The following is a 56,060-nucleotide window of genomic DNA, read 5'->3' as shown; positions in this document are numbered from 1 at the left end:
TCTGCTCGCCCTCAACGCCGCCATCGAAGCCGCGCGGGCCGGCGAACACGGCCGTGGCTTTGCGGTGGTGGCCGATGAAGTGCGCGGGCTGGCCGGGCGTACGGCGACGGCGACCAGTGAAGTCGGGGAGATGGTCGTTGATATCCAGCAGCGCACCCGTCAGGTGGTCGAGCAGATCCGGCAGTTGTCGGGCGACCTGAGTGGCGGCGTGGCGCAGGTCGAATCCACCGGTCAGCAACTGGCGAGCATCGCTCAGCTGGCGGTTGGCGTAGAGCAGCAAGTGGGTGAGATCGCGCGGGGCGCCCAGACCAATCAGGCGCAATTGAGCAGCCTGTTCGTGGCCGTCGAGCAAATGCGCAGCGACCTGGCCGTCAGCGATGACCAGACCCGGCGTCTGGCGCAATCGGCGTTGCAGATGGAGGAGCAGGCGGAAACCATCAGCGAACGCCTGGCCCAGGTCGGTCTGGATGACTATCACCAGCGCATTTACGACCTCGCCCGCGAAGGCGCCAGCCAGATCGCCGCCACGTTCGAAGAGGACATCGATCAGGGCCGGGTCAGCCTGACCGATCTGTTCGACCGCACCTATCAGCCCATCGCCAACACCTCGCCGGCCAAGTACCAGACGCGCTTCGACCGCTACACCGACCAGACGCTGCCGGCGATTCAGGAACCGCTGCTGACCCGTCATGAGGGGCTGGTGTTCGCCATCGCCTGCACCCAGCAAGGCTACGTGCCGACCCACAATAAGGCGTTCAGCCGACCTTTGACGGGCGACACGGCAGTCGACGCGGTCAACAACCGCACTAAGCGCAAGTTCGACGACCGCACCGGGATTCGCTGCGGCAGTCACCAGCAGCCGGTTCTGTTGCAGACCTACACCCGCGATACCGGCGAACTGATGCACGATCTTTCCGTGCCTGTCATGGTCAAGGGCCGGCATTGGGGCGGGCTGCGACTGGGCTATAGGCCGGAGAAAAGCTGAGGACTGAGTTGCAAGCGACAAGCTTCAAGTGAAGAGCAGTGAGCAGTGATCGGGGGTCTTGTGGCTTGCCGCTTGAAGCTTGCAGCTCTTCGCGGAGCGTTAGTTGTGAGACTAAGGCCCTTCAATTATTTAAACGTCCGATATTGAAGTAGGAAGCGTCTGAAGTGCAGTTCCATCGGTTGACGGGACGTTAACTGCGATCATCCTGTGAGTATATGTCCGAATATGTAAATGCCTGTTCGGGACTCATGTCAGTACTCACGGATGAATCAAATGACAAAGAAAACTATCACTCACGCGTCGGCCGATTCCCGCACCGACGCGCCGGAAGTCACCGTTCGTCTCGGTGTGTTCTTCGACGGGACCGGTAATAATCGCGTCAATAGCCAGATAGGCGCCGACTGCCAGGCCATGGCGGAAGTCTATGGCGGCGTGCATATAAAAGAATGTGGTGGCCGACACACTGACCCCGGCAGCAGTTACAGCAACAGCCCCACCAATATCGCGAGACTGGCCGGCTTATATAAGCAACAGCGCAAGGCGATCATTAAAGCCGACGGCCTGTATGTATATGGTGCGGTGTATGTCAGCGGCGTTGGCACTACCTCTGGCGGGCGCGATTCACGCGTGTCGGGCCAGGGCTTTGGTCGCGGCACCACCGGCGTGGTGGCAAAAGTGTCGCGGGGCATCAAAAAACTCGCCGACGAACTTCAGATGTTTGAAAGCGATAACCCGGGTTGTGTCATCGGTGCGCTGGAACTGGACGTGTTTGGCTTCAGTCGGGGTGCGGCCTCGGCCCGGCATCTGGCCAACGAAGTGCTGAAAAAATCCCGGGGCGCGCTGGACCCGGTTCTGGACCCACGCAAACTGCCGCTGTCGGACAGCTTCTCATGGGCCAGCGGCAGCGTACGGTTGAAGGTTATCGGGCTGTTCGACACCGTGGCCGCCGTCGGTGGGATCTCCGATCTGGGCAGCGTTCGGGATGCGGTCAATAAACGGGTCAATCTGTTTCTGCCGCCCGGGTGCGCGCAGCAGGTGCTGCATTTGGTGGCCGGCGATGAGCATCGGCGCAATTTCGTCCTAAACAGCGTCAAGCCCGACTGGCCCCGGGAAATCGTGCTGCCCGGCAGCCATTCGGACATCGGCGGCGGCTACCAGCCCCAGGAAGTCGAGAAGGTGTCGCTGTTCCGGCCACGCCGCAGCCTGGTTTGCGTCAACACGCCCTACGACGAAACGGACGCCTGGCTGCAGGCCCACGCCGAGCTGTCCACCCTCGACGCCAGGCGTCTGCTCGACCCCACCGATGAGAGCGCTTCGCTGGGCGTTGAATGTTTCGAACGGTTTGCCAGCAGCTCACGCGGGGTCAAAACGGTGGTCGCGACGGTGACGCTGGAACGCCGCGTCTACAACCACCTTGCCCACGTTTACCTGCGGCTCATGCACACCCTGGCGAGTGACGAAGGTGTGCCGTTTTTGCCGATCCGTGATTCCGCAGAAATCACCCTGCCACCAGAATTGCGTCCCATCGCCGCCAAGCTGATCAGCCATGCAAAAGGAGAGGGCGGGGTGCTGAACGACGCCGAGCTGACGCTGTTGCATCAGCGCTACATCCATCGCTCGGCGCACTGGAACAACGCCCGACGCGATGCGCTGGTGGATGGTCTTTTTGTGCACGCGCCTGCGCGGAATGGGCGGCAGATGTTTTCCAATGTCGGCCAGCCCGGTTATCCACAGTGACCGGGCTGCCTTGAGGGGTTGGGGCACGATAATGGCGGATCAGGCAAAAAAATGGCGGCCTCGAAGGGCCGCCTTTTTCACACGTGCGCCGGGTCAGGTCGGCGTGTGCAGCAACACATTCAGCTCGTCAACGATGGGCGCCCAATCGTCATCCAGTTGAATTTTTTCCTTGAGCAGTCCGGCTTGATTCTCCGTCCAGAAATCGGCTTCGGAGACCTTCTGACCTTCCGGCAGTTGGTGCGCGGCGACAAATGCGTCGATGCTGGCCTGATCGGACTCCAGCCCCAGTTGTTCGAACAACATTTCAAGCGACGGCGTCATGATTTCCATTTTTTCTCCCGAACGGGTAAAGGACCCGGATTGGCGTGTCAGTGAGTAACCTTCTGCTGCATGGGAGTACGCGCGGCAGGCAAGAGTTCTAACTGATTGCCTGAAGAGCCGCCGACACACCGCGCGTTTTTAGTAGGACTGGCTTTAGCCGGGAAAGCGTCAGGTGTCACACTGCAGAATTGAGGGTGCCCAATCAGGCCTCTTCCCGGCTGAAGCCGGTCCCACTAAAACATCGCATGGCTGTTTATTGGAGTGAACCAATCCCATTGACACACCACGCGCTTTTAGTAGGACTGGCTTTAGCCGGGAAAGCGTCTGGTGTCACACCGCAGAATTGAGGGTGCCCAATCAGGCCTCTTCCCGGCTGAAGCCGGTCCTACGAAAACATCGTATGGCTGTTTAATGGTGTGAACCAGCCCCACTGACACACCACGCGCTTTTAGTAGGACTGGCTTTAGCCGGGAAGGCGTCAGGTGTCACACCGCGAAAATGAGGTTGCCCGATCAGGCCTCTTCCCGGCTGAAGCCGGTCCCGCTAAAAAAAATCGCATGGCTCTTTACTGGGGTGAATCCACCCCACTCAAACATCCGATGGCGTCTTGCCGTGTCGGGTCAGCCCCACCGAAACATCGTATGGCGGCAAAAACGTCATCGCAGCGGACGAAAGGGATATAGCCCGTATAGACTGACTGCCGGTAGAATCCGTACCCACGCCAGCGTCCGGCTTCAGGACGCACCATTTCTCGTTTTTTTCTCGCCCGGTCCGCTGTCCGGGCGAGTTCCTATCTGGTTGGGAGTTTGTACATTGGCAGTAGGTAATCTGGATACCCACGCGTTATTCGTGCTCGGCGACGTGCGCGCGAAGTTGGTGAAGCTATTCCAGGCGCGATTCGTTTACGTCATCGAACAATCCCCTGAAGGCATTTACATGTCGGAGATCGACACCGACACCGCACTGGTGGTCGATGACAAACCCGGTCTGGAGCTGAAAGTGGGTGACCACTTCCGTGCCGCGGTATTGCCCAGCCGCGAAGGCGGCAAATTCGAAATCCGCTTTCGCGACATCAGGATGACCATCTATGGTCTGGGCGAATACGCGTTTGTCGAAGTGCCTGAAGGCCAGGGCATCGTGTTCAAAGAGTCCCACAGCATCTTCATGGTGTTCGCCGCCCACGAGCAGATTGAGTCCGGCCTGAGCAAAGTCCTCAAAGCCGCCACCGCCAAAGCCGCGAAATGGCGCAAGGGCGAGCTGACGTTCAAAGCCAGCGAGTAAGCACCGCGCTTCAACACACCTGCACACGGAACGCGCCCACATCCCCCCACGCCACAAGCGATGGGTGGCGGGCATGCGTGCGCCCGGCTATCGCCAATGGCACAGCATCAATGCCCTTGCTGTCTGCCGTCGCTGACTTCAGGTGGCACGTCGTCACCGGCCATGCGCTTGCGAAACAGTCCGGTGCGCGCCAGCAGCAAGGTGGTGACCGGCACGGTGATGGCGAGCAGGATCGGGATCAGCCACGCGTGCAGCACGGGACCTTCCTTCAGGGCCGAGAAGTAGACGATGGACGCCAGCGCCACGCACCACGCGCCGAGGGTCGACGCCAAGGCGGGCGGGTGCATGCGCTGAAAAAAGTCTTTCATGCGCAACAGACCCAGCGCGCCGATCAGCCCGAACAGGCTGCTCAGCACCAGCAGGACGGCGGTCAGCACTTCGACCCAGAACGGCAGAACCTGCAGCGAATTCATTCGATCACCTCGCCGCGCAACAGAAATTTGGCCAGCGCAAATGAGCCGACGAAGCCGAACAGTGCGATCAGCAGCGCCGCCTCGAAGTAGGTGTCACTGGCGTAGCGAATCCCTAGCACCAGCATCATCAGCATCGCCAGGATGTACAGGTAGTCCAGCGCCAGCACCCGGTCCTGCGCCGACGGGCCTTTGAACAGGCGGATCAAGGTCAGGACCATGGCGAGGGTGAACACCGACAGCGTAAACAGAATCGCGTTTGTGAGCAGGGCGCTCATTGGAAAATCTCCATCAGTGGCCGTTCGTACGTGCTCTTGAAGTGCTCGATGAAGGCCGCTTCGTCGTCCAGATCGAACACATGCATCAGCAGCACGCTGCGATCCAGCGCCAGTTCAGACCAGACCGTGCCCGGCACCACCGTGCAGATCATCGCCAGCGCCGCGAGGCCGTGGGCGTCGTGCAGGTCCAGCGGCACCTTGACGAAGGCCGAGCGCGGTGGACGGCGGCCCGCGCGCAGTACGCCCCAGGCGACGGCCAGATTGGACACCACCACATCGCGGCCCACCAGCAAGAACAAACGCAGGGCGACGCCGGGTTTGCGGATTCGCGCGGGCGAAGGGCGCAACGGCGCGAAGATATAGGGCGCGAAAAAGCCGAGCAGGGCCCCCAGCAGCAGATTGCCCGGGCTCAGCGACAGGTTCAGCAACAGCCACAACCCCCACAGCGACAGCGACAACAGTGGCGCGGGAAACAGGCGCTTCATGGCTGCACCTCCGCCGCTGCCGAAGCGGGCCCCGGTATCGGCCTGGCTGCCTTGACGGAGAGCACGTATTGCTGCGGGTCATGCAGCGCCTGGGCGGTGTCCTGGGTGTAATGCAACAGCGCCTGGGCCTTGAACGTCAGCACGATGGCGCAGCCCACCAGCAAGGCGATCGGCAGGCATTCGTTGAGCCGCAGCAGTGGCGCCGCATGTTCCTGGGGCGTCCAGAAGCGTTTGATGCCGACCCGCACGAAGGCAAACAGCGACGTCAGTCCGGAAATAATCAGCAGTGCCACCAGCGTCCAACTGTCGCCGCGAATGGCCTCGGCCTTCGCCACATCAAGGCCCAGCGGATTGAGCAGGGCGCTGATCAGTGTCAGCTTGCCGAGGAAGCCCGACAGCGGCGGCATGCCGATGATCAACAGTGCGCAGGCAATGAAACTCAGGCCCAGAAACGCCATGGTCCAGGGGATGACGTGGCCGACCACGGCTTTCTGCTCGTCATCCAGATTGGTCCCCGGCACCGGGTGCAACGACTCCAGCGCCTTGGGCAACTGGTCGGCGTCCTCGTCGAGGGCGATGTCATTGGCCGAGCGTGAGCGTTCGATCAACTCCGCCAGCAGGAACATCGCGCTGAGCGCCAGGGTCGAGCTGACCAGATAAAACAGTGCGCCTGCGGTCAGGCTCGGCTGGGCGAAACCGACCGCCGAGAGCAGGATCCCCGCCGACACCAGAATGCTCAGACTGGCCATGCGCTCCAGGCGCTGGGCGGCCACCACTGAGATCGCCGCCACGGTCACGGTGGCCATGCCCCCCCAGATCAGCCAGTCCCCGCCGAAGAACGCCGACGCGCCGGCCTGACCGGAAAACAGCAGCGTCCACAGCCGCAGCAGCGTGTAGAAACCGACCTTGGTCATGATCGCGAACAGCGCCGCCACCGGTGCGCTGGCGGCGGAATACGCCGGCACCAGCCAGAAATTCAGCGGCCACATGCCGGCCTTGGCCAGAAACGCCACTGCCAGAATGGCCGCGCCCGCGTGCAGCAAGCCCAGATCGCCCTCCGGCACCTGAGGAATTTTCACCGCCAGGTCGGCCAGGTTCAGCGTACCGGTGACGCCGTAAATCAGCGCCGCGCCAATCAGAAACAACGACGAAGCCAGCAGGTTGATGGTGATGTAATGCAGGCCCGCCGATACCCGCGCGCGGCCCGAGCCGTGCAGCATCAGGCCATAAGATGCCGCCAGCAAAACCTCGAAGAACACGAACAGGTTGAACAGGTCGGCAGTAAGAAAGGCGCCATACAACCCCATCAGTTGAATCTGAAATAGCGCGTGGAAACTGGCGCCGGCGCGGTCCCAACGGGCCAGGGCGAAGAGCAGGGCGCAGAAGGCGACGATGCCGGTCAGCACCAGCATCAGCGCCGACAGGTGGTCGACCACCAGCACGATGCCGAATGGCGCCTCCCAGTTGCCCGGCAGGTACACGCCAATGGAGCCGGTGGTGCCGGTCTTCTGCACCCAGATCATCAGCGTGATGGCGATCGCCAGGCCGAGTCCGGTGGAGAACAGGTTGATCCGCGCTTTCAGCGGGCGGTGTTTCTCGCCGAGCCACAGCACCAGCGCAGCGGTTAGCACCGGCAGCAGGATCGGTGCGACGATCAGTTGATTCATCACACTCATTCACCCAGCTCCCGGCCGTCGACGTGGTCGTTGCCGGTCAGACCGCGCGACGCCAGCAGCACCACCAGGAACAGCGCAGTCATGGCGAAGCTGATGACGATGGCCGTCAGCACCAGCGCCTGGGGCAGGGGATCGGTGTAATTGAGCAGGTCCTGGGGCACGCCGTCCTTGATGATCGGCTCCTTGCCGATGAACAGGCTGCCCATGCTGAAGATAAACAGATTGACGCCGTAGGACAGCAGGCACAGGCCCATCACGACCTGAAAGGTCCGTGGACGCAGGATCAGCCACACGCCGGAGGCGGCGAGCACGCCGATGGCAATGGCGATGACTTGTTCCATCAGATGGCTCCTTGTGAAATCGGGCTATCGGCCGGGACCGGTTCAATGGGCTGCGGCAGCGAGGTCGGGCGATGGCTGCGCACCGACTGGTGAGCCAGCGCCGTGAGGATCAACAGGGTCGAGCCGACCACCACCGCGTACACGCCGATGTCGAAAAACAGCGCGCTGGCGATGTGCAGGTCACCCAGTATCGGCAGGACCACATGCGCGGTGTGGGTGGTCATGAACGGATAACCGAGGGCCATCGAGCCCAGACCCGTGGCCAGCGCGAAGAACAGCCCGGTGCCCATCCAGCGCAACGGCCGCAGGCTCATGTTGGCCTCGACCCACTGGGTGCCGGCCACCATGTATTGCAGGATGAACGCCACTGACATGACCAGCCCGGCCACGAAACCGCCGCCCGGCTGGTTATGCCCGCGCATGAACAGGTACATCGAGACCACAAAAGCCACCGGCAACAGCAGGCGCACCAGCACCGCCGGCACCATCATGAAGCCCAGTGCGGTATCGGCGGCGTGACGCGGATTGACCAGATCGGTGACCACGTCACGGGCCAGCAAGCGCTGTTGCGCCGGCAGGGCGATGCTTTCTTTCGGCGGGCGGAAGCGCCGCAGCAGGGCAAAGACCGTCAGCGCCACCACGGCCAGCACGGTGATTTCGCCAAAGGTGTCGAAGCCACGGAAGTCCACGAGCATGACGTTGACCGCATTGGTGCCGCCGCCCTGGGCCAGGGCACGGCTCAGGTAAAACTCGGAAATGGCGTTCGGCGTCGGCCGCGTCAGCATCGCGTAGGACAACACCGCCATGCCGCCACCCACCGCCACGGCGAGGACGAAGTCGCGGATCCGCCGCACCTTGGCCCGGCGTCGCGCCTGGGACGGTGGTGGCACGTTTTCGTTACGTCGCGGCAGCCAGCGCAGGCCGAGCAGGATCAACACCGTGGTGACGACTTCTACCGCCAGTTGGGTCAGTGCCAGGTCCGGCGCGGAAAACCAGACGAAGGTCACGCAGGTCATCAACCCGCAGACGCTGACCATGGTCACGGCCGCCAGACGGTGGTACTTGGCTTGCCAGGCGGCGCCGATGGCGCAGGCAATGGCGATCAACCAGAGCATCACAAACACGCCGGAACCCGGGATCTTCGGTCGATCGCCCCAGCTCAGTCCGCTTTCGTACATCGGCACGAAACCGGCGACCAGCGCGGCCAGCACCATCAGAAACAGCTGCGCCTGCAAACGACGTGTGGTCAGCAGCCTCATCAGTCGGCGGGCGCCGCGCATCTTCCACACCAGCACGCGCTCGAACATGCGCTTGCCGTTCAGGCGCCACATCAGCGGCGGGCCATTGACCTGTTTGCGCTTGATCGGGCCGCGCAGCAGCAGGTACAGAACGATGCCAGCCGCCATGGCGATCAGGCTCATGATCATCGGCGCGTTCAGCCCGTGCCAGATCGCCAGGCTGTATTCGGGGAGTTCACCCCCCACCACCGGCTGTGCCGCAGCGGCCAGCAACGGGCCGACGGAGTGCGTGGGAAAAATGCCGACGATCAGGCACGCCAGCACCAGCAATTCCACCGGCAGGCGCATCCAGCGCGGCGGCTCGTGGGGCGTGTGAGGCAGGCGCGTGGCTTTCGGGCCGAGGAACACGTCGACGGTAAAGCGCAGCGAATACGCCACGCTGAAGATCCCGGCGATCGTGGCGATCACCGGCAGGGCGATCTCGACCCAGTCGGTTGAGGTGATGAACACCGTTTCTGCGAAGAACATTTCCTTGGACAGGAAGCCATTGAGCAGCGGCACCCCCGCCATTGATGCGCTGGCGACCATGGCCAGCGTCGCGGTGTAGGGCATCAGCTTGATCAGCCCGCTGAGTTTGCGGATGTCGCGGGTGCCGCTTTCGTGGTCGATGATCCCCGCCGCCATGAACAGCGAGGCCTTGAACGTGGCGTGGTTGAGGATGTGAAACACCGCCGCGACGGCGGCCAGTGGACTGTTCAGGCCCAGCAGCAGGGTGATCAGCCCCAGGTGACTGATGGTGGAATAGGCCAGCAGGCCCTTGAGGTCGTTTTGAAACATGGCCGAATAGGCGCCGATCACCAGCGTGCACGCCCCCGCGCCGCTGACGATCCAGAACCACTGCTCACTGCCCGACAGCGATGGCCACAGGCGCGCGAGCAGGAACACCCCGGCCTTGACCATGGTCGCCGAGTGCAGATACGCCGACACCGGTGTCGGGGCCGCCATGGCGTGGGGCAGCCAGAAGTGGAAGGGGAATTGCGCGCTCTTGCTCAGCGCGCCGATCAGGATCAGCGTCAACAGCACGGGGTACAGCGCGTGGGCGCGAATCGCATCGCCTGAAGCCAGCACGCGATCCAGGTCATAACTGCCGACGACGTGCCCGAGCAGCAGCATCCCCACCAGCAGCGCAAGGCCGCCCGCGCCGGTGACCATCAGCGCCATGTAAGCGCCGCGTCGGGCGTCGGCGCGGTGGTGCCAATAGCCGATCAGCAGGAACGAGAAGACGCTGGTCAGCTCCCAGAAAAACACGATCTGAATAAGGTTGCCGGACATGACCAGTCCGAGCATGGCGCCCATGAACGCCAGAAAAAACGAGAAGAAGCGCGGCACCGGGTCGTCCGGCGACATGTAATAACGCGCATACAGCGACACCAGCGCGCCGATTCCCAGCACCAGCATCGAGAACAGCCAGGCAAAACCGTCCAGGCGCAGGACGAAGTTCAGGCCCAGGCTGGGCAGCCAGAAAAACTCTTCTCGGATGACCCCGCCGTGGGCGATCTGCGGATACCACAGTGCGACCTGCACCGCGCCGATCAAGGCGATCAGGCCGGCGAGGAGGGATTCACTGTTGCGTGCGTTGTGCGGCAAAAGCGCCGCCAGACAGCTGCCGATGAAAGGCAGAAGCAGTAGAACTATCAGGGACATAGGCTTCTAATCTGCGGAGAAATGTCAAGGATCATACGTGCCGGGTCCGGGATGACCAAACGCCAAGATGTCGCAGAATCCTACAAAGTTTGTAGGCAGCAGCGTAGTTGACAGTCTGTGTCGCGTAAGGTTGGCGGCTATCTGCCCTATTGTGGGAGCGAGCTTGCTCGCGAAGGGGCCGAGGCAAAGTGCCGATTGGCGGCATGTACCGATTAGGCGACAATGCCGGCCTGTTTCCGGAGCCCCCTCATGTCTGATTCGATCGCCCCCCTGTCTGATTCCATTGAAAGGCCCGCCGTCGATGCCGTGCTCGACGCCACCGGCCTCAATTGCCCCGAGCCGGTCATGATGCTGCACCAGAAGGTGCGCGACCTGCCGCCCGGCGGCCTGCTCAAGGTGATCGCCACCGATCCGTCCACCCAGCGGGATATCCCGAAATTCTGTGTCTTCCTCGGCCACGAACTGGTGGATAAACAGGCGGGCGACGGCGAGTTTCTGTACTGGATCCGCAAGAAACTCTACTGATTTGCGACCTGCTCGCTGACGCGTTGCGCATCACGCTGGCTCGACAGGGCGCTGGCGCCTACACTGCGGCCACTCCAGGAGCCCTGACATGCGCATAGTTGCCGACGAAAACATTCCCCTGCTCGACGCCTTTTTCGCCGGACTCGGTGATATCCAGCGTTACCCGGGCCGCACCCTTGACCGTGCCGCCGTCGCCGATGCCGATATCCTGCTGGTGCGCTCGGTGACCCGGGTCGACCGCGCCTTGCTCGAAGGCACGCCCGTACGATTCGTCGGGACCTGCACCATTGGCACCGATCACCTCGACCTCGATTACTTCAAAGAAGCCGGCATTCAATGGTCCAGCGCCCCGGGCTGCAATGCCCGCGGCGTGGTGGACTACGTGCTGGGCAGCCTGCTGACCCTCGAGGAAATCGAAGGCGTCGGCCTCGCTAGTCGCACCTACGGCGTGGTCGGCGCGGGGCAGGTCGGCGGTCGCTTGATCAGGGTGTTGCGCGGCCTGGGCTGGAACGTCCTGGTCTGCGACCCGCCGCGTCAGGCCAGCGAGGGCGGCGATTACGTCAGCCTCGACGAGATCATTGCCCGCTGCGATGTGATCAGCCTGCACACACCGCTGGATAAAACCGGCGACACGCCCACCTGGCACCTGTTCGACCGCACCCGCTTGCAACAGCTCAAGCCCGGCGCCTGGCTGATCAACGCGGCGCGTGGCCCGGTGGTCGACAACACCGCCTTGCGCCAAGTGTTGCTGGAGCGCGAAGACCTGCAAGCGGTGCTGGATGTCTGGGAGCAGGAACCGGCGGTCGACGTCGAGCTGGCCGAGCTGTGCGTCATCGGCACGCCCCACATCGCCGGTTACAGCCTCGACGGCAGGCAGCGCGGCACGGCGCAAATCTATCAGGCCCTGTGCGCGCACCTTGAGCAACCGGCGAGCATCCGTCTTGAAGATCTGCTGCCCAAGCCGTGGCTGGCCGAGGTCACGCTGGATGCCGCCACGGACCCGGTCTGGGCGCTGAACACGTTGTGTCGCGGCGTGTACGATCCGCGCCGCGATGACGCGGATTTCCGCCGCAGTCTGGTGGGGGATGCCCAGAGCCAGCGCCTGGCCTTCGATGCCCTGCGCAAGCATTATCCGCCCCGCCGGGAAATCGACAGCCTGCGGGTTCGCCTCAACGGTGAGTCGACGACGTTGAGTCAGATCGTCGAGGCCTTGGGCGCCACCGTTGTCACCGCGTGAGTCACTCGCTGTATTTTTTGATGTAAGACCAGAGTGTCTCGGGCAGGCGGGGCGGAACGTGCTGCCAGAATTGGCGCATTCTCGGGAGTGCGGTGTAGGCCTCTTGCCAGGCTTCCAGGCGATCTTCAGCGCCTGAGACAGGGGCTTGGATCAGCGCGATGAAGCTGGCAAAGCTGCAGGGGGTGGGTAACGCTTCGCTGCGTTCGATCCGGTGCACCTGTTCCTGCAACGTGATTTCTGTGCCTTGTTCATTGGTGAACACGTACGGGGTCAGCGAGTCGACTCGATCACAGCGGCTGCTGCAGATTTTTTTGCGGTCTTTGAGCTCACCGAAGCCGCGCTCGTACAGGGTGATGGTGGAGCCGCTCACCCTCATGCAAGCCTCCTCGAACGCATTGAGAATGACCTCGGCGTTCTCGATGCTCGTCTCGATGGTGGCGATATCGACAAAACGCTCGAGGGTCCCGGCTTCCAGCGCGTTGAAGGCGCGCCTGATGGTTGAAAGGTGCACGAAATCCTTCTTGCAGCCAATCAGGTGAACGTCGAACTGGTAGGCGGCCAGTGCCTGGCCCGAGATCACCGTGGCGAAGGCTTTGGTGTCCAGCGCGGTTTCCATCACGATGTTGAACGTGTTGCTGTGGGCATAAGCAAAGATGCGGCTGCACAGCTCCCAGATGAAGGTTTCAGTGTGCTTGTAGCGGCGGGTCACGTCCTGATCGGCGAACTCGGCATAGCGCGGGTGCAGCTCGCGAAAATACTCCTGATAAAGATGCACGTAGTTGCCGTATCCGGGAATCTTGAGCAGCGTGTTGTTCAGCATGTAGGTCTTGCCGGACCCTTGTACGCCGGCGACCACCAGAATTTTCGGGGCGGGCTGCCCATCGTCTGCAATGTCCTTCGGTACATCGAAGATGGTGTTCACAACTGCCTCAAATACGGCATCCAGTTCTTTTGGTGTGTAGGCGTAGTGAGTGTCGGTCATGGCAGGTCTTCCTTGAGTTGAGTCGGATTGACTGTTGAAAGTCCCAAGGACGTAATCGGAGTGCCCGCCGATGGGCAACGGAATAAACGCGCTGTGTATTGCAGAATGTTTATCGCGCCCATAAAAAACCCGGCGCCATGGCCGGGTTTCAAGCAGATCTGTGCATCAATCTTGTTTTTCGGGCTGCACCCAGTACTTCTCGCATTCCTGACAGGCAGCCTGAACCATTTCTTCAGTGATCAGGATTTCCTGCCCGTTTCTGTCGAGAATCGCGCCGCCCAGTTGCAGCTCAGGTTGCGGGCGGAACACGGGTTCTTGATTGCTGCTGCTTTGCAAGCTCATGGGCTGTCTCCTCATCAGGGGGTTGCGCGTTCATAGTAGCCACGCCCGCGTGACTGCGCCGTGACACCTGCTGCGGCCGATCTGCGTCGCGGTCGCGAGTCGTCGGGGAAGGCGGTGTGCAAGGCCCATGCACGCAGGGCGTGAGAACAATCCATGACTGACGACGGCGCGCAGAGTTCAGCGAAAGCTGACGAGCGTGCGCGGGGAGGGAGGTGTAGGCTCTGCGACTGATTCGTCTTGCGAGTGTTCTCCATGGCTTCAGTTTTTTCCGGCCGTCAGCGGCATGCCATTCGTCTTGCCTTGCGCATGATCGCCCCGTACCGCAAGCAAGCCCTCGGCGCGTTGCTCGCGCTGGTGGTCACTGCCGGCATCACGCTGTCGATGGGGCAAGGCATCCGGCTGATGGTCGATCAGGGGTTCATGACCCGTTCGCCGACGCTGCTCAATGAAACCATCGGCCTGTTCATGGGGCTGGTGGTCGCCCTCGCCATCGGCACCTTCGCGCGGTTTTATCTGGTGTCGTGGATCGGCGAACGGGTGGTCGCCGATCTGCGCAAGCAGGTGTTCGACCATCTGGTCAGCCTCCACCCGGGCTTCTATGAGAACAACCGCAGCTCGGAAATCCAGTCGCGCCTGACCGCCGACACCACGCTGCTGCAATCGGTGATCGGCTCGTCGCTGTCGATGTTCCTGCGCAACGCGCTGATGGTCATTGGCGGAATCATCCTGCTGTTCTTCACCAACCCCAAGCTCACCAGCATCGTCGTCGTGGCATTGCCGCTGGTGATCGCGCCGATTCTGATTTTCGGGCGGCGTGTGCGCAGCCTGTCGCGGGAGAGCCAGGACCGCGTGGCGGATGTCGGCAGCTACGTGTCCGAGGCCCTTGGGCAGATCAAAACCGTCCAGGCCTATAACCATCAGGAGCAGGATCGACAGCGTTTCGCGCAGACCGCCGAAGGCGCCTTCGAGACGGCACGCAAGCGTATTCTGCAGCGCTCGTGGCTGATTACCCTGGTGATCGTGCTGGTGCTGGGCGCGGTGGGTGTGATGCTCTGGGTCGGCGGGATGGACGTGATTGCCGGCCGCATCTCCGGGGGCGAGCTGGCAGCGTTTGTGTTCTACAGCCTGATCGTCGGCAGCGCATTCGGCACCCTTAGCGAGGTCATCGGCGAGATGCAACGGGCGGCGGGCGCGGCAGAGCGCATCACCGAACTGCTGCAGGCACGCAGCGAAATCACCGCGCCTGCCAGCGATCTGCTCACGCTGCCGGCGCGCATCAGCGGTCGGTTGGCGCTGGAAAACCTCAGTTTTGCCTACCCCTCGCGCCCGGAACGCAATGCCGTAGACGGCTTGAGCCTGAGCGTCGAAGCGGGGGAAACCCTGGCGCTGGTCGGGCCTTCGGGCGCGGGCAAGTCGACCTTGTTCGACCTGCTGTTGCGCTTCTATGACCCGCAACAGGGCCGCGTGCTGATTGAAGGCATCCCCGCCGAGCGCCTTGATCCTCTGGACCTGCGCCGGTGCTTCGCCTGGGTGTCACAGACCCCTGCGCTGTTTTTCGGCTCGGTGGAGGACAACATTCGCTACGGCAACCCGGCGGCGAGTGTCGAGCAGGTGGAGGCCGCTGCGCGGATTGCCCATGCCCATGAGTTCATTCAACTGCTGCCCCAGGGTTATCAGACGCACCTGGGTGACGGCGGCATGGGCTTGTCGGGCGGGCAGCGTCAGCGGTTGGCGATCGCCCGGGCTTTGCTGGCCGATGCGCCGATTCTGTTGCTCGACGAGGCCACCAGCGCACTGGATGCCCAGAGCGAGTACCTGATTCAGCAGGCGTTGCCAACGTTGATGAAGGGCCGCACGACCCTGGTGATCGCCCACCGACTGGCGACGGTGCAGAACGCAGACCGAATTGCTGTCATGGATCAGGGGAAATTGGTCGCGGTGGGAACCCATCGCGAGCTGATTGCCAGCAACCCGCTGTACGCGCGGCTGGCAGCCTTGCAGTTCAATGCCGGGGTGGAGCAGGCCGGCTGAGCGCCGGCCTGAATCTGCGTATCAGTCTTTGCGGTATTCGCAGAGGTAGGCGGTTTCTTCGGTGGCTTCGACGTCGAATTTGACGTTCGCCGGGATTTTGAAATCCGTGCCGGCTTTGAAGGTTTCCCAATCATTGGCGCCCGGCAGCAGCACTTTCAGCTCGCCTGAGATCACGTGCATGATTTCCCGGTCGCCGGTGCCGAAGTTGTATTTTCCGGGAGCCATGACGCCGATGGTCGCGTCGCCTGCTGCTTGCTTGAAGGCGATGGATTTGACGGTACCGTCGAAATACTCGTTGACCTTGAACATGGCTGAATTCCTTGGGAAGGGCTGGAAAGGGCCGAACAGTATGCCGAACGTATAAAAGGCCGTCATCCGCTTTGATAAATGCGTCACGCCCTAGCCGGGAATCACCAGCGGTAACAACCGTGCGGTATTGCGCGCGTCTGACAACGCCCGGTGCTGCTGGCCGTTGAAATGCATTCCCGCCAGTTGCAGCGCGGTGTTCAGGCCACAGGGCTTTTGCAGGTGACGGGCTTTGGCGAAGCGTTGTTTCAGGTTGATGTGGGGCAGGGTGGCGAGTTCGCTGGCGAGCCGGTGCTGATGCCAATCCTGTTGCAGTTGCTGGCGGTCGTAATCGCCCCAACTGGTCCAGGCCACCAGTCGCTCGCGGTGTTGGGCGATCCAGCGTTCGAACTGTGGCCATACGGCGGGCAGCGTCAAGGCGCTGTCGATGACGCTCTGCCGAATGTGCGTCAGCTCGCGGCAGAAGGGCGTGAGCAACGGCCGGCGCATGGGCCGCACGTAACGTTCGAAATGGTCGATTTCGCGCCCGTCCTGATTGACCAGCGACGCACCGATTTCGATGATTTCCATTTCCGCCACCGGCCACCCGCCCTCTTCGGTGGTGGCCTCCAGGTCTATCACCAGCCAGTAGGGCATTTCGAACTCCTGTCTCATAACCTGCGGCAGCGCCCTGGAGCGTAGCCACATCACGGCCCTTACGTCCAACTGCCGGCGCAGATGATCCATGATTGGGACTCGCGGCGGGCAGGAAGGTTTGCCGGGCCAGCGTCTTTTGTAGTGCCTGACTTGCATATGGCCGGGACAGCGCTTGCCTGGCCCCCATCCCTCGGCATAAATTGCAGGCGCATTGGTCCTCACATAAAGCGCTGCGCGGTCGATAATGCACAGGACAAGGACAGCTTCAGCCCGGATGTGGGCTAAAAGGGAAAGGGGGCAGCAAGGCGCAAGGAGGGCGAGAGTTGGAACGACAGAGGCGATTTAGCTTCCGTTTGACCGTTGTCTAATTGATCGCGAACGCATAGCTTACGTACTCCGTTTCGCCTGAGGTGCCTTTTCTTGATATCCACGCCGATGCGGATGGTTTTTAAAACCCTGCTGTTCACGACCACAACGCTGTGGGCCTGGCAGGTCGGTGCGACCCAGATCGTGCGCATTGGTGCAGCGCATTTCCCGCCGTATACGATTCGTCCCGAGCGCGGCGAAGACACTGGGCTGCTGCCGCAGATGATCAGCGCACTGAACGCGATGCAGACCGAATACCGCTTCGAAGCGGTGCCCACGTCCATCCCGCGCCGGTTTCGCGATTTCCAGCAGGCACGCTTCGATATGGCCATTTTCGAAAACCCCGACTGGGGCTGGAAAGGCATTCCCCACGAAGCGGTCGATATGGGGCTCGAAGACGCCGAAGTGTTTGTGGCCCATCGCTTGAAGGGCAGGACCCAGACCTATTTCGATGAGCTGCATGGCAAGCGCCTTGCGCTGTTCAGCGGCTATCACTATGCGTTCGCGGGGTTCGACCCCGACCCTAAATTTCTTGCCGACAACTACAACGCCACGCTGACCTATTCCCACGACAGCAACTTGCTGATGGTGCTGCGTGACCGTGCGGACATCGCCCTGGTGACGCGCTCCTACCTGAGCACGTTCATGTCGAACAACCCGCAGGACGCCGATCAGTTTCTGATCTCGGACCGGGTGGATCAGGTCTATCGCCACTACGCGTTGTTGCGTCCGGATGCGCCCATCAGCGGCGAACGCTTCAGCGAACTGCTGCGGCAGCTCCGGGAGAACGGGGAGATGTTCAAAATCTTTCAGCCGTTTCGCATCGCGGTGACACCGCAGTCCACCCGTCGCGCGGTGGCGTTGGGCGACAGGAAGGAGGGGGACTGACGAGGGCACCTATTACCGGCGGAGGAAGCGCGGCGCCAGAGGGGGGGCGCGATGCGGGAGCGCTGGCAGCGTGCTCCCGCAATGGGCTTTAACCGTATCGTTTGGCGGGCTGACTCAGCGGTCCCGCGCTTCTTTTGCGTCCATCTCGGCATTGCGCTCGTGGACACGCTTGAGCTGTTCATCAGTCAGGGGCAGTTTCTTCGCTGAGTCCTTGAGCATCAGCAGACCGCCGACGATCGAGCCGATTGCAACGACCAGAATTAACCAGGCATACCAGGGCATAACGCTCTCCTTCTTGTGATAGAGGTTGGAGCAGCGACGCTGCCCAGTGGTTCAATTGTAGAAGATGCCCGACGCCTGGTGCGTGTCGGGCAGGCATTTACCGATTGCCGGGTCCCGCCATGGGGGATGTTCGGCTACAATGCGCGCCGATTTCGACTTGCCAGAGAACCCGCTCATGTCCGCCTGCCAGACCCCCATCATCGTCGCCCTGGATTTCCCGACCCGCGAAGCCGCGTTGAATCTGGCTGATCAGCTGGACCCCAAGCTGTGCCGGGTCAAAGTGGGCAAGGAGCTGTTCACCAGCTGTGCATCGGACATCGTCGAAACCCTTAACGGCAAGGGCTTCGACGTGTTTCTGGACCTCAAATTCCATGACATTCCCAATACCACGGCGATGGCGGTCAAGGCCGCTGCTGAGATGGGCGTATGGATGGTCAACGTGCACTGCTCAGGCGGCCTGCGCATGATGGCAGCCTGCCGTGACGTGCTGGATCAGCGCACCGGCCCCAAGCCGCTGTTGATCGGCGTCACCGTGCTGACCAGCATGGAACGCGAGGATCTGGCCGGGATCGGTCTGGACATTGAGCCCCAGGAGCAAGTGCTTCGGTTGGCGGCGCTGGCTGAAAAAGCCGGGATGGACGGTCTGGTGTGTTCCGCACTGGAGGCCCAGGCGCTGAAAACCGCGCATCCGTCACTGCAACTGGTGACCCCGGGCATTCGTCCGGCTGGCAGTGCGCTGGATGATCAGCGCCGCATCCTGACGCCGCGTCAGGCACTGGATGCGGGGTCTGATTATCTGGTTATCGGCCGCCCGATCAGCCAGGCGGCCGATCCGGCGAAAGCATTGGCTGCGGTGGTGGCAGAGCTGGCTTAAAACCGTCGGGCATTTGTGGGAGTGACCGGGGTGGCGCTCCCACATCCTGATCACTGGTTTCGACGTTAGAAACCGCTGCGTTTCAGGATCGAGTCCATGCTTTCCTTCGACGGCCGGCCGTAGAACTTCAGCAATTCCGCAGCCCGGTTGGTGAAGAACCCGTCCACCCCTTGTTCGCTGATCGCTTTGAAGTCCACCGCGTCATCCACGGTGTACGGGTGAACGATCATTCCGCGATCGTGGGCCATCTTGTTCATCCAAGGCTGCACCAGGTCACTGTAGCTCTGGTCCCCGCCGTTCTTCAGCGCTGCCGACGGCCCGGTCCCTACGGCGCCGTGGGCTTTGGCCCAGTCCATCCAGGCGGCGAACTCCTCTTTCGATTTCACCTGCTGGCTGGCGTAGAAGCTGGCCTTGTCCTTTGCGCCCGAATCCTTGAATGTCTTGCCCGAAGCCGTTTCGATCGAGCCGTCACCCAGCCACAGCAGCAGGACTTTCGGCGTGTCGGGCATACTCTTTTGCAGCAATTCCAGGCTTGGTTTTTCGAAGGTCTGCAGGACCACGCGGCCCGGCATGTGGGCGACGTTGACGTAGCCTTTCTCGGCGGCAGGGCGCTGGCTCAGCCAACCGCGCTGATCGAGTTTCTTCTTCAAATCTTCTTCGATGCCCGGAAACTGTGCCGGCACCTTGGTTTCGATGTACAGACCGGGCTTGTTCTTGCCGCCTTCGGCGATGTCGATGACTTCGTCCAGCGTCAGAATCTTCAGCCCGGCGTAGGTGGCGCGGGCGCGATCGGGGTAGGCCTTGTTGAACCAGGAGCCGGCGTCAAGGCGCTTGATTTCTTCCAGCGTGAAGGTGTTCAGCGGGTCCTTGGCCCGTTGCGGATAGACCTCGGCGATGTTGGTCGTGCGCTCCAGCGTGTTGTCATGCAGCGCGATGAGCACGCCATCCTTGGTGCGCTGAATGTCCATCTCCAGGTAGTCCGCGCCCAGTTCGCGGGCCAGCGTGTACGAAGGCACTGTTTCTTCGGGCGCATTGAACGAAGCACCGCGATGGGCGATCACCGCCGGCCACGGCACACCGATCTTCGCCGCCAGCGCCCGACCCGGTGCGTTGCCGGTGTCAGCGGCGGCCAGGGCCACGGCAGATGACAACAACACGCCGGCCATCGCGGCGCCGCTCAACGTTCTGGATAATCCTTTCAACATGGTTCTGACGTTCCTTTTCTGCATGTCCGTTCATGGCGCAGCCGTTGCCGCACCGCGTGGCACATCGTTTTGTCGTGACGAAATCGGGTGTCGCAGGGCTCAGACCTTAAACAGCAAAGCGCGTCGCGGGCAACCGGGGTTGTCGCTGTGAGGGGAATTGCTGTCGGTTTGAGTGTTAATGCGGCGCTGCCAGTTTCCGGGATTTTTATGACATTGAGGCCGATGGTCCTAACCGGGGGTTACGACTCAGCGACGGGGATTAGCGCAGTGGGCCTCGTTTTAGCTGGGAAAAACTCAGTCGGGCTGGCAATCCGGCACCGTGTCTATTATGAAATCCATCTCTATCTGGCTTCCAACCCTGCCAAACCGCTCTTACTCGCGCTACTGTCAGCTCCACGAATTTCGCGCAGCGGAGGGATGATGAAAACGGTGTTGGTGCTGGTTGAGAGCGTGAACATGTATTTGCCGATTCTGGAAAGCAGCGGCTTTCGCCTGATTCTGGCGCCGACGCCGGCGATGCGCGCCGAGGCGGTGGTGAACGGGGGTGGGGAGATTGATGCGGTGCTGACCCGTGGCCCGTTGGGGTTCACCGCCGAGGAGATGGCCGCACTGCCGAACCTCGGCATCATCTGTGTGATCGGGGCGGGCTACGAGCGCGTCGACCTCGAAGCCGCCGAAGCGCGAGGCATCGTGGTGACCAACGGGGCAGGGGTAAATGCCCCGACGGTGGCGGACCACGCGATGGCCTTGCTGCTGGCGGCGGTCCGCGACATTCCCCAGGCCGACGCGTCGGTACGCCGCAACGAATGGCGCAAGGTCACACGGCCCTCGTTCGCTGGCAAACGCCTGGGCATTCTCGGTCTGGGCTCGGTCGGGATGGCCATCGCCAAACGCGCGCTGGGGTTTGACATGGTCATCAACTATCACAGCCGTTCGCCCCGGGCGGGCGTGGATTTCAACTATTGCGCGACGCCGCTGGCGCTGGCGGAAGCGTCTGACTTTCTGGTGGTGGCAACGCCGGGCGGCGGGTCGACGCGGCACCTGATCGACAAGGCCGCCATCGAAGCGTTGGGCGCCGAGGGCTTCATCGTCAACATCGCCCGGGCCAGTGTTGTCGACACCGATGCGCTGATCGACGCGCTCAAGCAGGGCCGCCTGGCTGGGGCGGCGCTGGACGTGTTCGACGATGAACCGCAGGTCCCCGATGCCTTGAAGGCGCTGAACAACGTGGTTCTCACGCCGCACCTTGCGGGGCTGTCGCCGGAAGCATCGCGCGACACCGTGCAAAGGGTTGCCGACAACCTGCTGGCGTTTTACGCGGGCAAGCCGGTGCTGACGCCTGTTCACAGCTGACGATCAGTGGTCTGGCACTCTCTGACAAAAAAGGAATCGTGCATGTCTTCATCTTCTGTGTTGAAAGTTGCTTTGGTGACGGGCGCCGGGAGCGGCATTGGCCGTGCTGTGGCGCTGCAATTACTGGCCGACGGTTTTGCTGTCGTGCTGGCCGGTCGTCGGTCTGAACCGTTGCAGGCGCTGGTTGAACAGGCCGAGGCTGCCGGTCAGCAGGCGCTGGCGGTGCCGACGGACGTGCGCGATCCGGCCAGTGTCGAGGCGCTGTTCGCTACCATTGAACGCTCTTTCGGCCGGCTGGACGTTTCGTTCAATAACGCCGGCATCGGCGCACCCGCTGTACCGATGGATGAGCTGTCGGTCGAGCAGTGGAAGAACGTCATCGACACCAACGTCACCGGGATGTTTTTGTGCGTGCGTGCAGCGTTCGGCCTGATGCGGCGCCAAGCGCCCCAAGGCGGCCGGATCATCAACAATGGCTCGATTTCCGCGCACACGCCACGTCTCTTCAGCTCGCCTTATACGTCCAGCAAACACGCCGTGCTGGGCCTGACCAAAAGCACCGCGCTGGACGGCCGGCAATTCAATATCGCCTGCGGTCAGATCGACATTGGCAACGCCCTGACTGAAATGACCGATCGCATGACCAAAGGCGTCTTGCAGCCTGACGGTGAGCTGCAAGTCGAGCCGACCATGAATGTGCAGCACGTGGCTGAAGCGGTGAGTTACATGGCCGGGCTGCCACTGTCGGCCAACGTGCTGAACATGACTGTCATGGCCAGCAGCATGCCGTTTGTGGGACGTGGCTGATTGACCGGGGCGGCTCGTTGCGTTGAGTTGCGTTGTTTTGTCCAAGAGCTGGCGGGATCCGTCCAACCCGGCTGAAGGATCAATCGCCACACTCAACCCATGCCGCGCCACCTTCAATCGAGGACACTGCCATGACCGAGTTCGTTATCGCCCCCGTTGCCACACCGTCCCTGGCCGTCGCCGGGACGTCCGGCCGCTTTCCGATTCGTCGGGTTTTCTGCGTCGGCCGCAATTATTCCGACCACGCCCGGGAAATGGGCCACGACCCCGACCGCGAGCCGCCGTTCTTCTTCATGAAGCCCGCCGATGCCGTGGTGCCCGCCGAAGGCCGGATTGCCTACCCGCCGCTCACCGAGGACCTGCATCACGAGATCGAACTGGTCGTGGCGATCGGCAAGGACGGCGTGAACATCGACCCGCAGGATGCCTTGGCCCACGTCTGGGGCTACGGCGTCGGTCTGGACCTGACGCGCCGCGACTTGCAGGCGCAGGCCAAGAAAATGGGCCGGCCGTGGGAGTGGGCCAAAGCCTTCGACGCCTCTGCGCCTGCCACACCGTTGCGTCCGGTCAGCGAGATCGGCCACCCGGAAGCCGGGGCGATCTGGCTCGACATCAATGGCGAGCGCCGTCAGCGCGGCGATCTGTCTGACCAGATCTGGGCTGTGCGGGACGTGATTGCGCACCTGTCGCAGTCGGTCGGGATCAAGGCGGGCGACCTGATCTACACCGGCACGCCGGCCGGTGTAGGTGCGTTGCAGCGTGGCGATGTGCTCACCGCCGGGATCGAAGGCATTGCCGAACTCAGTGTGACAATTGGCTGATCCGATGTGGATGCCCGCCTGATAATCGATTGGTCCGGCTGCTGCCGTTGCCCTACCATGGGGCAGTCCGAACCAGCGATTTCAGGTGTTTCAGCGATGGCCCATCCGTCCCGCATCCAGACCTATGGCATGCAGCAGCGCAGCGACCGCATGGATTTCTACATCCGTGACAAGTCCGCCCGACCCGCGCTGACAGCGCCCCATCGCCATGAATATTTCCAGATCCAGATCAACCTCGGCGGCGACACCGTGCAGCACATCGGTGGCGCGGTCAGGCCATTTCCGCGCAACACCCTGGCGTTCATCCTGCCCCATCGACTGCACGTGATTCCGCACCCCGAAGACGGCAATTTTGTGCTGATCAATTTTTCTCAGGAATTTCTCCTGCAGCATCTGCAGTGCGATCCGATGGACCTTGAAGACGTGCCCGTCGCCGACGCGCCTGAGCTGGCGCCGTTCCGGTTTCAGGAGCATGTGGATTTCACACTCGACGACGCTGACTTCGCTGAGGTAACCGCGCTGTTGATGCGGATGCGCGACATGGATCGCGCCAGGCCATTGGGTTCAGGCGCGATCCTGCGGGGGTGTCTGCTGCAGTTGATCGGCACGGTGTGCAATCGCTACGAAGCGCAGTTGCTGGCGCTGTCGGCGAACAAGGCCGAGCGGCGGGGACGGCGCGATGCGATGGGCCGGGTGATCGACTACATTCGCGCGCACATCGCCGATCCGGCCTTGACCCTCACCGATGCCGCGTCGGCGGCCTTTTTGTCGCCCAATTACCTGACCCACCTGCTGCGCAAGGAAACCGGCAGCAGCTTTTCCGAACTGGTCCTGGAGCGGCGCATGCGGCTGGCGCGCACGCATTTGATGAACAGCAGCAAACCCTTGAGCCACATCGCCGAGATCTGCGGGTTCGCCGACGAAGCCTATTTCTCGCGGCGTTTTCGCAAAGCCCACGGCATGGCGCCGGGGCAGTTTCGCCGGGAGCGGCGGGGTGGTTGAAGAGGGTTTGGAACGGTTTTAAAGGGGACTCGGTTTTAAAGGGGACTGATTTATTTACAGCGCTTCACCGTAAATTAATCTGTCCCCGTTCGAGCGAGAAAGTGATGGCGCCGGGACTGGCGTCTTCCCGGCTAAAGCCGGTCCCGCTGAAAGCATCTTGCCCGCTCAATCTCAATGTGCTGACTTCTTTCCTGCCTGAACCCAGGCCACCTGAACACCGCCTACTTAGTGGGACCGGCTTTAGCCGGGAAGGCGTCGACACAGCTGGCATCAATCTGGCGCCGTCTAACCTACAGCTCAATCGCCTTGGTCAGCTCGCTGAACAGCGCCGACACCGAGCGCAGCGCCCGGCAATCCGGCCGGGTCAGCAGCCACAGCCCGGTGCCATGCCCTGCGAGCGCTTCAGTAATGGGCTGAACCTCGCTGTCCCGAACCATGAAATCCGGCAGCGCTGCCACACCCATGCCTGCGCGCACCAGTTGCGCCACTGCCAGCATGGAGCTGCAGCGATAAGCGAGGTTCACGCCGGGCAGATGCTGCCGCCGCCACATCACGGTCGGGTGATCGGGGAGGAAATCGTCGGGGGCGATCCAGGCCATGTCGTCGAGGGCCAGATCACCGCAGCGTCGCGCGTAGGCCTCGCTCGAACAGACCCGATACGTAACTGTGCCCAGGCGAGTCCCGACCAAGTGCTCAGGCGGTGTGTTGGTCAGACGCAGCGCGATGTCGGCGTCGCGGCGGCTCAGGTTGGCAAAGGTGCTGGAGGTGTTCAGTTCCAGGCGCAGGCCCGGGTAGTCCGGCATGAAGCGGCTCAGGGCGGGGAGCAACAGGCTTTGCAGAACAGCTTCGGTACAGGTCAGGCGCACGGTGCCGCTGACGACTTGCCGGCCTTGCTCAAGGCTCAATTGCGCGAGGGCCAGCGCGTTCTCGGCACTTTCGGCCTGCTGGGCAAGCGCCAGTGCTGCGCTGGTCGGTACGTAGCCAGCGCGGCTCTTGTCGAAGAGCGCCGTGCCCACCGCCTTTTCCATCCGACGCACCGCGCGAAACACCGTCGAGACATCGACCCTCAGCAGTTCAGCGGCCTTGGCCAGCGTCCGCCCACGCACCAGCGCGAGGATGAGGGTGAGGTCGGCATGATTGATTCGATAGTGCGCAGCTGCATTGATCACTTGCCTGGACGCCAATTCTGATTGCAGAACGACAAGCTTATAGTCGCCCCCGGACCTCATGCAAAGCGTTTTGATATCAGGGAGCACACATGACTCAGCGGCAGAAAATCCGAATCGCGTTGGTGGGAGACTACGACCCGAGCGTGCCGGCGCATCAAGCGATACCCGTGGCGCTGGACAGGGTGGCGAACGAAACGGGGCTCGACGTCCAGGCAACGTGGGTCCCGACGACGGACATCGGGGATGGCGCGAGCCTGCAGGGGTTCGCGGGCATCTGGTGCGTGCCGGCCAGCCCCTACCTCGACATGGACGGCGCGCTGACGGCGATTCGCTTCGCCCGGGAGCGGCAGGTGCCCTTCCTCGGGACGTGCGGCGGCTTTCAGCATGCGTTGCTGGAGTACGCGCGCAATTATCTGGGCTGGGCCGATGCCGAGCACGCCGAAACGGCGCCGGAATCGGAGAACGCCATCATCACGCCCTTGACTTGCTCGCTGGTCGAGGCCTTCGCGCCGATTCGTCTACGGGCCGGGTCGCGGATGGCTGCTGCGTACAACTCGCTCGAAACCCGGGAGCGCTACCGTTGCCGTTATGGTTTGCGCAAGGAACTGGAGGCCGACGTGTTTGCCGGCCCGCTGAGAGTGTCGGGTTACGACGAAGACGACGAGGTCCGGGCTGTGGAACTCGATGGTCATCCGTTTTTCGTCGCCACGTTGTTTCAACCGGAACGCGCCGCGCTGGAGGGCAGCACCCCGCCGCTGGTGAAGGCTTTTGTGCGCGCCTGCGCGGCGGAGTTGATTTGACATGATGATGGCCAACACGTTTGGTGTGCCGTATTACGCGGTGATCTTCACTTCGATCCGCACTGAGCTCGAAGCACCGGAATATGACGACGCGGCCCGACGGATGCTCGAACTTGTTCGTCAGCAGCGGGGTTTCCTTGGCGTGGAGTCGGCACGCGGCGACGATGGGCTGGGGATCACTGTGTCTTACTGGGCGGATGAAGCCGCGATCCTGGCCTGGAAAGAACATCCGGAACATCGAGCAATCCGTGAGCGCGGCCGGTCGACCTGGTATCGGCAATGTACGACGCGGGTTTGCAGGGTGGAGCGGGAGTACAGCTTTGGCAGTTGAAGTACCGTAGCCGGGGACAGATTAATTTACGGTGAAGCGCTGTAAATAAATCAGTCCCCTTTGTGGTGGTAAATAAATCAGTCCCCTTTGTGCAGTCCTACATCCGCGTTCACCCCAATTTCACTGACTGCCCACACTGCTTTTGTAGGACCGACTTCAGCCGGGAAGGGGCCTTCACATGCACCCTCGATTGTGCGGTGTGGCGAATGACGTCTTCCCGGCTAGAGCCGGTCCTAATTATTCCATCAAGGCATGACCGGCGGGATGTACGCCAGCGTCGTACCCAGCACCCACAACAGAAACAGCACCAGCGGCGTATGCACCAGCAACTGCACGAACGAGAAGCCGATCAAATCCCGCGCCTTCAGGCCGAGCACGCCCAGCAGCGGCAGCATGTAGAACGGGTTGATCAGGTTCGGCAGGGCTTCGGCAGCGTTGTAGATCTGCACCGCCCAGCCGAGGTGGTATTTGAGGTCGTTGGCGACCTGCATCACGTACGGCGCTTCGATGATCCACTTGCCGCCGCCGGACGGGATGAAGAACCCGAGAATCGCCGAGTACACACCCATCAGCAGCGCATAGGTGTCGTGGGAGGCGATGCTGGTGAAGAACGTCGAGATGTGGTGCGCGACCGTTTGCGCGTCACCGCCCTTGACGGTTGTCAGCAGCGCGGCGATCGAGCCGTACAACGGAAACTGAATCAGCACGCCGGTGGTGGTCGGCACGGCGCGGGCGACGGCATCGAGGAAACTGCGCGGACGCCAGTGCAGCAGCGCGCCGACCATGATGAACAGGAAGTTGTAGGTGTTCAGGCCGGAAATCGCGGTGATGGCGGGCTTGGTGCTGAACTCGTTGTACAACCAGCCGGACGCCAGCGCCACCATCAGAATGATCAGCAGCGGGCTGTATTCCAGCCATTCGCCCGGGCGGGTGCGCGGCGGCAGCGGTGGCAGGCTGAAGCTCGGGTCGATGCCGCATTCCTTGGCATCGCGGGCGTTGGCCGGGCCGGGCGCCGTGGCGTAGGCGACGATGATCGAGACCACCACCAGGGCCAGCAGCATTACCCCGGACTGCCAGAGGAAGATCGTCTGGGTGAATGGAATCACCCCGGTGATCGCCAGAATCGACGGCGGCAGGCTGGCCGGGTTGGCTTGCAGCTGCGCGGCGGACGACGACAAGCCCAGGGCCCACACCGCGCCCAGACCCAGATAAGCCGCAGCACCGGCGGCGCGGTAGTCCATTTTCAGATCGGTACGACGGGCGAGGGCCCGCACCAGCAAGCCGCCGAACACCAGCGACAATCCCCAGTTGAGCAGTGAGGCCACCATGCTGATCAGCGCGACCCAGGCCACGGCCGAGCGGCCGTTTTTCGGGAGGCGCGCCAGGCGGTCGATCAGTTTGACCGCCGGCGGCGAGCTGGCGACGACGTAACCGCCGATGACCACGAAGGCCATTTGCATGGTGAACGGGATCAGGCTCCAGAAACCGTCACCGAAGGCTTTGGCGGTGTCGGCGGGTTTGGCGCCGATGACCAGCGTGGCGAGGGTGACGATGACCACGGCCAGGGCGGCGAACACCCACGAGTCCGGGAACCAGCGTTCCGCCCATTTGGCGCAACGCAGGGCAAAGCGGGCGGAGCGGCTTTCTTCGATATCGGCGGCCACGTGTGTTACCTCTTTTTAGTTATTGTTCAGGTTTTTTTTTGGACGGCAGTTTCAAGTGTTGGCGGTGACGCGAAAAAAGCACCGGTTCAGATACAGCAAAGCCCCTTCATCGCTGAAGGGGCAGGGCGGTCTGACGAAAGGTGCGGGTGTGGCAAACGCTTAAGCTGTGGCGAAAACGTGGGGCATGACGCGGATCCTGCAGAACCGCGCCATTGCGGGGCGATCAAAACGTCATTTCAATCACGTCATCCGGCACGATCAGCTTGCCGGCGGTCTTGGCGATGATTTCATCCACGGTCACGCCCGGGGCGGTTTCGCGCAGCACGAAGGCGCCGTTTTCGATCTCAAGGTACGCAAGGTCGGTCAGCACTTTCTTGATGCAGCCGGCGCCGGTCAACGGCAGGCTGCAGCGTGACAGCAGCTTGGATTCGCCGTCCTTGGACGCGTGGGTCATGGTGACGATGATGTTCTCGGCGCCAGCCACCAGGTCCATCGCGCCGCCCATGCCCTTGACCAGCTTGCCGGGGATCATCCACGACGCAATGTTGCCCTCGACGTCCACCTCGAACGCGCCGAGCACGGTCAGGTCGACGTGGCCGCCACGGATCATCGCGAAGGACTCGGCCGACGAAAAGATCGATGCGCCCTTGCGTGCGGTCACGGTCTGTTTGCCGGCGTTGATCATGTCCGCGTCGATGGTCTCTTCAGTCGGAAAAGCGCCCATGCCGAGCAGACCGTTTTCCGATTGCAGCATCACGTCGATGCCGTCCGGGACGTAGTTGGCGACCAGGGTCGGAATGCCGATGCCCAGGTTCACGTAGAAGCCGTCTTGCAGTTCGCGCGCAACGCGCTGTGCCATTTGTTCGCGGGAGAGTGCCATGGTCTTGGGTCTCTTTTATTCTGTCCGGACTGTAAAAAACCGGAGATACAAAGGGGGAAATCGGTGCGAGTACGGCGCTTGGGTCAGGCTTTTCTGACGGTTCGCTGCTCGATGCGCTTCTCGAACGTGCCCAGAATCACGCGATCGACATAGATGCCGGGCGTGTGTATCTCGGTGGGTAGCAGCACGCCGGGTTCGACGATCTCTTCGACTTCTACCACGGTGATCTTGCCGGCGGTGGCCACGACCGGATTGAAGTTCTGCGCGGTGTGACGGTAGACCACGTTGCCGAAGTGGTCGGCCTTCCAGCCTTTGACGATGGCGAAGTCGCCGGTGATGGCTTCTTCCAGAATCACGTTGCGGCCGTTGAACTGACGGGTTTCCTTGCCTTCCGCGACGGGGGTGCCGTAGCCGGTGGCGGTGTAGAACGCGGGAATGCCGGCGCCGCCTGCGCGCATTTTTTCGGCCAGGGTGCCTTGGGGGGTGAGCTCGACTTCCAGCTCGCCGCTGAGCAACTGGCGTTCGAACAGGGCGTTTTCACCGACGTAGGACGCGACCATTTTGCGGATCTGCCGGTCTTCCAGGAGGATGCCCAGGCCAAAGCCATCGACGCCGCAGTTGTTGGAGACCACCGTCAGGCCTTTCACGCCCATGCGTTTGATTTCAGCGATGAGGTTTTCCGGGATGCCGCACAATCCGAAGCCGCCGGACAGCACGGTCATGTTGTCGGTCAGCCCGGCGAGGGCTTCAGCGTAGGTTGCCACGCGTTTGTCGAGTCCAGCCATGGTGAGATCCCGCCTTATTTGTAGTTGTGTCCGACAATCTAAGCATCGGAGAGCGTTGGCCGCATCTTCTCTCGCACGCAGTGATTTGTTAATTTTGATTTATTCATCGATTGATAAGTAATCCAAATATATGAACGTGAAACAGCTTCGTGCGTTTCTGGCGGTGGCGCAGTGCCTGAGTTTCGCTCAGGCCGGCGAGCGGCTGCATGTGTCGCAACCGGCCTTAAGCCTGACCATCAAGGCGCTGGAGGAAGACCTGGGCGGGCAGTTGCTGACCCGCACCACGCGCCATGTCAGCCTGACCCCGGAGGGCGAGGCCTTGCTGCCACTGGCCCGCCAGTTGCTCGCTGATTGGGACAACACCGAGGAACTCCTGCGTCAGCGTTTCACCCTGCAAATGGGCAAGGTGTCGGTGGCCGCCATGCCGTCCTACGCGGGCAATCTGCTGCCCATCGCGCTGAAGGTGTTTCGCGAGCGCTACCCACGGGTGAACGTGGCGGTGCACGACGTGATCAACGAGCAGGTGGTGGAAATGGTCGGGCATCGCCGCGTGGAACTGGGCATCGGCTTCGAGCCCGAGGCGGGCACTAACCTGATCTTCACGCCGTTCTACATGGATCGGTTTGTCGCCGTGGTGCCGAAAGATTCTCCACTGGCCGCGCGCCGCGAAGTGAGTTGGGACGAGCTGCTGCGTCACGACTTCATCACCCTGCAACGCCCGTCCGCCGTGCGCCTGCTGCTGGAGCAGGACCTGCAGAGCCAGCACGGCAAACTGTCGGTGGCGTTCGAAAGCCATCAGCTGTCGACGGTGGGGCGCATGGTCGCCAATGGCCTGGGGGTCAGCGCGGTGCCATCGCTGTGCATCGCGCAGATGGAAGAACTCGGCGCCCGCTGCATTGCCCTGGAAGGCCCGCGCATCGAGCGTCGTATCGGTTTGATGACCCAGGCGGATCACCAACTGTCGGCAGCGGCCCAGGGGTTGCGCGAGGTGCTGATCGAATGCGCGCGGGATTCAAATGCCGCCCTCGCGAGCAAGCTCGCTCCCGCTGGGTGATACCGCATTCCACGTTGGAGACCGGCGGCGAAACGGCCAGATCCTGTAAAAATTTAACTGCGACGCAATGCCGCATCCGGTATGGTTCGGCCGGTTGAAACATATTGTTTCAAACCTTCCTGAAATAAAAACCGAACGATAAGGGGCTCCGCGTTGGATCTGTCGTCTGCTGCCTGGGTGTTTCATGACACTCGCCTGATCATTTGCTGCCTGATCGCCATTGCCACCATCATCGTGCTGATCAGCGCCACCAAGCTCCCGCCGTTTCTGTCGATTCTGGTGGGCACATTCATCGCAGGGATAGGCGCGGGGTTGCCAGCGGAGGCAGTGGCGAAGGCGTTCAGCAAGGGCGCGGGCGGGATTCTCGGTGAGGCCGGGATCATCATCGCCCTCGGTGCCATGCTTGGGGCGCTGATGGCCGAATCAGGGGCGGCGGATCGCATCGCGTCGACGTTGCTGGGGCTGGGCAAGGGCAAGACGCTGCCGTGGGTCATGGCGCTGGTGGCCATGGTCATTGGTCTGCCGCTGTTCTTTGAAGTGGGCCTGGTGATGATGGTGCCGATCATCTTCGTCATGGCGCGCCAGTCGAACCAGCCGCTGCTGAAAATCGCCATTCCGGCGCTGGCCGGCATGACCACGCTGCACGCGCTGATGCCGCCGCACCCTGGGCCGCTGATCGCCGTCGCTGCGTTGCACGCCGATCTGGGCCTGACCATGTTGCTGGGGTTTTGCGTGGCGGTGCCGGCGGTGATTCTCGCCGGTCCGCTGTACGGCAACTGGCTGTCAAAGCGCATGCACATAGAGGAGCCGGCAGAGCTGGGCGAGCTGTTCTCGGCCAAACCCACTGCCTCCCGCCAACCGAGCTTCGGTATCTCGTTGCTGATCATCCTGTTGCCAGTGATCCTGATGCTCGGCAGCACCCTGGCGAAAATCGCCATGGCGCCGGAAAGCAACACCGCCCTGACGCTGAAATTTCTCGGTGAGCCGCTGGTGGCGTTGGGCATTGCGGTGCTGGCGGCGACGGTGTGTCTGGGCTGGGCCAACGGTATCTCCCGCGAGCAAGTGGGCGGCACGCTGCGTAAGAGTCTCGCGCCGATTGCCGTGCTGCTGTTGACCATCGGCGCGGGCGGCGGCTTGAAGCAAACCTTGCTGGACGCCGGCGTCAGCCAGACCATCAGCAAAGTGGCCGAAGGCGCGCACATGCCGTACCTGCTGCTGGCGTGGTTGATTGCGGTTGCGCTGCGTCAGGCGACCGGTTCGGCCACTGTGGCAACGACCACCACGGCGGGCATTCTCGCGCCGATGATGGCCGGGCTGGCGCCGGTGGAAGCGTCACTGGTGGCGCTGGTGATAGGGGCGGGCTCGGTGTTCTTCTGCCACGTCAACGACGCCGGGTTCTGGATGGTCCGCGAATACTTCGGCCTGCAACTGAAGCAGACAATCTGGGTCTGGTCGGTGCTACAGACCATTGTGTCGGTGGTGGGTCTGATCGGCACGTCGCTGCTGTGGCACTTTTTGGTCTGACCATGTCCAGAGCAAACGCTGAAGCCTTTTCGGAGTGAGCAGCCCTATGGAATGGTATTTGCCAAAAAATTGAAGGCGGTCATGCGGGCCTCTTCCCGGGGGTTTCCGGGCCTAAAGTGGGTATGGGGTGTGTGTATGTCCGGGTTCAGCCGGGAAGCTTTTGATCTCGATCTTCGAACGCAAAAAGTCCAGTCACCGCCCAACCCGATAGCCACTATCAAGACGACTGATTTCTGCTGGAAAGGCCCGGGGCGTAGCCTTGGCTTCATTCCGGAAACGAGCCGAATGGAGGCTCCCAATGAACCGTCTTCTTGTCCTCTCCCTGTTACTCTCCGCCTCCCTCCTCGCCGGTTGTGCCGCTGGCAATCATCCCGAGCTGCGTGCCTACAGCGCTGAAGAAACCCACCAGCTGGCCCTCGAAGACCTCAATCGTGGTGGCTTGTCCTACGACGAATTCCAGGCCCGCAAAGCCCGACTGATCGAACAGCCACAGCTGCAACGGGCCCACGCGTTCGATAACCGTGGTGAAGTGAACGCCGAAGTCAGCGTCGCGTCGAAAGCCCGTCAGGGTTGAGCCGGAACACTTACAACGCCAGCTTCAAGTGCCCGCCCGCTTCCGTGTGACGCGCCTGAGTCCGGTGTTGCAGGCCCAGTAAAAAGTGATCCAGACCGTCATGCAGGCGCTGGGTCAGCAGTTCATCCAGCTCACCGCCCAACGCGTTCTCGCCATAGCTGATCTGGCTGTCGATGGCGAATACACCGTGCAGCACTTCCTGGCATTTCAGCGCCGACAGCACGGGTTTCAGCGCGTAATCCACCGCCAGCATGTGGGCAATGCTCCCCCCCGTTGCGATCGGCAAGACCACTTTGCCGTGCAATGAACGCTCCGGCAGCAGGTCGAGCAACGTCTTCAACGCCCCCGAAAACGACGCCTTGTACACAGGCGTGCCGATAAGCAAACCGTCCGCCTTCGCCACCGCGTCGACGAAAGCCACCACCTGGGGGCTGTCGAATCGGGCGTAGAGCAAATCCTCGGCGGCAAAATCCTGAATGCGCACACCGCTGACTTCGACGCCACGGTCCTTGAGCCAGTGCGCCGCATGCTGCAACACCACGCCCGAGCGCGATCGGGTGGAAGGGCTACCTGAAATCGAAACTACCAACATGTGTTGTTTCCTTGGGGTCAGTCACCCGAGGTGCGAGGCACCGAGCAGGCCGCGTTCAACGCGAAGTAATGGGCGTGAAGACCCTTCGCCGGTACTCAAGCAGCATGCGTGCCAGCGCTCTCCATCGCCCGCCGCCCCCGTCAATCCAGCGAGCACACACAGCTGCAATCCTGCCAACCACCCCAAACTGTTGATCCAGGCGCACGCGACTGTTGATCCACTGTTTCCCCAGCGACACTTGCCCTCATCAAATCAAACCCAAAAAAAATCCCCGCAGTCGGACCACTGCGGGGATTTCCCTGTTGCTCTGCTGTCAGCTTGCAGCTTCAAACGTGCCGCTTGAAGCTGCCTGCCCCATCAATTCCTGAACATCGCACCGGTCTGGATGATGTTGTTCGAGCCCAGCAACTGGCTCACGTAACGGCTCCAGCGGGTGATGTTGGCCGGGCCGACAAACACCACGTCCTGGGCGGCCAGCTCGAAGCCTTTCGCCAGCGCGTAACTGGTCGGCTTCTTCGCGGCCAAGTGATAGACCGTCGCGCCGTGGGTGGCGTCTTGTGCACGAATCACATACACCGCATCGCCATCGGCTGCGTCAGGGCTCAGGCCGCCAGAGGTGCCAAGCGCTTCCAGCAAGGTCACGCTGGTGGTGCTGAAGGAGATCACCTGCGGGCGCTGAACTTCGCCCAGCACGTAGATCTTGTTCTTCGAATTGCTGTTGAGGTGCAGGTAGTCGCCGTCTTTCAGGAAGATCTTGCTGATCTGCGAATCCTTGCGGTTCAGCGAGTCCACGTCGATCACGTAATCCTTGCCATCGCGACGCAGGGTCAGGCCGGCAAGGTTGGCGTCGGTCGAATCAAGACCGGCCTGGCTGATGGCCTGAACCAGGCTCAGCGGAATGTTGGTAATCGGTTGCGGGCCAGCCGATTTGAAGGCACCCGAGAGCAGGACGCGCTGACTGTTGTAACGCAGCACTTTGACGTCGACTTTCACTTCGGTGTACTGCGGCGCCAGCCCCATGCGCAGTTGATCGCGGATCTGCGAAACGGTCTTGCCGGCGGCCTGGATACGGCCCACGTACGGGAAGAACACGGTGCCGTCGTTCAGCACTTCGCGGCTGTTGGCGTCCAGTTGTTCCTGGGAGCCGGGCGCGGTCAGTTCAGGGTGTTCGAACACCGTCACCAGCAAGGCGTCGCCCGGGCCGACGACGTATTCAGGCGTCTTGTAGTTCAGCAGTTCCGGGGGCAGCGGTTTGGCCGCTGCGTCCGCCGTTTTCTGCTGCTGCGCAAGGGTGGCAGGGGTGATGTTGATCAGCGTGACCTGGGGACCGTCGGGGTCTTTCTCGGTGACATCGCTGTAAGACATGTACTGACCGGGGGCGAATGCGCAGCCTTGCAACACCAGACTGGAAAGCAGCACGACCGCTAACGTTACTTTCATATGAATGTTCCTTCTCATCCTACTAATAGGTGCGTACTGGCACCGCAGTGATTTCTTTGCATCCCTTACTTACACCGAACATCGGATCACATTCGCTCATGCACCCGTGCACCTCCCGCCAAGCTTACTAGCCCTTGGCCATGTTTGTGGTTATTGGCAGATTTTCTTTTAGAAGGCGTTCTTGTTGACGAAGCCTTTGAAGAGCGTCAGCAGGATGATTTTCAGGTCCAGCCAGACCGACCAGTGCTCGATGTACTGCAGGTCGAATTCAACGCGTTTCTGCATCTTGTCCAGCGTGTCGGTTTCGCCGCGCCAGCCGTTGATCTGTGCCCAGCCGGTGATGCCCGGCTTGACCTTGTGCCGCAGCATGTAACCCGACACCTGTTTGCGGTACTGCTCGTTGTGCGCCACGGCGTGGGGGCGCGGGCCGACGATGGACATCTCGCCGCGCAGCACATTGAAGAACTGCGGCAGCTCGTCCAGCGAAGTGCGCCGCAGGAACGCGCCCAGCGGCGTGATGCGACTGTCGTTGCGCGTGGCCTGGGTCACCACCGAGCCGTTTTCCTGCACGCTCATGCTGCGGAATTTCCAGACCATGATCGGCCGACCGTCCAGCCCGTAACGGCGTTGACGGAACAGCACCGGGCCGGGGGAGGTGAGCTTGATCGCCAGGGCAATCAGCATCAGCGGCAGGGCGATCATGGTCAGGATGATGCTCGACAGCACGATGTCTTCCAGCCGCTTGACCACGCTCCAGGCGCCGTCCATGGGCGAGTCGAAAATGCTGATGCTGGGCAGGCCGTTGATGCTCTCGCTGCGGGCGTGCAGCAACTCGAACATGAAAACGTCCGGGATCACGTAGACCGACGCGGTGGTGTCGCTCAAGCCTTTGATCAGTGCCTGCAAACGTTCCTGTGCACCGAGTTCGAGGGTGATGTAGACCTTGTCGATTTTGCCGTCGCGGGCGTCCTGGATCAGTTGATCCAGATCGCCCAGCACCGGAATGCGCCGGCCAATGCGCGCCAGGTCGATCTGCTGCGGCGCCTGGTCATAAAAGCCCAGCAAGTTCAGGCCCATCCAGGGCGCGCGCTCGATGGACATCGCCAGGCGCTCGCCGCAATGGCCGGTGCCGACGATCGCCACGCGCCGGGTATTGAAACCCTGGGCGCGCAAACTGTGCAGCACGCTGCGAATCGCCAGGCGATAGCCACACAGCGTTACCAGCACGGCGGCAAACCAGGCCATCTGGCTGTTGTCGGCCAGATGGTCGGGCTGTAACAGCAGGTAGTCGACGAACAGCAGCAGCACGAAGGCCAGGCCCCAGTAATTGGCGACCTTCAGCAGCTCGCGCACGATGCGCTCGCCCCGCCACGAGCCGTACAGCTGGTGGTATTCAGCCAGCCAGTGAAAAGCCACCGCCGCCAGCAGAATCTGCATCCAGGCTTCGGCGCTCATCGGCGTGCCGGCGAGCAGGTTGATGCCATAACCGCCGACCGCGATGACCGCCAGATCGAGCAGCCGGTGAGCGACGGACAGCGACGATGAATGGGCATGCAGGATGCCCCGTAATGGAGTGCGCATATTCTGTGCTCGCTCAGACGGATTTGATCGGAACAACGCGGGCGGAGAGGTCGCTGCTGACCAGCGTCGGCGCGCTCAGGATCGGCCGGGTGTGTGCTGGCTGGCGGCTCTGACGGGCAGCGGTCAGGCGGGCCTCGACGAACTGGCGCATTTCCTGCTCGAAGCGGGCTTCGCTGAAGCGCTCGGCGTTGCTCCGGCAGGCTTGCGCGGTGATGCGTGAACCGTTGATCTCGAACGTCTCGATGGCGGCCATCAGCGACGCCACGCTCTGCTCCGGGTAGAGCACGCCGGTGGGCTGCGGGTGATCCAGGCCGCAGACCGTTTCCACCACGCCCCCCTTGGCGAACGCGATGACCGGCGTGCCGCAGGCCTGGGCTTCCACCGGGCTGATGCCGAAATCCTCTTCGGCGGCAAACACGAACGCCTTGGCGTTGCTCATGTGTTCCTGCAACACCGCGAACGGCTGATAACCCAGCAGCGTAACGTTCGGCGCGTTGGCCGCAGCGGCCTTGGCCTTGTCCATTTCCGGACCGTCGCCGATCACCACCAGCCGCTTGTTCGGCATGGCCGCGAAGGCTTCGATGATCATCGGCATGCGCTTGTACGGGACCATGCGCGAGGCGGTGAAGTAGTAATCCTGCTTCTGTTCCTGCAGCGCGAATCCGCGGGTGTCCACGGGCGGGTAGATCACCGTGGATTCGCGACGGTAGGCCTTGGTGATGCGCGCGCCAATGAAGTGCGAGTTGGCGATGAAGTCATCGACGCCGGCGGCGGTGCGCTGATCCCACATGCGCATGTAATGCAGGATCATCCGCGCCACTTTGCCTTTCAGGCCGGTGCTCAGGTTCGCCTCTTTTAGGTACTGATGCTGCAGGTCCCAGGCGTAGCGGATCGGCGAGTGCACGTAGCTGACGTGCAACTGGTCCGGGCCGCACAACACGCCTTTGGCCACGGCGTGGCTGCTGCTGATGATCAGGTCGTAACCGGACAGGTCCAGTTGCTCGATGGCCATCGGCATCAGCGGCAGGTAGCGCTGGTATTTGGTCTTGGCCTTGGGCAGGCGCTGGATGAACGTGGTTGTCGCGACCTTGCCGCCCAATTGGGCGCGGTCCTGGTCGCTGAGGAAATCGATGACGGAGAACAGGTCCGCCTCGGGCCAGATGTTGATCAGCGATGCCAAAACCCTTTCGGCACCGGCGTACGTCACCAACCAGTCGTGGACGATTGCAATTTTCATTGGAATTCTCTGCATTAACGGCCGAAGGACGCCCGGCACGTCGAGCGAAGCTCGCGAGGGCGGTCCCACAACCTTTCCATGTTCGCAGGCGCTAAATCAGACGCTCACAGGCTGCGTCTTGGCGTTGCGGTTATTGAGGCGTTTTCCGAGCTGGATGAAAGGGTGTTCGATGTAGCGAAAGCACAGATGGGCGGCGCCCAGGGTCAGCACCGTCGCGACCAGCGCCACCAGCAGGCCCGGTGCGTCGGCCCCGCGCAGCAGAAACTCGCTGAGCATGCCCATCGACGGGTGCAGCAGGTACAGCGAATAACTCACTGCGCCCAGCCAGACCAGCGCCGGGTGGTTCAGACGCACACTGCGGGTCAGCAGCACGAAGCTGACGATGGCCACGGCGTAGGTGAAGCAGTAACGGCCCCAGGTTTCGCCGGTGCCCATGTCCTTGCTGTAGGCCATGATCAGCGTCGGCGGCAGCAGCACGGCGAAGGCCACGAACAGCATGTTCAGGTTTCGCGTCAGCGCCGCGCTGTGTTCGGCCAGCAACCACTGGCGCCACACCGAGCCGAAGAACATCAGCGACAACGCCAGGGGCAGCGCCACCGGCAGTTTGTGTTCGGTCAGTGCGCGGGCAATGCCCATTGCCAGCGCGGCGAGCAGAAACACCAGCGAACAGCGCGCCCGGAATGCCAGGTCGTACAGCTTGCCGGCGATGAACAACGCCAGGCACAGGCCGTAGAACACCAGTTCGATGAACAGCGTCCAGTACAGGCCGACCACGTCGTCAAAACCCAGTGCCGCTTGCACCATGGTCAGGTTGGCGACGATCTGCGGCCAGGACGGCAGCGGCGCGCCGGTCAACTGAAGCATCAGCACAAACAACACCAGCGACAGCCAGTAGGCCGGGTACAAACGCATGAAGCGTGAGATCAGAAAGCGTCGGGCGCCGTCGGGCACCGGCTTGAGGCTGTAGGGAATCACTACGCCGCTGATCATGAAAAACCACAGCACCCCCAATTTGCCGGGGTCGATCAGGTAATCCAGCGCCCAGACGTGACCGATCACCGGTGCGTACAAATGGGTGAAGACCACCATCAAGGCAGCGATGCCGCGCAACGCGTCGAGGTAGGCAAGGCGTTTCATGGCAGTGCCTCAGAGCTTGCTGGAAGATTCACGACCCAGGGCATCGCTGCCCTGGCTACTGCGCCGGTCTCTGGCCGGACTCAGCAGTGCGTCGATGCGTTGGGAAACCTGGCGCGCCGATTCTTCCCAGGAGAACCGCGCCACGTTGTTCAGTCCGCGTCGGCGCAGCGACAGCCGCAACGGCATGTCAGTCAGAACGCGCTCCATGGCGGCAGCCATGTGCTCAATGTCCAGCGGGTCGAAATACAGCGCGCTGGCCTGCAGCACTTCAGGAATCGACGCCGCGTTCGCCGCCAGCACCGGGCAACCGCACGCCTGGGCTTCCAGGGGCGGAATGCCAAAGCCTTCATACAGCGACGGAAACACAAAGGCCGTTGCGCCCTGGTACTGGCTGATCAGTTCGTCGTCGCTCAGGCGCCCCAGAAAGCGGATGCGTGGGTCACGGCTGGCCAGGCGTTGCAGGTTTTCGTCGCTGAAGATTCCGCTGGCGCCACCGACGATGCGCAATTGCAGATCATCGTGACCGCGCAGCAGGAGGAACGCCTGAATCATCCGGCTGAAATTCTTGTGCGCGCTGGGCGAAGACACCGCCAGCAGGTAGTCCTGTTGCTCTTTAAGGGGCGGGCCCGGTTGAAACGCACCGCTGACGGCGTTGGGCACCACGAAGATTTTCTTCTCCGGGAATCTGTAGAACTGCGAGATTTCGCCCTTGGAGAAGGCGCTCACCGTCAGCAGCGATTTGATCCGGGACAGCATGATCGGCGTCATGGTCCGGTACAGCATTCGGAACGTGCGGGTGTAGCTTTCCGGGTGACGCACATAGGTGACGTCGTGGTGGGTCGCGATCTGGTTGCGGTAAAACAGCGGCGCGGTGCTGCACAGGGAAATCAGCAGCGGGTTGCCCTGACGGCGCAGGTACAGCGGCAGGTCCAGTTGTTCCCACAGGTGGCCGCGGTGGCTGCCGATGCATTGCACGTCGAGGGCCTTGGCGCTCTCGTGCATCTGAATGCCGTGGGGCGCAACGAACACCACGTCGTCGCGCAGCTGCTTGAGGGCCAGGCAGATCTGTTCGGCGAAGCGTTGAACGCCACGCAATTCCTGGGTCAGGAAACGTGCATTGATCACAATCATTGTGGTCGACCTGTAGAAGAGATAAAGGGGTCGTGCGCAGAGCCGTCAGCGCCCTGGATGAAGGGGCGCCCAAAAGAAGGGCCGAAATAAAAAAGGCAGAAATCAGGGCAAGGCAAACAGTGCCGGGCGTGTGCCCAGGCTTATTATTTTCGGGAAGTCATCAATCGGCACTTGCGCCGAGCAACGCCCGTCGTTGCAGTTCCACGGGATACCGCTGTCGACCAGCCCGCGTTGCGGCTGGCGGGTGTCGATGTATTGCACGTTGCCGCGCAACACGCTGCTGGCGTCCACCTTGATCGATCGCGGCAGCCCGGCGGTCCAGGCGACCATGATCTGTTCCGAACCCCGGGCGAACCGCAGCAGGTATTGCGAGTCGATTTCCCGACTCTTTTCAGCGTCGTAGCGGAATTGATGCAGCGTCGGGCTGATGGCCTTCAGCGTCAGGTACGCCTGCTTGACGCTCAGGTCCTGATTCAGCAGACCGAAGTTCTGCTCCGGGTCAGTGCCGTCGGGGCCGTCGTTGAGCAGGCCGTTCCACCACATGCCCTTGATGTTGGGCATCGTCTGCGCCAGGAAGAAACTGCGCGCCAGAAACGCCGCCTGAATCTTCTCGTCACCGCCGCAGCGGCCGTCGTTACTGGGCCAGCCTATTTCAGTGAGGTACAGCGGCACCGGCTCTTTATTGCGGTTCTTTTCCGTCAGGTCCTCGCTGATCCGCCGCAGCCAGGCAATCCAGTTTTCCGGGGTGTTGCGCTCATCCGAACGGCAATACACATAGGGATGAAGCGACAGCCCGTCGACATGGTTGAGCACCCCCGATTCCACCAGCCGATCGGCAAACCCCAGGTCCATGCCCTGGCTCGTCACCGCGCCGGCCAGGATCACCATCGGCCGCTGATTGGCGCGAATGCGCTTGGCGGTCTGTTCGATGAGGAGGCTGTAGTCTTCGGCGAACCCAGGATCGACCGGGTTTTCCTTGTCCCACTCATTCCAGATCTCGTAGAAGTCCACGCTGTCGGTGAGCTGGCGGGTGACGAAGCTGGCGTAGTTGCCGTAGGCATCGCGCATCGAGGGTTTACGCGGTTTGGCGTAGTTCTCGTAAAACGGGTTGCCGTAGCCCAGCACCAACAGCGGTCGCAGGCGGTTTTCCTGGGCGGTGCTCAGGAATGACTGCCACGAAGGCTCAATCTTCAATAACCCTCGTCGGGGCTCGGCGCTGGACCAATAGGCATCGTCGCGCACCGAGTCGACTCCCGCCGCTTTGAGCAGCTGCAGCGCGCGGCCGGAGGTGCCGGGTTTGTTCATCAAGTGCGTGTCGACGCCGATGATGAACGCTTCGTCAGCCCGCGTGGCGCAACTGATCAACAAGCCCAGCAACAGGACGGCCGAGGGTCGTCGTAACCGGGTCAGGTATGGGATGAGCATGGCTTGTCTCAGTGAAGAGGCACGGTCCGGAGCACTTGCTCAGGTAGGTCTCGGGCCGTCGGCGTTAGTGTCGGCATCACGTGCAGGCATGCCGCCGTGTTCAGACCGGGTGGGGCAGCGTGTCCCGGTTGGGCTGGGCAATGTCGTCCAGCAGCGTCTGGGCAAAAATGCTTTGGTAACTGTCGAGCATCAACTCAAGGTTCAGTAATGACGCCACGCTGACCCGCGCTTGACCGCTCAGGCGCGCCAGCAATTCCGGGTTCTGGTGCAAACGCAACATCGCCTGGCCCAGTGAGTCGGGGTCCTGCGGGTCGCACAGCAAACCGTTGAGCGGGTCCTGAATGATCTCCGGCAAACCGCCCATGCGGCTGGCAATCACCGGCACCGAGTGGGCGCAGGCCTCGACGGCGACCATGCCGAACGGCTCGTTCCACAGCGACGGCACCACGGCGACGTCGATCTGGCGGTAGAACGCTTCAGGCGTCTGGTAACCGACGAAGCTGATCTTCGAGGAATTCGCCAGCGCCTTGAAGGTGGCTTCGTCATCCGTCTGGCCACGCCCGGCGATCTGCAGCGTGGCGTCGAAGGGCAATCGCTGAAACTGCTCAATCAGCCAGGCCACGCCTTTCTGATGGGACAGCGTGCCCATGTAGCCGAAGCGCAACGGCGCTTTTTTCGTCGCCAGGTCCGCTTGCCGCCGCTGATGGGGCGAGGCGGTCGGCGGCGTGAACGGGCTGGCGTTGTGCACCACGTACGGGCTGGCGGCGCTGAAATAACCGCGCTGCTGCAGCTTTTCCAGAATGAAGCGGCTGACACCGACCACCGCCGCGACCTGGGCCGAGCGCGCGTCGTGGCCCTTGCGGAAAGTCTGGCAGCTGCCACATTGCTCCTGGCAGCACTGGCCGCGTTTGAACATGTTGCTGCTCGGGCACATCAGGTACATGTCATGCAGCACCTGCACGATCGGCAGTTTTGCTGCAGTGATCTCGTCCCAGACCGACACCGACCAGCCGGCCAGGTTGTGGCAGACCACCAGTTGCGGCTGCTCGTTGCCGATGACGTGTTTCACGTATCGGCGCATTGCGCCGTTGTAGCGATCCCGCAAATGCCAGCCCAGGCGCGCCAGACGGCCAGGCCGTTGTGCGCCGAAATGCCAGTAGAAATTACGCAGGCCGGCCCGGTAGACCTTGACGCCGTTCACCGCTTCAACGCTCAAGCCCGCGTCGGGGCCGGTCACCAGCACGCTGACTTCACAGCCGCGCTGCTGCAGGCCTTCGACGGTACGCTGAAGAATGATTTCCGCGCCGCCTCCAATGTGAGGGGCATACAGGCTGCTGATGAACAGTATTTTCATAATGGATACGACTGATTCAGACCCAGTACCCCGGACTCACCGTCGCGGATGGCTTGTTCGATCAGGCCGAGGCGCTCCTCGGCACCGCGCCGCTTGGCGATCAGCCGCAGCAGGCGGAAGAACACCCAGCGGTTGAGGCCGTACAGCAGCGACGAATTGGCCCAGATGTTTTTGTCGAACCAGGCCTGGTTGCGTGCGCCGTAGTAGGCGCGCAAGTCCGAGCCCCCCAGCAGGAAGCTCTCGTAAATGTTGTTGGTGCGCGCCTTGATGTTCCACGAGCTTTCCAGGTCGTCGAGCAAGGCGTCCGGCACCAGAAAGATCCGGCCGCCACCGGCGGTGATGCGAAAGGTGTATTCGCTGTCGTCGGCGTACAGCATCAACGCGTCCAGCGGCAGGCCGATGCGGCGATACAGATTGCGGTGGGCAAGCAGGCCGCCGTACGTGGCGAACGGCAACTGCACCATGGGCAGTTTGCGGTGCGGGCTTTGCGGCGCGCCCCACGGCAGTCGGCGCCAGATCTTGTAAGGCAGCTGCGCGATGTGAAAACCGAAGAAGCTCGAGCGCCGCTGAATGGCGAAGCGGTTCGGCACGCCGGCGGCGATGTCCGCCTGATGGGTTGGACGAAAGCCCAGCACGGCGGCCTTGTCTTCGCCGTCGATGCGTTTACGTTCTTCGAGCACCTGATGCAGTGTGGCGATGGCGTTGATGGTCGGCGCGTTGTCATCGTCCATCAGCCAGATGTGCTCGGCACCGGCGTCCAGCGCGGCCTGGATTCCCACCGAATAGCCCCGCGCCGAACCGGTGTTCTCGTGCATGTAGATCACGCTGACCTGATTCGGCCAGGTGCGCCGCAGGGTGTCCAGCGGCGCGGTGGACGCGTTGCTGACGATGATCACGCGATCGATCAGCGGACTTTCCAGGGAGCGGCTGACCAGCGTGTGCAGGTAGTTGAAACGATCACCATAGGTGAGCGTCACCAGTGTGGTTTTCTGGGTCATGGCGAGTTCCGGGCGAAGGGGGGTCAAGAGGCTGAAAGCATCAGCCCCGTGGGAATCAGGATGTGTGGATCAGAGGTGCAAGAAGTTGAAGGGCAGTAAGGCTCGGTTCAAGCCTGGACTTGCATCCGCGACAGGCTGCTGACCGGCAGGCTGACCTTTTGCTCGCGTTGCAGCAGGTTAAGGAGAATCACCGCGCGTTCATCACCGTCGGCGGCGAGGAAGATCGCCTCGACGTCGTTGAAGCCCTCGGCGGTGATCCGCACCGTTTCACCTTCTTGAAAGGCGACCCTGGCCGGCGGCGCCAACGGCGCCAACAGACGCTGGCGGATTTGCTCGATCAACGCATCCTGCACCGGAACCGGCATGCCGCCGAAGGTGACGATGCGCGCCACGCCGCGGGTCGAGCGGATCGGGTACCAGTTGTCGCTGGCTTGATCCATGTGAATGAACAGGTAGCCGGGGAAGAGCTCTTCTTCGGCCGGCGCCCGTGAGCCGCGTTTTTTCTCGCCGTGCTTGACCGGGCGGTAGCACTCGAACTGCTGACGTTGCAGGTGCTCTGCCGCGCGTGCTTCCTGGCGGGGCTTGGTCTGGATGAGGTACCACCGCGCGGAGCCACAGGCGCTGTTGACGACTTCAGACATACATTTCACTCCACTGCGATCCGGTGCGACCCGGTCAGGACAACGTCAGGTTTTTGTGCCAGCCCGCGCATTATGCCCGGCCCGGCGCAGGATGGATGCTTGTCCAGCCCGTATTCGGTCAACATCTGCTGCACCTGCTCGACGCAGTTGAACATCAGCACATCAATGATCGACAGGTTGGCGACAAAAGGTTGCCGAAACTGCCGATACACCACCGGGTTCATCCGGAAGAACCGCACCAGCAAACCGTTGCGGGCGAAGTGATCACGGTCGTAGAGCACCGATCCGCCTTCCGGGGTGATGAACGTGGTGGCTTCAAACGTGTGAGCGATGCGGATGATGCGCTCCTGCTTGTCCGCAGCGCTACCCAGTATAAGGTCCGAGCTGCGCAGGATCGGCGTCACGATGTGTAGATAAGCACAGATTTCACGGATGGCGTGTTCGGCATACAGCGCGATGTTCTGCTGCGGAAAACGGATCAACCGCTCCAGCAGCGGCATGACCTGCGCGAAACAGGGCGCCTCGCGATAGCTCTCGGCGAGCAGATCAATCAGCCGCAGCGCTTCATCGCTGAAGTGGTTGCAGAGTTGACGTTGATTGATCTGCAGCTCAAAGCGGTCTTTCTGCAACGGGAAGCTGATCAGCTTCGCTTCGCCGTTGTGCAGGATGCGGTTGCGATTGACCCAGCCGGACCGCACATACTGCAGATCGTCTCCCAGGACGAAGACGTCTGCGGCGGCAATGAGCTGAAAGTAACCCAGGTAGGGGAACAGATACGGCTGCATCACTGCAAGGGTCCTGGCCATGTGTGTCTCCTTGGCGTGCGTATCGATTTACTTGCGGACCGTGGTGTAGTCGTAACCGTACGCGGCGCAGTCGTAGTCGGCGGTCGACGCCTTGCGCAGGACACCGTTGAAGATCGCCCCCTTGATCAGAATGCCGTTGTGCATCAGGCGGCGTTTGCACGCTTCGATTTCCTTGGCGGTGCTCAGGCCGAAGCGGGTCACCAGCAGGCAGGTGCCAGACTGGCGGCCGACCAGCGTGGCATCGGTCACGGCCAGAATCGGCGGGGTGTCGATGATCACCAGGTCGTACAGCGGCGACAGCTCGCTGATCATTTTGTTGAAGTTGTCGTGCATCAACAGCTCGGACGGGTTCGGCGCCGCGTAACCGCAGGAGATGAAGTCCAGGTTGCGCACTTCCGTGTGGTTGATGACTTCCTTGCTGCCCAGACGCGCGGCGAGGGTGTCCGACAAACCATGCTTGGGCGTCAGGTTGAACATCTTGTGCAGGTAGCCTTTGCGCATGTCGGCGTCGATCAGCAACACGCGTTTGCCGGTCTGCGCAATGATCACCGCCAGGTTGCTGGAGACGAACGACTTGCCCACGCCCGGCGTCGGGCTGGAAATCATCAGCACGTTGTTGCGGGCTTCAAGCATGGCGAAGTGCAGGCTGGTGCGCAGGCTGCGCAATGCTTCGATCGCCAGTTCCGTCGGCGCGCTGACGCTCAGCAGGCGCGGCTCCTTGCTCGCCGAACGGCTCTGGGCGGCCTTCTCCATGCGTTCCTGCAGTCGCGAATACGGCAGCGATGCGTACACCGGCATGCCGAGGTTTTCGATGACTTCCGGGTTGTCCACACCGCGATAGAACGCCTGGCGCACAAACACGGTGGCAACGGCCAGCAGCAGACCGATCAGGGCGGCGACCAGCACGATGATTTTGCGCATCGGCTTGACCGGCTCTTCGACGTTGGCGTCGGCGTTGTCGATGATGCGGACGTTGCCGATGCTGCCCGCGCGCAGAATGTCCTGCTCCTGGCTCTTGTCCAGCAACAGGGTGTAGGTCTGCGAGGTGACCTGCATGTCCCGGTTCAGCCGCAGCAACTCTTGTTGCGTGGCCGGCAGGGCTTCGATCTTCTTCAGCAGCGCGGCTTTCTGCGATTCAACCTGGCCGATCTGCGTCATCAGGGCGCGGTAGGTCGGATGCTCCGGCGTGTACAGACGCTCGACGTCGACGCGCTTCATTTTCAGGTCTGACAGGGTGCCTTCCAGCTTGACCACCTGATCCAGAACGGACTTGGTTTCAACGCTCAGGTCAACCGACTTGGCGCCCATCTGGAAGTTGTTCAGCGCGATTTCCGACTGCTCCAGCTGCTTGCGCACGGCAGGCAGTTGCGAACGCAGGAACTCCAGACGCTGGGCGGCTTCGGCCGAACTGCGCTCGACGTTCTGACGCACATACAGGCGGCTGACTTCGTTGAGGATGCGTTTGGCCAGTGCCGGGTCGGGGTCTTGGATCGACAGATAGACGATCCCGGAGTCCTTGCCCGCTTCCATGATTTTCAGACGGTCCTGATAATCCAGCGCGGTGGTCAGGGTGCGTTGACGCGCCACGGTGAACTCGGTACCCGGACGGGCATTGAGCGCCGCCACCTGGATTTTGATGCCGCTGCCTTCCACGGTCTGGCCGACCGGGCCGCTGAGCAGCTTGTTGCGGTCTTCGTCATAGAGGGTAAAGGTGCCAGGCTTGCCCGCCACCATGGTCATCTTTTCACCCAGCAGCGTGTCCGGCACGTCCAGCTGGAACACGTCGATTTTCTCGCCACCCCAGGCGTAGCTATTCAAGCCGAACATCGGATCGGCCACTGCGCCTTCACGCTCCGGCTTGAACCGACGCGCCATGTAGCTGCCCAGCCCCGGGATGTACTTGGGCTTCTGCACGATGTACAGCTTGAGGTCATCGACGACCTTGCCCAGCACTGCGCGGGATTTGATCAGCTCGATTTCGGTGGTCGCCTGGGACACCGACAGCGGCTTGCTGGAAATTTCGGTGCGGCCTTCGATGCCGACTTTGCGCGGCTCGATCTGAATCATCGCGTTGGCCTGGAAGATCGGCGTGGCCAGAATGGCGTAGGTGGCGCCGAGCAGGACGCAGATGCCGACAATCGACGCAATCAATCCTTTGTGATCGAAAAGTGTGCGCAAGATAGTCGCCAAATCGATCCGGGAGTCCTGGACCTCGTCCAGAGAAGTACGGTTCATAGCGGTCATTTATCTTGGATCTCCTGACTGAAGATAAGGAAGCCAGTCGTCGACACAACGCGAAAGCTGCTCGTAGGTCTGTTCAAAGGCTAGTTTCGGGCGCCGGTAGGGGTCGGCGATTTCCAGCGCTTGTTGCCATTTGCCAATCAGAAACGTCTTGCCGCGTACCTCGGGGGCCAGCTTGAGGACGCTCTGGGTCTGACGATGCTCCATGACCAGGATCAGCTCAGCTTCGTGGAGCATCTGCCGATCGATCTGACGGCTTCGATGTTTGTGGGCGGGGACACCGTTGACGTGCAGCACGGCCTGAGCCAGCGGGTCGATGGTGGAACTGAGCATGGCGTGGGTGCCGGCCGACGAGATCTGGACGCGCGCGTTCGGCACCCGTTGTCGGAACATGGCTTCGGCCATGGGGCTGCGACAGATATTGCCGACGCAGACCACCAGGACGTTACTGAACATGACCTTTGCTGAGGGTCGTCATCAGTCTCTTGCTGATGTTTGCGGTGAAGTTCTGCCCAACGGCCAGGAGTGTCTGCATCTTGCGTTTGGGGGTAATCGCCGACAGCGAGTACTCGACCAGCTCCATCAGGAAATGCTCATACAGCTCTTGATGACCGAGCCGGTTGTAGTAGTTGGCCAGGGCGCCCGAGGTCTGCAGCGCCATGTGCAGCTTGCGTTTGTTGGAGCGCATGGAAAACACGCCGCCCGGGTGCAATCGGTACATGGCCGGCTTGACCTCGCCCATGAATTTGCCCTTGCCGTAGGCGCCGAGCAGCGACCACCAGACCAGATCATTGAGCGGCGCGGCGCGCAGCTCGGGGGGCAACGACTCGAACACGTTGCGGAACACCGTGGTCAGCGTCGACACCGGCCGCGCCTTCTGCAGCTCCAGCGCCGTGGCGTCCCCGCGCAGCTTGCCTTGCAGCTGGATCGGGTACTGGCCGCTGATGTCGAAGGGGATCGCGTCGTGGTAGGTCAGCACGTAATCCGGATTGTTCTCGAGAAAATCCACCTGGATCTGCAGCTTGCGCGGGTCCGTCCAGTAGTCGTCGCCTTCGCAGTAGGCGATGTAGCGGCCCCGTGCTTCGCCGAACAGACGCGGCACCGGCGGGTTGTTCTGCGAGTACTGATTTGTCTCGTGGTAGAAGGGGCGTATCAGCGTCGGGAAGCGTTTGACGTAATCGGCAATGATGCGGGCGGTGCCGTCCGTGGAGGCATCGTCGTTCACCAGGATTTCGAATGCGAACGTGGTTTGCTGCATCAGGAAGCCTTCCAGCGTCTGCGCGACATAGGCCTCCTGGTTGTAGGCTGGGCAGACGATGCTGACCAGGGGCGCGGCGCACGGCGAGGCGCTCGTCTTATTGCTAGTAGCATCCATGGCTTGAGTACTCGGAGTTAAACACTGGGTTTGCTGAACAAAACGGAAATCTTCATCACCAGCGGCTTGTAGCTGGCGGCCACCATCAGCAGCGTGAGCAGGCCGCAGACGGCCAGACCCAGGAAGATGCTGATGCGGTTCTCATTGGCGATCAGGCGCAGCAGCGGCTCGGTGATCGCAAGGCCCACGCCGGTCATCACGCTGATGCGGATGATGTCGCGCAGCCATTGGCTGTGAATCCCCGGGGCCAGACGCTGGTGCACGATCACAGGCCAGATGGCGAAGGACACGACGCGCAATACGAACCAGGCGATCGCCGCGCCGTAAGCGCCGTAGCCGCGAATCGCCAGAAACATCACCGGCACCGTGATCAGCGCTGAAACAACGCTGTACCAGACGTGCAGGTGCATGCGCCCATAGGCGTATTGCAGGTAAAACTGGAACGCGCTGACCGCCATGATGGCGCTGCCCAGCGAGTACCACGGCAGAATCGTCCGGCTCCAGTCGGCGGCAGGCCGGTCGCCCGACCAGGCAAACACCATCTCGTCGGCGTGCAGCGCGATCAGTGCCGCGAGGGGAAACAGGAACGTGCACACAAACCGGTTGGCCGCGAGATACAGCTGGTGCATGTCGTCCCGGCGCCCTTCAGCCATCAACACGGTGAGGCGCGGCAGCAGCGTCTGCGCCAGCGGGTTGGAGAGCATCATGATCCCGGTGGTGATCAACGCCACCAGCGAGAAGTAGCCGTATTCATTGAGCGGCAGCAGCTCGGAGAGCAACACTTTGTCGATCTGGGTGAGCACGATCCACAGCACCGCAGTGCCGGACATGCTGGCCGCGAACGGGATGATCGGCTTGACCAGCTCCCAGTCGAAACCGGTCAGCGCCGACGGCGTCGGCATCTGCTGATAGGCACGGCCCGCGAAGATCAACGCTTCGATCAAGCCCACCAGCGCCTGGAATTCGAAGAAGTGCACCGGGTCGTTGGAAATCGTGCTCACCAGCAGCAGGCCGCCGAAGTAGCGCAGCGTGGCGATCATCACGTTAGCGATGTTCAGCCATGCATGCTGTTCAAGGCCTTGAATCCCGCTTTTGTACAGCGTTGAAAACAAGCGCAGGGCGATGACGATGCCCATCAGCCCGATGCACTGCACCAGCGTCTCAGTCGTCAGTTCCTGGGCATTGAGCCAGTGCACCGCGATCCATCCGCTGCCGGCATACATCGCCACGCAGCAGAGGCCCGCCAGTGGCAGGAAGATGATCTCGAACGAACGCAGCAGGCGCCCGGTGTAGCGATCCAGTCCATCGCTGCCCTGACGATGGGCCACCGCCCTGACCAGACTCGGCGACATCCCTGCGTCCAGCAATTGCAGCCAGGCCTGCAGCACCGAGAAGAATCCGATCAGCCCGTATGCCTCGGCGCCCATGTGGCCGAGGTAGAACGGCATGATCAGGATCCCCACGAGCAGCGTGTAGGCCTGGCCTGCATAGCTCAACGCAGTGTTGCGTATGACTGAGCGCTTGGTTGACATCGAAAGTCCTTCCGGCGTAAAGGGATGAATGGCGCGGCGGGGTTACATGACCTTCGCGAGGGACGGCACACGGTACGGCGAGTGGGCGGCGCTGGTTTCGGCGATCACCGTGTTGATCACGCGATCCTGATCGTCGTGCAGCAGGCCCGGGTAAATCGGCAGGCACAGCACGCGCTCGCTCAAGGAACGCGAAGCGGTTTGTGCCGCTTGCGGCTGCAGGTACTCGAGGGTGTCCAGGGACGGGTAGAAGTAACGGCGCGGGTTGATCCCGTTGGTGTTCAGCGCCGAACGCAAACGCAGCAGTTGTTGTTCGTCGCGCAGGGCGATCGGGTAATAGCTGTGGTTGAGTTCGCTGTTGCTTTCCGGCCGCTGCAGGTCGACATAATCCCCCAGGCGGGTGGTGTAGCGGTCAGCGATTTCAGCGCGTTCCTGAAGAATGTTCTCGATGTCGTCGAGAATGCACAGGCCCATCGCGGCGGAGAATTCGTTGAGCTTGGCGTTGATGCCGATCCCGTCGATCTTGTCGACGTCGGCGATGCCGAAGTTGCACAGCAGGTGAGCACGGCGCGCGGTTTCGTCATCGTTGGTGATGATCGCGCCGCCTTCGATGGTGTGAAACAACTTGGTGGCGTGAAAGCTCAGCGTGCTGATGTCACCCCAATTGAGCACCGACTGGCCGGCGTGACGTACGGCAAAGGCGTGGGCGCCGTCGTACACGACTTTCAGATTGCGCCTACGGGCGATCTCTTCGATGCGCTCAACCGCGCACGGGTTGCCGAACACATGGGTGCCGACAATGGCAGTGGTGTCGGAGACGATGCGGCTTTCGATGTGCTCAGGCGAAATGTTCCAGGTCTGGGCGTCGATGTCGGCGAAGATCGGGCGAATGCCTTCCCACTGCAACGAACTGCTGGTGGCCACGAAGCTGAACGGCGTGGTCACGGCGCTGCCGCTCAGGCCCAGCGCGCGGTAGGCGACTTGCAGGGCCAGGGTGCCGTTGTTGGTGAGGATGACGTGTTTGACGCCCAGATAATCTTTCAGGCGTTGTTCGAGCTCGCACACCAGCGGCCCGTGGTTGGTCAGCCAGCCGCGTGCATAAATGCCCTCGACGTATCCTTTGAACTTGTCGATATCGCCCAGGTAGGTCTTGGTGACGTTGATCATCGAATTCTCCATTTCAGATGCACAGCTTTTAAAAGGCTTTCCGGACCGTGATGCGGTGGCGCCGGTGTGGCGCCGGGCCATCAACGCCAGGTTCGAGCGAAATCAGCTGGGGGTGGAGGCCGGCGGCGGGTTGCCTGCCTTGGTGCTCATCCGCCGGGCGCGGCCCTGATTGATTTTCAGGATCAATCGGGTGGCCAGGCTGCCTGCATGGGGATCGCCGAAGTGGAAGAGCGCGGTGGCGCGCTTCACGTCTGGCCGGCAGGCCTGGTTGGCGTGCAGGCTCCGATAACCCCAGAAGAAATAAACGCTGCCCGGCTCCAGGCGCAGGACGTACGGCTTGAGCCAGTTGCGCTGCATGCCTTTGATGATCCAGCTGCGGGAGATCTTGTTCTGCAGCAGGGCTTTCTCGATCACGTTGAACACCACCCATGAGCGCACCCGGCGGATGTTCGGAAACAGCATCAGATCGCCGCGTCCTTCTCCTTCACTGGGAATGAACACCGGGATCAGTGCAGTCACCAGGCTGGCGTCGTAATGAAAGCTGTTGGACTCGCGCTTGCCCTGGTTGCCCTGCACGCAGCGCAGCACCGGAAAGATGCGGTCACTGGCGGCGTCGCGGCGGGCCGCATGGTGATAGAGGCGACCCAGCAGTGTCTTGAAGCGCGGGTCGGACCAGTAGCTCGCCAGCAGGCTTTCGCTCAGGGCCGCCTCACCGTGGTAGGCAAAGTATTCGCCCTGGTGTTTCTGCGCCTGTTCGTCAGTCCAGGCCCGCAACTGCTGCAGGTCCGTGTCAGGCACGGCCGCGTTCAGTTTTGCAAAGCCGTTGGTATCGATTTCGTCAGCCAGTCGCTGAACCAACTGCTCATCCATGTCGAAAGATAAAGGCATTGCATCAGGCCCTCGTAGGGAGTGAGGAGTGCAGGGGAGGGGAGAGAATTACGCTTCAGGCACGCTACCGCCCGAATCTGCAGATCCTGCCGTTGTATTCATTAATATGTGCATTCAAACGGTTGCTTCATACATCACTGGCTGACTAAACCGTTGGGCAAAGCTACCGCCCCACCGAGCATATTCAGTAATTCGGAAAAGCTTTCTTTAAACCAAAAACTGCCCACCGGCGCTGATTTCACACCGTTGGAATCGTTAATTTCATGGGCAGCCGCAGGGTAATTAAGTCGGAATGCTCTCGGCGCACGGCTCTAAGGTCGCGCTGCAAAAACGGGAAAACATTGGACATGCGTATATATCGACGGAGGCGGACTTTCTGTCAAATTATTTCGCCATCATTCTGTTAATTTTTTGATCAGCGGGCGATCAGTCTCTCTAAGTAATTGATTTTAATAACAGTCAATAAAACATCACTGCCCTGTCCTGGTGCGCGACGCTTTTTAGGCGCTCGCTAAGACCGGCGCTTTGACAACCAGAAATGACAGGGAAGACGTATTTCCAACGTCAGAACTTGGGCGTGGACCGGGGGCAACGGTTTTATGGCGCTCGATTTTTGAATGGCGCATTCAGTGGTCATTATGCGTCGAGTTAACTAACCACCTGAGTTTGAATTGCCCCATCAACTGATCACGGCGGTGTTGCAGTTTTATACAAAGAACAGTGTTGGGTTATATATAAATCAATGTGGCTGAGTGGGTGACAGGCCCGAGGATTACGCAGGTGCTCGATGCCGTTGTCCGAGCGCTCAATTCCCATGCGTTGGGTGGATGCGGCGCTGCGGTTGCTCAGCCTTGATCGCTGCTCCATTATCCGGGTCTGCGATGCAAACAATTCGGGTCACCAGGAGATTCAATGAATACGCAGTCGAAAACCACTGGAGTGGCGATGCAACGCCTTGCGCAAGCGCGCGCCCTGATGAGCCGTGAAGGCATCGACGCCTGGCTGGTGCCGTCGGCCGACCCTCATCTCTCTGAATATCTGCCGGGTTACTGGCAAGGGCGGCAGTGGCTGTCCGGCTTCCACGGCTCCGTCGGCACTTTGATCATCACCCAGGACTTCGCCGGTGTCTGGGCTGACAGTCGTTATTGGGAGCAGGCGAGCAAGGAGCTGGCAGGCAGCGGCATCGAGCTCGTCAAACTGCAGCCGGGTCAGACCGGCCCACTTGACTGGCTCGCCGAGCAAGCCAGGACGGATTCCGTCGTCGCAGTGGATGGCGCGGTATTGGCCGTGGCGTCGTCGCGTACGCTGGCTGCGAATCTGTACGAGAAAGGCGCACGGCTGCGCACGGACCTCGACCCCTTGACTGAACTGTGGGACGACCGGCCTGCGTTGCCGGCTCAGGCTGTTTATGAGCACTCAACGCCCCACGCTGGCGAAACCCGTGCCGACAAACTCACTCGACTGCGCGCAGTGATGGCCGAGCGTGGCACGGACTGGCATTTCATCGCCACGCTGGACGACATCGCCTGGCTGTTTAACCTGCGCGGGGCCGATGTCTCCTACAACCCGGTGTTCATTTCTTTCGCCCTGATCGGCCCGAACAGTGTCAACCTGTTTGTCGCGTCAGAGAAAGTCGACGCCGCGCTACGCAGTACCCTCGAACAGGAGGGCATCACCCTGCATGAATACACGCGTATCGGCAGCGCGCTGCGCAACGTGCCTAAAGATGCGAAGCTGCTGGTCGATCCGGCACGCGTCACCTGTGGCCTGCTTGATTATCTCGACAGCGAAGTGACGCTGGTCGAAGGCCTCAACCCGAGCACGCTGTTCAAATCGCAGAAAAGCGCCGCCGACACCCGGCATATCCGCCAGGCGATGGAGCAGGATGGGGCAGCGCTGTGCGAGTTCTTCGCCTGGCTGGATTCAGCGCTGGGCAAAGAGCCCGTCAGCGAACTGACTATTGACGAGAAACTCAGCGCGGCGCGGGCCCGTCGCCCGGGCTATGTGTCCCAGAGCTTCGCCACCATCGCCGGCTTTAACGGCAACGGGGCCATGCCTCATTACCGCGCCACCGAAGAAGAGCACGCGCAAATCGAAGGTGACGGCTTGCTGCTGATCGATTCCGGCGGCCAATACCTGGGCGGCACGACCGACATCACCCGCATGGTGCCCGTGGGCACGCCGACGGCTGAGCAGAAGCGTGACTGCACGCGTGTCCTGAAGGGCGTCATCGCGCTGTCCCGAGCGCACTTCCCCCGTGGCATTCTTTCACCATTGCTTGACTCGATTGCTCGCGCGCCGATCTGGGCCGAAGGCGTCAACTATGGCCACGGCACCGGTCACGGCGTCGGCTATTTCCTTAACGTGCACGAAGGCCCGCAGGTCATTGCCTATCAGGCTGCTGCCACGCCGCAGACCGCAATGCAGCCGGGGATGATTACGTCGATCGAGCCAGGTACGTATCGGCCGGGACAGTGGGGGGTCCGTATTGAAAATCTGGTGATTAACCAAGAGGCGGGCAAGACCGAGTTCGGCGAGTTTCTCAAGTTCGAGACCCTCACGCTGTGCCCGATAGACACGCGCTGCCTTGAAATCGGTTTGCTCACGCATGAGGAGCGTGAATGGCTTAATGAATACCACGCTCAGGTCAGACAGCGCCTCACTCCATTAGTGGAGGGCGCCGCGTTGGCCTGGCTGAACGGTCGTACTCAAGCGGTCTGATGCCGCTGCCACCGCTGCGTAGGCGGTGGCATCACTTACGGGCCTGCGCCTGGCGTTCTCTATCTATATAGACGCCTTTCAAACGCCGCGGGTCGTCAGATGCTGGTATGCCGGTGGCCGACTAGGGATTCGTCGGTTTTTTGCACACGATGATCATGCTGCGACTGGTGTACCCCGCAGGATTGAGACCGAGCGGGTAGCCTCCAGTGTCTTCGGCGCCGTCACCGGATTTGGCGATCACCCGGTACTGCTTGGACACGCAGGAGTTGGTCGCCATGTCATAGCACTGCTCCCATGAGGACGAAAGCCCCGAGCAGTTGATATGAATCCCGCGTTTGCCCATGACCGGTTTAGACGTCGCTGCGCAACCAGCGACAGCCAATGCTGCCAGTGCCATCAAAAAGTACTTCATTCATATCCTTACCTGACCGGCACATTGCGGTCAGTGACTATCCGGAATTCGCATGCCGCCGCCGACCTTCACGTCCATGTGGGGCAGGGGCACCATGTTGAGGCGCACGGGCTAAACATCGCTCAATAGTGAGACAAATGCCAGTGACATCGTGTATCGCGTCGATGGCAGTGCTGTAGCTCGCGATTCGGAGCCGCATGCGCAGCGGGTCACGAGGCTCGCGCTCCCTATAAGACCCCACGGCTAACGGTCTGTTAAGCAGCAAAGGCGCCAAATATCAGTGATTGCGATATAAGTTCAAATAAGTGCTTGACGCCCCTCTGGATCTGTCTATAATTCGCCCACTTCCGGCGCAGACGAAACGGAAAACTCCTTGATAATCAAAGAGTTGGACGAAGTAAGCAGCGAGGAATGCTTCGGTTCAGATGCTT

General features: G+C 61.7%; 53 protein-coding genes (1 of these 53 running past the window's edge). 18 read left to right on the top strand and 35 right to left on the bottom strand.

Going from position 1 to position 56,060, the window contains the following annotated elements; all coding sequences use genetic code 11:
- Both QWI18_RS09635 and QWI18_RS09630 read left to right on the top strand, forming a co-directional pair.
- Window positions 1–985 carry the 3' portion of a methyl-accepting chemotaxis protein gene (locus QWI18_RS09635; protein ID WP_192134769.1) on the top strand. It extends 638 nt beyond the left edge of the window, so the window shows 985 of its 1,623 coding nt (coding positions 639–1,623); its start codon lies beyond the left edge, outside the window; its stop codon occupies window positions 983–985.
- Window positions 986–1,258: 273 nt separating this feature from the next.
- Window positions 1,259–2,722 carry a DUF2235 domain-containing protein gene (locus QWI18_RS09630; protein ID WP_369318723.1) on the top strand — a complete coding sequence of 488 codons (1,464 nt, stop codon included), beginning with the start codon at window positions 1,259–1,261 and terminating at the stop codon, window positions 2,720–2,722.
- A 93-nt stretch (window positions 2,723–2,815) separates the two neighbouring features.
- On the opposite strand, the gene QWI18_RS09625 is transcribed toward QWI18_RS09630, so the two are convergent.
- Entirely contained in the window at window positions 2,816–3,052 is a 237-nt protein-coding gene (locus tag QWI18_RS09625; RefSeq protein WP_192134773.1) for a DUF2789 family protein, read from the bottom strand.
- 804 nt (window positions 3,053–3,856) lie between these two features.
- On the opposite strand from QWI18_RS09625, the gene QWI18_RS09620 reads away from it, so the two are divergent.
- Window positions 3,857–4,324 carry a hypothetical protein gene (locus tag QWI18_RS09620; protein WP_192134775.1) on the top strand — a complete coding sequence of 156 codons (468 nt, stop codon included), beginning with the start codon at window positions 3,857–3,859 and terminating at the stop codon, window positions 4,322–4,324.
- 107 nt (window positions 4,325–4,431) lie between these two features.
- Here QWI18_RS09620 and QWI18_RS09615 read toward each other — a convergent pair whose 3' ends face one another.
- From QWI18_RS09615 to QWI18_RS09590, 6 genes are read right to left on the bottom strand one after another with little or no spacing between them, the layout of a single operon-like run.
- A complete protein-coding gene (locus QWI18_RS09615; RefSeq protein ID WP_065986222.1) occupies window positions 4,432–4,797 on the bottom strand; it encodes a Na+/H+ antiporter subunit G in 366 nt (121 codons plus the stop codon).
- On the bottom strand, window positions 4,794–5,072 hold the full coding sequence (locus tag QWI18_RS09610; protein WP_065986223.1) for a K+/H+ antiporter subunit F: 279 nt from the start codon (window positions 5,070–5,072) through the stop codon (window positions 4,794–4,796). Before QWI18_RS09610 ends, QWI18_RS09615 begins: the two co-directional genes overlap by 4 nt.
- Window positions 5,069–5,557 carry a Na+/H+ antiporter subunit E gene (locus QWI18_RS09605; protein WP_369318722.1) on the bottom strand — a complete coding sequence of 163 codons (489 nt, stop codon included), beginning with the start codon at window positions 5,555–5,557 and terminating at the stop codon, window positions 5,069–5,071. The genes QWI18_RS09610 and QWI18_RS09605 overlap by 4 nt, the downstream gene beginning before the upstream one ends.
- On the bottom strand, window positions 5,554–7,233 hold the full coding sequence (locus QWI18_RS09600) for a monovalent cation/H+ antiporter subunit D (RefSeq protein WP_065986225.1): 1,680 nt from the start codon (window positions 7,231–7,233) through the stop codon (window positions 5,554–5,556). Before QWI18_RS09600 ends, QWI18_RS09605 begins: the two co-directional genes overlap by 4 nt.
- Complete coding sequence (locus tag QWI18_RS09595; RefSeq protein ID WP_369318721.1) at window positions 7,230–7,574, bottom strand: Na+/H+ antiporter subunit C; 345 nt, start codon at window positions 7,572–7,574, stop codon at window positions 7,230–7,232. Before QWI18_RS09595 ends, QWI18_RS09600 begins: the two co-directional genes overlap by 4 nt.
- A complete protein-coding gene (locus tag QWI18_RS09590) occupies window positions 7,574–10,516 on the bottom strand; it encodes a monovalent cation/H+ antiporter subunit A (protein WP_369318720.1) in 2,943 nt (980 codons plus the stop codon). The genes QWI18_RS09595 and QWI18_RS09590 overlap by 1 nt, the downstream gene beginning before the upstream one ends.
- Window positions 10,517–10,765: 249 nt before the next feature.
- Between QWI18_RS09590 and tusA the strand changes: the two genes are divergently transcribed.
- Window positions 10,766–11,041, top strand: a complete 276-nt coding sequence (gene tusA / locus QWI18_RS09585; RefSeq protein WP_369318719.1) for a sulfurtransferase TusA — start codon at window positions 10,766–10,768, stop codon at window positions 11,039–11,041.
- Window positions 11,042–11,129: 88 nt separating this feature from the next.
- Window positions 11,130–12,278 (top strand): 4-phosphoerythronate dehydrogenase PdxB, encoded by a 1,149-nt coding sequence (pdxB, locus tag QWI18_RS09580; protein ID WP_192134781.1) that lies wholly within the window; start codon window positions 11,130–11,132, stop codon window positions 12,276–12,278.
- A 1-nt stretch (window position 12,279) separates the two neighbouring features.
- Here the strand turns inward: pdxB and QWI18_RS09575 are convergent, their stop codons facing one another.
- Complete coding sequence (locus QWI18_RS09575; RefSeq protein WP_192134783.1) at window positions 12,280–13,260, bottom strand: zeta toxin family protein; 981 nt, start codon at window positions 13,258–13,260, stop codon at window positions 12,280–12,282.
- A gap of 165 nt (window positions 13,261–13,425) precedes the next feature.
- Window positions 13,426–13,602 (bottom strand): PA1571 family protein, encoded by a 177-nt coding sequence (locus QWI18_RS09570; RefSeq protein ID WP_166650608.1) that lies wholly within the window; start codon window positions 13,600–13,602, stop codon window positions 13,426–13,428.
- A gap of 252 nt (window positions 13,603–13,854) precedes the next feature.
- On the opposite strand from QWI18_RS09570, the gene QWI18_RS09565 reads away from it, so the two are divergent.
- The gene (locus QWI18_RS09565) at window positions 13,855–15,633 is read left to right on the top strand and encodes an ABC transporter transmembrane domain-containing protein (RefSeq protein WP_369318718.1); all 1,779 of its coding nucleotides are present in this window, start codon (window positions 13,855–13,857) and stop codon (window positions 15,631–15,633) included.
- Window positions 15,634–15,654: 21 nt separating this feature from the next.
- Here QWI18_RS09565 and QWI18_RS09560 read toward each other — a convergent pair whose 3' ends face one another.
- Complete coding sequence (locus tag QWI18_RS09560; RefSeq protein ID WP_065986230.1) at window positions 15,655–15,942, bottom strand: pyrimidine/purine nucleoside phosphorylase; 288 nt, start codon at window positions 15,940–15,942, stop codon at window positions 15,655–15,657.
- A gap of 90 nt (window positions 15,943–16,032) precedes the next feature.
- Window positions 16,033–16,575 carry an exonuclease domain-containing protein gene (locus QWI18_RS09555; protein ID WP_065986231.1) on the bottom strand — a complete coding sequence of 181 codons (543 nt, stop codon included), beginning with the start codon at window positions 16,573–16,575 and terminating at the stop codon, window positions 16,033–16,035.
- A 423-nt stretch (window positions 16,576–16,998) separates the two neighbouring features.
- Here QWI18_RS09555 and QWI18_RS09550 point away from each other — a divergent pair, with 423 nt between their 5' ends.
- On the top strand, window positions 16,999–17,829 hold the full coding sequence (locus QWI18_RS09550; RefSeq protein ID WP_065986267.1) for an ABC transporter substrate-binding protein: 831 nt from the start codon (window positions 16,999–17,001) through the stop codon (window positions 17,827–17,829).
- A gap of 114 nt (window positions 17,830–17,943) precedes the next feature.
- On the opposite strand, the gene QWI18_RS09545 is transcribed toward QWI18_RS09550, so the two are convergent.
- Window positions 17,944–18,111 carry a DUF2897 family protein gene (locus QWI18_RS09545; RefSeq protein WP_065986232.1) on the bottom strand — a complete coding sequence of 56 codons (168 nt, stop codon included), beginning with the start codon at window positions 18,109–18,111 and terminating at the stop codon, window positions 17,944–17,946.
- Between the two features lie 175 nt (window positions 18,112–18,286).
- Between QWI18_RS09545 and pyrF the strand changes: the two genes are divergently transcribed.
- On the top strand, window positions 18,287–18,985 hold the full coding sequence (pyrF, locus tag QWI18_RS09540) for an orotidine-5'-phosphate decarboxylase (protein ID WP_167355761.1): 699 nt from the start codon (window positions 18,287–18,289) through the stop codon (window positions 18,983–18,985).
- 65 nt (window positions 18,986–19,050) lie between these two features.
- Here pyrF and QWI18_RS09535 read toward each other — a convergent pair whose 3' ends face one another.
- On the bottom strand, window positions 19,051–20,190 hold the full coding sequence (locus tag QWI18_RS09535; RefSeq protein ID WP_369318717.1) for a glycerophosphodiester phosphodiesterase: 1,140 nt from the start codon (window positions 20,188–20,190) through the stop codon (window positions 19,051–19,053).
- A gap of 420 nt (window positions 20,191–20,610) precedes the next feature.
- Here QWI18_RS09535 and QWI18_RS09530 point away from each other — a divergent pair, with 420 nt between their 5' ends.
- From QWI18_RS09530 to QWI18_RS09515, 4 genes are all read left to right on the top strand, one after another.
- Window positions 20,611–21,543: a 2-hydroxyacid dehydrogenase gene (locus tag QWI18_RS09530; protein WP_296307440.1), complete on the top strand. Its 933-nt coding sequence runs from the start codon at window positions 20,611–20,613 to the stop codon at window positions 21,541–21,543.
- Window positions 21,544–21,585: 42 nt separating this feature from the next.
- Window positions 21,586–22,350: an SDR family oxidoreductase gene (locus QWI18_RS09525; protein WP_065986236.1), complete on the top strand. Its 765-nt coding sequence runs from the start codon at window positions 21,586–21,588 to the stop codon at window positions 22,348–22,350.
- Window positions 22,351–22,481: 131 nt separating this feature from the next.
- On the top strand, window positions 22,482–23,171 hold the full coding sequence (locus QWI18_RS09520; RefSeq protein ID WP_065986237.1) for a fumarylacetoacetate hydrolase family protein: 690 nt from the start codon (window positions 22,482–22,484) through the stop codon (window positions 23,169–23,171).
- Window positions 23,172–23,267: 96 nt separating this feature from the next.
- A complete protein-coding gene (locus QWI18_RS09515; RefSeq protein ID WP_369318716.1) occupies window positions 23,268–24,173 on the top strand; it encodes an AraC family transcriptional regulator in 906 nt (301 codons plus the stop codon).
- A gap of 290 nt (window positions 24,174–24,463) precedes the next feature.
- Here QWI18_RS09515 and QWI18_RS09510 read toward each other — a convergent pair whose 3' ends face one another.
- Window positions 24,464–25,402, bottom strand: a complete 939-nt coding sequence (locus QWI18_RS09510; RefSeq protein WP_369318715.1) for a LysR family transcriptional regulator — start codon at window positions 25,400–25,402, stop codon at window positions 24,464–24,466.
- Window positions 25,403–25,431: 29 nt separating this feature from the next.
- Between QWI18_RS09510 and QWI18_RS09505 the strand changes: the two genes are divergently transcribed.
- Complete coding sequence (locus tag QWI18_RS09505) at window positions 25,432–26,142, top strand: CTP synthase (RefSeq protein WP_369318714.1); 711 nt, start codon at window positions 25,432–25,434, stop codon at window positions 26,140–26,142.
- A 4-nt stretch (window positions 26,143–26,146) separates the two neighbouring features.
- Window positions 26,147–26,473 carry an antibiotic biosynthesis monooxygenase gene (locus QWI18_RS09500; RefSeq protein WP_065986268.1) on the top strand — a complete coding sequence of 109 codons (327 nt, stop codon included), beginning with the start codon at window positions 26,147–26,149 and terminating at the stop codon, window positions 26,471–26,473.
- Between the two features lie 245 nt (window positions 26,474–26,718).
- On the opposite strand, the gene QWI18_RS09495 is transcribed toward QWI18_RS09500, so the two are convergent.
- The 3 genes from QWI18_RS09495 to QWI18_RS09485 form a co-directional block, all read right to left on the bottom strand.
- Entirely contained in the window at window positions 26,719–28,137 is a 1,419-nt protein-coding gene (locus QWI18_RS09495) for a short-chain fatty acid transporter (protein ID WP_065986241.1), read from the bottom strand.
- Between the two features lie 223 nt (window positions 28,138–28,360).
- Window positions 28,361–29,017 (bottom strand): CoA transferase subunit B, encoded by a 657-nt coding sequence (locus QWI18_RS09490; protein ID WP_065986242.1) that lies wholly within the window; start codon window positions 29,015–29,017, stop codon window positions 28,361–28,363.
- An 83-nt stretch (window positions 29,018–29,100) separates the two neighbouring features.
- A complete protein-coding gene (locus QWI18_RS09485; protein WP_037013408.1) occupies window positions 29,101–29,802 on the bottom strand; it encodes a CoA transferase subunit A in 702 nt (233 codons plus the stop codon).
- A 130-nt stretch (window positions 29,803–29,932) separates the two neighbouring features.
- Between QWI18_RS09485 and QWI18_RS09480 the strand changes: the two genes are divergently transcribed.
- The 3 genes from QWI18_RS09480 to QWI18_RS09470 all read left to right on the top strand — a co-directional run bounded on the left by QWI18_RS09480 (window position 29,933) and on the right by QWI18_RS09470 (window position 32,954).
- On the top strand, window positions 29,933–30,856 hold the full coding sequence (locus QWI18_RS09480) for a LysR family transcriptional regulator (RefSeq protein WP_065986243.1): 924 nt from the start codon (window positions 29,933–29,935) through the stop codon (window positions 30,854–30,856).
- 153 nt (window positions 30,857–31,009) lie between these two features.
- On the top strand, window positions 31,010–32,380 hold the full coding sequence (locus tag QWI18_RS09475; RefSeq protein ID WP_369318713.1) for a gluconate:H+ symporter: 1,371 nt from the start codon (window positions 31,010–31,012) through the stop codon (window positions 32,378–32,380).
- 298 nt (window positions 32,381–32,678) lie between these two features.
- Window positions 32,679–32,954 (top strand): hypothetical protein, encoded by a 276-nt coding sequence (locus QWI18_RS09470; RefSeq protein WP_192134812.1) that lies wholly within the window; start codon window positions 32,679–32,681, stop codon window positions 32,952–32,954.
- A 10-nt stretch (window positions 32,955–32,964) separates the two neighbouring features.
- Here QWI18_RS09470 and ssuE read toward each other — a convergent pair whose 3' ends face one another.
- The 17 genes from ssuE to QWI18_RS09385 all read right to left on the bottom strand — a co-directional run bounded on the left by ssuE (window position 32,965) and on the right by QWI18_RS09385 (window position 52,496).
- Complete coding sequence (gene ssuE, locus QWI18_RS09465; protein WP_369318712.1) at window positions 32,965–33,546, bottom strand: NADPH-dependent FMN reductase; 582 nt, start codon at window positions 33,544–33,546, stop codon at window positions 32,965–32,967.
- A 357-nt stretch (window positions 33,547–33,903) separates the two neighbouring features.
- Window positions 33,904–34,986: a polysaccharide biosynthesis/export family protein gene (locus QWI18_RS09460; RefSeq protein ID WP_065986247.1), complete on the bottom strand. Its 1,083-nt coding sequence runs from the start codon at window positions 34,984–34,986 to the stop codon at window positions 33,904–33,906.
- 168 nt (window positions 34,987–35,154) lie between these two features.
- Complete coding sequence (locus QWI18_RS09455; RefSeq protein WP_369318711.1) at window positions 35,155–36,567, bottom strand: undecaprenyl-phosphate glucose phosphotransferase; 1,413 nt, start codon at window positions 36,565–36,567, stop codon at window positions 35,155–35,157.
- 13 nt (window positions 36,568–36,580) lie between these two features.
- Entirely contained in the window at window positions 36,581–37,804 is a 1,224-nt protein-coding gene (locus QWI18_RS09450; protein ID WP_065986249.1) for a glycosyltransferase family 4 protein, read from the bottom strand.
- Between the two features lie 96 nt (window positions 37,805–37,900).
- Entirely contained in the window at window positions 37,901–38,941 is a 1,041-nt protein-coding gene (locus QWI18_RS09445; protein ID WP_065986250.1) for an acyltransferase, read from the bottom strand.
- 9 nt (window positions 38,942–38,950) lie between these two features.
- Complete coding sequence (locus tag QWI18_RS09440; protein WP_369318710.1) at window positions 38,951–40,072, bottom strand: glycosyltransferase family 4 protein; 1,122 nt, start codon at window positions 40,070–40,072, stop codon at window positions 38,951–38,953.
- Between the two features lie 102 nt (window positions 40,073–40,174).
- Window positions 40,175–41,497 (bottom strand): hypothetical protein, encoded by a 1,323-nt coding sequence (locus QWI18_RS09435; RefSeq protein WP_065986252.1) that lies wholly within the window; start codon window positions 41,495–41,497, stop codon window positions 40,175–40,177.
- Window positions 41,498–41,597: 100 nt separating this feature from the next.
- Window positions 41,598–42,851 carry a glycosyltransferase family 4 protein gene (locus tag QWI18_RS09430; protein ID WP_192134818.1) on the bottom strand — a complete coding sequence of 418 codons (1,254 nt, stop codon included), beginning with the start codon at window positions 42,849–42,851 and terminating at the stop codon, window positions 41,598–41,600.
- Window positions 42,848–43,849, bottom strand: coding sequence for a glycosyltransferase (locus tag QWI18_RS09425; protein ID WP_296306181.1), 1,002 nt, complete (start codon window positions 43,847–43,849; stop codon window positions 42,848–42,850). The genes QWI18_RS09430 and QWI18_RS09425 overlap by 4 nt, the downstream gene beginning before the upstream one ends.
- 107 nt (window positions 43,850–43,956) lie before the next feature.
- Window positions 43,957–44,490 (bottom strand): transcription/translation regulatory transformer protein RfaH, encoded by a 534-nt coding sequence (gene rfaH, locus QWI18_RS09420; RefSeq protein WP_192134822.1) that lies wholly within the window; start codon window positions 44,488–44,490, stop codon window positions 43,957–43,959.
- 5 nt (window positions 44,491–44,495) lie between these two features.
- Window positions 44,496–45,296 (bottom strand): WbqC family protein, encoded by an 801-nt coding sequence (locus QWI18_RS09415; RefSeq protein ID WP_192134824.1) that lies wholly within the window; start codon window positions 45,294–45,296, stop codon window positions 44,496–44,498.
- A 27-nt stretch (window positions 45,297–45,323) separates the two neighbouring features.
- Window positions 45,324–47,540, bottom strand: a complete 2,217-nt coding sequence (locus QWI18_RS09410; RefSeq protein ID WP_369318709.1) for a polysaccharide biosynthesis tyrosine autokinase — start codon at window positions 47,538–47,540, stop codon at window positions 45,324–45,326.
- Window positions 47,541–47,993 (bottom strand): low molecular weight protein-tyrosine-phosphatase, encoded by a 453-nt coding sequence (locus QWI18_RS09405; protein WP_065986257.1) that lies wholly within the window; start codon window positions 47,991–47,993, stop codon window positions 47,541–47,543.
- Window positions 47,983–48,912 carry a glycosyltransferase family A protein gene (locus tag QWI18_RS09400; protein ID WP_192134826.1) on the bottom strand — a complete coding sequence of 310 codons (930 nt, stop codon included), beginning with the start codon at window positions 48,910–48,912 and terminating at the stop codon, window positions 47,983–47,985. Before QWI18_RS09400 ends, QWI18_RS09405 begins: the two co-directional genes overlap by 11 nt.
- A gap of 17 nt (window positions 48,913–48,929) precedes the next feature.
- A complete protein-coding gene (locus QWI18_RS09395) occupies window positions 48,930–50,444 on the bottom strand; it encodes a lipopolysaccharide biosynthesis protein (RefSeq protein ID WP_192134828.1) in 1,515 nt (504 codons plus the stop codon).
- Window positions 50,445–50,486: 42 nt separating this feature from the next.
- Window positions 50,487–51,608, bottom strand: coding sequence for a DegT/DnrJ/EryC1/StrS aminotransferase family protein (locus tag QWI18_RS09390; protein ID WP_065986260.1), 1,122 nt, complete (start codon window positions 51,606–51,608; stop codon window positions 50,487–50,489).
- Window positions 51,609–51,710: 102 nt separating this feature from the next.
- Complete coding sequence (locus tag QWI18_RS09385; RefSeq protein WP_192134832.1) at window positions 51,711–52,496, bottom strand: hypothetical protein; 786 nt, start codon at window positions 52,494–52,496, stop codon at window positions 51,711–51,713.
- A gap of 912 nt (window positions 52,497–53,408) precedes the next feature.
- Here QWI18_RS09385 and QWI18_RS09380 point away from each other — a divergent pair.
- Entirely contained in the window at window positions 53,409–55,217 is a 1,809-nt protein-coding gene (locus tag QWI18_RS09380) for an aminopeptidase P family protein (protein WP_369318708.1), read from the top strand.
- Window positions 55,218–55,338: 121 nt separating this feature from the next.
- On the opposite strand, the gene QWI18_RS09375 is transcribed toward QWI18_RS09380, so the two are convergent.
- The gene (locus QWI18_RS09375) at window positions 55,339–55,629 is read right to left on the bottom strand and encodes a hypothetical protein (protein WP_065986263.1); all 291 of its coding nucleotides are present in this window, start codon (window positions 55,627–55,629) and stop codon (window positions 55,339–55,341) included.
- Window positions 55,630–56,060 lie beyond the last annotated feature (431 nt).

This window comes from Pseudomonas sp. W2Oct36 (assembly GCF_041060465.1).
GTDB lineage: Bacteria > Pseudomonadota > Gammaproteobacteria > Pseudomonadales > Pseudomonadaceae > Aquipseudomonas > Aquipseudomonas graminis_B.
The sequence above is the reverse complement of the archived record's forward strand: the minus strand, read 5'-3'. Positions and strand labels throughout refer to the sequence as shown.

What these genes read in the sequence shown, in the direction of transcription:
- QWI18_RS09510 (WP_369318715.1), bottom strand. Translation starts at nt 25,402, where the DNA reads ATGAGGTCCGGGGGCGACTATAAGCTTGTCGTTCTGCAATCAGAATTG.
- QWI18_RS09610 (WP_065986223.1), bottom strand. Translation starts at nt 5,072, where the DNA reads ATGAGCGCCCTGCTCACAAACGCGATTCTGTTTACGCTGTCGGTGTTC.
- QWI18_RS09435 (WP_065986252.1), bottom strand. Translation starts at nt 41,497, where the DNA reads ATGCTCATCCCATACCTGACCCGGTTACGACGACCCTCGGCCGTCCTG.
- QWI18_RS09500 (WP_065986268.1), top strand. Translation starts at nt 26,147, where the DNA reads ATGATGGCCAACACGTTTGGTGTGCCGTATTACGCGGTGATCTTCACT.
- QWI18_RS09590 (WP_369318720.1), bottom strand. Translation starts at nt 10,516, where the DNA reads ATGTCCCTGATAGTTCTACTGCTTCTGCCTTTCATCGGCAGCTGTCTG.
- QWI18_RS09485 (WP_037013408.1), bottom strand. Translation starts at nt 29,802, where the DNA reads ATGGCTGGACTCGACAAACGCGTGGCAACCTACGCTGAAGCCCTCGCC.
- QWI18_RS09555 (WP_065986231.1), bottom strand. Translation starts at nt 16,575, where the DNA reads ATGCCCTACTGGCTGGTGATAGACCTGGAGGCCACCACCGAAGAGGGC.
- QWI18_RS09570 (WP_166650608.1), bottom strand. Translation starts at nt 13,602, where the DNA reads ATGAGCTTGCAAAGCAGCAGCAATCAAGAACCCGTGTTCCGCCCGCAA.
- QWI18_RS09445 (WP_065986250.1), bottom strand. Translation starts at nt 38,941, where the DNA reads ATGAAACGCCTTGCCTACCTCGACGCGTTGCGCGGCATCGCTGCCTTG.
- pyrF (WP_167355761.1), top strand. Translation starts at nt 18,287, where the DNA reads ATGTCCGCCTGCCAGACCCCCATCATCGTCGCCCTGGATTTCCCGACC.
- QWI18_RS09455 (WP_369318711.1), bottom strand. Translation starts at nt 36,567, where the DNA reads ATGCGCACTCCATTACGGGGCATCCTGCATGCCCATTCATCGTCGCTG.
- QWI18_RS09505 (WP_369318714.1), top strand. Translation starts at nt 25,432, where the DNA reads ATGACTCAGCGGCAGAAAATCCGAATCGCGTTGGTGGGAGACTACGAC.
- QWI18_RS09575 (WP_192134783.1), bottom strand. Translation starts at nt 13,260, where the DNA reads ATGACCGACACTCACTACGCCTACACACCAAAAGAACTGGATGCCGTA.
- QWI18_RS09380 (WP_369318708.1), top strand. Translation starts at nt 53,409, where the DNA reads ATGAATACGCAGTCGAAAACCACTGGAGTGGCGATGCAACGCCTTGCG.
- QWI18_RS09520 (WP_065986237.1), top strand. Translation starts at nt 22,482, where the DNA reads ATGACCGAGTTCGTTATCGCCCCCGTTGCCACACCGTCCCTGGCCGTC.
- QWI18_RS09405 (WP_065986257.1), bottom strand. Translation starts at nt 47,993, where the DNA reads ATGTTCAGTAACGTCCTGGTGGTCTGCGTCGGCAATATCTGTCGCAGC.
- QWI18_RS09605 (WP_369318722.1), bottom strand. Translation starts at nt 5,557, where the DNA reads ATGAAGCGCCTGTTTCCCGCGCCACTGTTGTCGCTGTCGCTGTGGGGG.
- QWI18_RS09450 (WP_065986249.1), bottom strand. Translation starts at nt 37,804, where the DNA reads ATGAAAATTGCAATCGTCCACGACTGGTTGGTGACGTACGCCGGTGCC.
- QWI18_RS09390 (WP_065986260.1), bottom strand. Translation starts at nt 51,608, where the DNA reads ATGATCAACGTCACCAAGACCTACCTGGGCGATATCGACAAGTTCAAA.
- QWI18_RS09615 (WP_065986222.1), bottom strand. Translation starts at nt 4,797, where the DNA reads ATGAATTCGCTGCAGGTTCTGCCGTTCTGGGTCGAAGTGCTGACCGCC.
- QWI18_RS09490 (WP_065986242.1), bottom strand. Translation starts at nt 29,017, where the DNA reads ATGGCACTCTCCCGCGAACAAATGGCACAGCGCGTTGCGCGCGAACTG.
- QWI18_RS09545 (WP_065986232.1), bottom strand. Translation starts at nt 18,111, where the DNA reads ATGCCCTGGTATGCCTGGTTAATTCTGGTCGTTGCAATCGGCTCGATC.
- rfaH (WP_192134822.1), bottom strand. Translation starts at nt 44,490, where the DNA reads ATGTCTGAAGTCGTCAACAGCGCCTGTGGCTCCGCGCGGTGGTACCTC.
- QWI18_RS09625 (WP_192134773.1), bottom strand. Translation starts at nt 3,052, where the DNA reads ATGGAAATCATGACGCCGTCGCTTGAAATGTTGTTCGAACAACTGGGG.
- QWI18_RS09600 (WP_065986225.1), bottom strand. Translation starts at nt 7,233, where the DNA reads ATGAGTGTGATGAATCAACTGATCGTCGCACCGATCCTGCTGCCGGTG.
- QWI18_RS09525 (WP_065986236.1), top strand. Translation starts at nt 21,586, where the DNA reads ATGTCTTCATCTTCTGTGTTGAAAGTTGCTTTGGTGACGGGCGCCGGG.
- QWI18_RS09375 (WP_065986263.1), bottom strand. Translation starts at nt 55,629, where the DNA reads ATGAAGTACTTTTTGATGGCACTGGCAGCATTGGCTGTCGCTGGTTGC.
- QWI18_RS09530 (WP_296307440.1), top strand. Translation starts at nt 20,611, where the DNA reads ATGAAAACGGTGTTGGTGCTGGTTGAGAGCGTGAACATGTATTTGCCG.
- QWI18_RS09440 (WP_369318710.1), bottom strand. Translation starts at nt 40,072, where the DNA reads ATGATTGTGATCAATGCACGTTTCCTGACCCAGGAATTGCGTGGCGTT.
- QWI18_RS09595 (WP_369318721.1), bottom strand. Translation starts at nt 7,574, where the DNA reads ATGGAACAAGTCATCGCCATTGCCATCGGCGTGCTCGCCGCCTCCGGC.
- QWI18_RS09480 (WP_065986243.1), top strand. Translation starts at nt 29,933, where the DNA reads ATGAACGTGAAACAGCTTCGTGCGTTTCTGGCGGTGGCGCAGTGCCTG.
- QWI18_RS09415 (WP_192134824.1), bottom strand. Translation starts at nt 45,296, where the DNA reads ATGGCCAGGACCCTTGCAGTGATGCAGCCGTATCTGTTCCCCTACCTG.
- QWI18_RS09460 (WP_065986247.1), bottom strand. Translation starts at nt 34,986, where the DNA reads ATGAAAGTAACGTTAGCGGTCGTGCTGCTTTCCAGTCTGGTGTTGCAA.
- QWI18_RS09630 (WP_369318723.1), top strand. Translation starts at nt 1,259, where the DNA reads ATGACAAAGAAAACTATCACTCACGCGTCGGCCGATTCCCGCACCGAC.
- ssuE (WP_369318712.1), bottom strand. Translation starts at nt 33,546, where the DNA reads ATGTTGGTAGTTTCGATTTCAGGTAGCCCTTCCACCCGATCGCGCTCG.
- QWI18_RS09400 (WP_192134826.1), bottom strand. Translation starts at nt 48,912, where the DNA reads ATGGATGCTACTAGCAATAAGACGAGCGCCTCGCCGTGCGCCGCGCCC.
- QWI18_RS09470 (WP_192134812.1), top strand. Translation starts at nt 32,679, where the DNA reads ATGAACCGTCTTCTTGTCCTCTCCCTGTTACTCTCCGCCTCCCTCCTC.
- QWI18_RS09395 (WP_192134828.1), bottom strand. Translation starts at nt 50,444, where the DNA reads ATGTCAACCAAGCGCTCAGTCATACGCAACACTGCGTTGAGCTATGCA.
- pdxB (WP_192134781.1), top strand. Translation starts at nt 11,130, where the DNA reads ATGCGCATAGTTGCCGACGAAAACATTCCCCTGCTCGACGCCTTTTTC.
- QWI18_RS09385 (WP_192134832.1), bottom strand. Translation starts at nt 52,496, where the DNA reads ATGCCTTTATCTTTCGACATGGATGAGCAGTTGGTTCAGCGACTGGCT.
- QWI18_RS09430 (WP_192134818.1), bottom strand. Translation starts at nt 42,851, where the DNA reads ATGAAAATACTGTTCATCAGCAGCCTGTATGCCCCTCACATTGGAGGC.
- QWI18_RS09535 (WP_369318717.1), bottom strand. Translation starts at nt 20,190, where the DNA reads ATGTTGAAAGGATTATCCAGAACGTTGAGCGGCGCCGCGATGGCCGGC.
- QWI18_RS09560 (WP_065986230.1), bottom strand. Translation starts at nt 15,942, where the DNA reads ATGTTCAAGGTCAACGAGTATTTCGACGGTACCGTCAAATCCATCGCC.
- QWI18_RS09515 (WP_369318716.1), top strand. Translation starts at nt 23,268, where the DNA reads ATGGCCCATCCGTCCCGCATCCAGACCTATGGCATGCAGCAGCGCAGC.
- QWI18_RS09410 (WP_369318709.1), bottom strand. Translation starts at nt 47,540, where the DNA reads ATGACCGCTATGAACCGTACTTCTCTGGACGAGGTCCAGGACTCCCGG.
- QWI18_RS09425 (WP_296306181.1), bottom strand. Translation starts at nt 43,849, where the DNA reads ATGACCCAGAAAACCACACTGGTGACGCTCACCTATGGTGATCGTTTC.
- QWI18_RS09565 (WP_369318718.1), top strand. Translation starts at nt 13,855, where the DNA reads ATGGCTTCAGTTTTTTCCGGCCGTCAGCGGCATGCCATTCGTCTTGCC.
- tusA (WP_369318719.1), top strand. Translation starts at nt 10,766, where the DNA reads ATGTCTGATTCGATCGCCCCCCTGTCTGATTCCATTGAAAGGCCCGCC.